51 protein-coding genes and 4 pseudogenes (1 of these 55 cut by a window edge) are annotated in these 57,142 nt (G+C 70.7%); 38 read left to right on the top strand and 17 right to left on the bottom strand.

The features are described 5' to 3' along the window. Positions 1-444 carry the 3' end of a sensor histidine kinase gene (locus ACGFSA_RS22960; protein WP_393306993.1) on the top strand. The gene continues 1,098 nt to the left of window position 1, outside the view, so the window shows 444 of its 1,542 coding nt (coding positions 1,099-1,542); its start codon lies beyond the left edge, outside the window; the stop codon is at positions 442-444. 263 nt (positions 445-707) lie between these two features. Next, a pseudogene (locus ACGFSA_RS22955) lies at positions 708-3,007 on the top strand (MMPL family transporter). A 297-nt stretch (positions 3,008-3,304) separates the two neighbouring features. Here the strand turns inward: ACGFSA_RS22955 and ACGFSA_RS22950 are convergent. Then, a pseudogene (locus tag ACGFSA_RS22950) lies at positions 3,305-3,454 on the bottom strand (N-acetyltransferase); the annotation flags it as partial. A gap of 9 nt (positions 3,455-3,463) precedes the next feature. Further along, the gene (locus tag ACGFSA_RS22945) at positions 3,464-4,390 is read right to left on the bottom strand and encodes a pirin family protein (protein WP_393307061.1); all 927 of its coding nucleotides are present in this window, start codon (positions 4,388-4,390) and stop codon (positions 3,464-3,466) included. A gap of 583 nt (positions 4,391-4,973) precedes the next feature. On the opposite strand from ACGFSA_RS22945, the gene ACGFSA_RS22940 reads away from it, so the two are divergent. Next, a complete protein-coding gene (locus ACGFSA_RS22940; protein ID WP_393306991.1) occupies positions 4,974-5,912 on the top strand; it encodes an adenosine kinase in 939 nt (312 codons plus the stop codon). A 25-nt stretch (positions 5,913-5,937) separates the two neighbouring features. Here the strand turns inward: ACGFSA_RS22940 and ACGFSA_RS22935 are convergent, their stop codons facing one another. Then, entirely contained in the window at positions 5,938-7,374 is a 1,437-nt protein-coding gene (locus ACGFSA_RS22935) for a helix-turn-helix domain-containing protein (RefSeq protein ID WP_393306989.1), read from the bottom strand. A gap of 691 nt (positions 7,375-8,065) precedes the next feature. Between ACGFSA_RS22935 and ACGFSA_RS22930 the strand changes: the two genes are divergently transcribed. Both ACGFSA_RS22930 and ACGFSA_RS22925 read left to right on the top strand, forming a co-directional pair. After that, the gene (locus ACGFSA_RS22930) at positions 8,066-8,614 is read left to right on the top strand and encodes a hypothetical protein (RefSeq protein WP_393306987.1); all 549 of its coding nucleotides are present in this window, start codon (positions 8,066-8,068) and stop codon (positions 8,612-8,614) included. 957 nt (positions 8,615-9,571) lie between these two features. Continuing rightward, positions 9,572-9,808: an alpha/beta fold hydrolase gene (locus tag ACGFSA_RS22925; RefSeq protein WP_393306985.1), complete on the top strand. Its 237-nt coding sequence runs from the start codon at positions 9,572-9,574 to the stop codon at positions 9,806-9,808. 152 nt (positions 9,809-9,960) lie between these two features. On the opposite strand, the gene ACGFSA_RS22920 is transcribed toward ACGFSA_RS22925, so the two are convergent. Together ACGFSA_RS22920 and ACGFSA_RS22915 are read right to left on the bottom strand one after the other, a co-directional pair. Beyond that, on the bottom strand, positions 9,961-10,815 hold the full coding sequence (locus ACGFSA_RS22920) for an acyl-CoA thioester hydrolase/BAAT C-terminal domain-containing protein (protein WP_393306983.1): 855 nt from the start codon (positions 10,813-10,815) through the stop codon (positions 9,961-9,963). A 49-nt stretch (positions 10,816-10,864) separates the two neighbouring features. Then, positions 10,865-11,749: an SIS domain-containing protein gene (locus ACGFSA_RS22915; RefSeq protein WP_393306981.1), complete on the bottom strand. Its 885-nt coding sequence runs from the start codon at positions 11,747-11,749 to the stop codon at positions 10,865-10,867. A gap of 185 nt (positions 11,750-11,934) precedes the next feature. On the opposite strand from ACGFSA_RS22915, the gene ACGFSA_RS22910 reads away from it, so the two are divergent. From ACGFSA_RS22910 to ACGFSA_RS22900, 3 genes and pseudogenes are all read left to right on the top strand, one after another. Further along, a complete protein-coding gene (locus ACGFSA_RS22910; RefSeq protein WP_393306979.1) occupies positions 11,935-12,729 on the top strand; it encodes a DeoR/GlpR family DNA-binding transcription regulator in 795 nt (264 codons plus the stop codon). A gap of 298 nt (positions 12,730-13,027) precedes the next feature. Beyond that, the gene (locus ACGFSA_RS22905; protein ID WP_393306976.1) at positions 13,028-13,207 is read left to right on the top strand and encodes a hypothetical protein; all 180 of its coding nucleotides are present in this window, start codon (positions 13,028-13,030) and stop codon (positions 13,205-13,207) included. A gap of 215 nt (positions 13,208-13,422) precedes the next feature. Further along, positions 13,423-13,554 (top strand): annotated as a pseudogene (locus ACGFSA_RS22900) (RNA-guided endonuclease TnpB family protein); the annotation flags it as partial. 251 nt (positions 13,555-13,805) lie between these two features. Here the strand turns inward: ACGFSA_RS22900 and ACGFSA_RS22895 are convergent. Then, positions 13,806-15,089, bottom strand: a complete 1,284-nt coding sequence (locus tag ACGFSA_RS22895) for a phosphatase PAP2 family protein (RefSeq protein ID WP_393307059.1) — start codon at positions 15,087-15,089, stop codon at positions 13,806-13,808. 509 nt (positions 15,090-15,598) lie between these two features. After that, entirely contained in the window at positions 15,599-15,769 is a 171-nt protein-coding gene (locus ACGFSA_RS22890; protein WP_393306974.1) for a hypothetical protein, read from the bottom strand. 356 nt (positions 15,770-16,125) lie between these two features. Here ACGFSA_RS22890 and ACGFSA_RS22885 point away from each other — a divergent pair, with 356 nt between their 5' ends. The 13 genes from ACGFSA_RS22885 to ACGFSA_RS22825 all read left to right on the top strand — a co-directional run bounded on the left by ACGFSA_RS22885 (position 16,126) and on the right by ACGFSA_RS22825 (position 31,027). Continuing rightward, a complete protein-coding gene (locus tag ACGFSA_RS22885) occupies positions 16,126-17,124 on the top strand; it encodes an MBL fold metallo-hydrolase (RefSeq protein WP_393306972.1) in 999 nt (332 codons plus the stop codon). Positions 17,125-17,226: 102 nt separating this feature from the next. After that, the gene (locus ACGFSA_RS22880) at positions 17,227-17,832 is read left to right on the top strand and encodes a hypothetical protein (protein WP_393306970.1); all 606 of its coding nucleotides are present in this window, start codon (positions 17,227-17,229) and stop codon (positions 17,830-17,832) included. Positions 17,833-18,055: 223 nt separating this feature from the next. Beyond that, positions 18,056-18,454: a cell division protein SepF gene (locus ACGFSA_RS22875; RefSeq protein ID WP_366136485.1), complete on the top strand. Its 399-nt coding sequence runs from the start codon at positions 18,056-18,058 to the stop codon at positions 18,452-18,454. Between the two features lie 55 nt (positions 18,455-18,509). Then, a complete protein-coding gene (locus ACGFSA_RS22870; RefSeq protein WP_393306967.1) occupies positions 18,510-19,739 on the top strand; it encodes an AAA family ATPase in 1,230 nt (409 codons plus the stop codon). Then, positions 19,736-20,095 (top strand): nucleotide pyrophosphohydrolase, encoded by a 360-nt coding sequence (locus ACGFSA_RS22865; protein ID WP_393306965.1) that lies wholly within the window; start codon positions 19,736-19,738, stop codon positions 20,093-20,095. Before ACGFSA_RS22870 ends, ACGFSA_RS22865 begins: the two co-directional genes overlap by 4 nt. A 124-nt stretch (positions 20,096-20,219) precedes the next feature. Next, positions 20,220-20,744 carry a DUF6099 family protein gene (locus tag ACGFSA_RS22860; RefSeq protein ID WP_393306963.1) on the top strand — a complete coding sequence of 175 codons (525 nt, stop codon included), beginning with the start codon at positions 20,220-20,222 and terminating at the stop codon, positions 20,742-20,744. 90 nt (positions 20,745-20,834) lie between these two features. Next, positions 20,835-21,758, top strand: a complete 924-nt coding sequence (locus ACGFSA_RS22855) for an LLM class F420-dependent oxidoreductase (RefSeq protein ID WP_393306961.1) — start codon at positions 20,835-20,837, stop codon at positions 21,756-21,758. A 42-nt stretch (positions 21,759-21,800) separates the two neighbouring features. Then, positions 21,801-22,778 (top strand): homocysteine S-methyltransferase, encoded by a 978-nt coding sequence (gene mmuM, locus ACGFSA_RS22850; protein ID WP_393306959.1) that lies wholly within the window; start codon positions 21,801-21,803, stop codon positions 22,776-22,778. 52 nt (positions 22,779-22,830) lie between these two features. After that, positions 22,831-24,306, top strand: coding sequence for a 3' terminal RNA ribose 2'-O-methyltransferase Hen1 (locus ACGFSA_RS22845; RefSeq protein WP_393306957.1), 1,476 nt, complete (start codon positions 22,831-22,833; stop codon positions 24,304-24,306). Continuing rightward, positions 24,303-26,870 carry a polynucleotide kinase-phosphatase gene (locus tag ACGFSA_RS22840; RefSeq protein WP_393306955.1) on the top strand — a complete coding sequence of 856 codons (2,568 nt, stop codon included), beginning with the start codon at positions 24,303-24,305 and terminating at the stop codon, positions 26,868-26,870. Before ACGFSA_RS22845 ends, ACGFSA_RS22840 begins: the two co-directional genes overlap by 4 nt. A gap of 110 nt (positions 26,871-26,980) precedes the next feature. Beyond that, positions 26,981-28,213, top strand: a complete 1,233-nt coding sequence (locus tag ACGFSA_RS22835) for an arginine deiminase (protein ID WP_393306953.1) — start codon at positions 26,981-26,983, stop codon at positions 28,211-28,213. Positions 28,214-28,369: 156 nt separating this feature from the next. Then, positions 28,370-29,374, top strand: a complete 1,005-nt coding sequence (gene argF, locus ACGFSA_RS22830; protein WP_393306951.1) for an ornithine carbamoyltransferase — start codon at positions 28,370-28,372, stop codon at positions 29,372-29,374. A gap of 213 nt (positions 29,375-29,587) precedes the next feature. After that, complete coding sequence (locus ACGFSA_RS22825; protein WP_393306949.1) at positions 29,588-31,027, top strand: amino acid permease; 1,440 nt, start codon at positions 29,588-29,590, stop codon at positions 31,025-31,027. Between the two features lie 22 nt (positions 31,028-31,049). Here ACGFSA_RS22825 and ACGFSA_RS22820 read toward each other — a convergent pair whose 3' ends face one another. After that, the gene (locus ACGFSA_RS22820; protein ID WP_393306947.1) at positions 31,050-31,484 is read right to left on the bottom strand and encodes an ATP-binding protein; all 435 of its coding nucleotides are present in this window, start codon (positions 31,482-31,484) and stop codon (positions 31,050-31,052) included. 225 nt (positions 31,485-31,709) lie between these two features. On the opposite strand from ACGFSA_RS22820, the gene ACGFSA_RS22815 reads away from it, so the two are divergent. Beyond that, entirely contained in the window at positions 31,710-32,537 is an 828-nt protein-coding gene (locus tag ACGFSA_RS22815; RefSeq protein WP_393306945.1) for an enoyl-CoA hydratase family protein, read from the top strand. A 4-nt stretch (positions 32,538-32,541) separates the two neighbouring features. Then, positions 32,542-34,878: a bifunctional salicylyl-CoA 5-hydroxylase/oxidoreductase gene (locus tag ACGFSA_RS22810; RefSeq protein ID WP_393306943.1), complete on the top strand. Its 2,337-nt coding sequence runs from the start codon at positions 32,542-32,544 to the stop codon at positions 34,876-34,878. Between the two features lie 130 nt (positions 34,879-35,008). On the opposite strand, the gene ACGFSA_RS22805 is transcribed toward ACGFSA_RS22810, so the two are convergent. From ACGFSA_RS22805 to ACGFSA_RS22795, 3 genes are read right to left on the bottom strand one after another with little or no spacing between them, the layout of a single operon-like run. Further along, positions 35,009-35,845, bottom strand: coding sequence for a GNAT family N-acetyltransferase (locus ACGFSA_RS22805; protein WP_393306941.1), 837 nt, complete (start codon positions 35,843-35,845; stop codon positions 35,009-35,011). 59 nt (positions 35,846-35,904) lie between these two features. After that, a complete protein-coding gene (locus ACGFSA_RS22800; RefSeq protein WP_393306939.1) occupies positions 35,905-36,717 on the bottom strand; it encodes a PaaX family transcriptional regulator C-terminal domain-containing protein in 813 nt (270 codons plus the stop codon). Positions 36,718-36,721: 4 nt separating this feature from the next. Continuing rightward, positions 36,722-38,353: an AMP-binding protein gene (locus ACGFSA_RS22795; RefSeq protein ID WP_393306937.1), complete on the bottom strand. Its 1,632-nt coding sequence runs from the start codon at positions 38,351-38,353 to the stop codon at positions 36,722-36,724. Positions 38,354-38,441: 88 nt separating this feature from the next. On the opposite strand from ACGFSA_RS22795, the gene ACGFSA_RS22790 reads away from it, so the two are divergent. Continuing rightward, complete coding sequence (locus ACGFSA_RS22790; RefSeq protein ID WP_393306935.1) at positions 38,442-39,635, top strand: acyl-CoA dehydrogenase family protein; 1,194 nt, start codon at positions 38,442-38,444, stop codon at positions 39,633-39,635. Next, positions 39,632-40,033 (top strand): RidA family protein, encoded by a 402-nt coding sequence (locus ACGFSA_RS22785; RefSeq protein WP_393306933.1) that lies wholly within the window; start codon positions 39,632-39,634, stop codon positions 40,031-40,033. Before ACGFSA_RS22790 ends, ACGFSA_RS22785 begins: the two co-directional genes overlap by 4 nt. 48 nt (positions 40,034-40,081) lie before the next feature. Here the strand turns inward: ACGFSA_RS22785 and ACGFSA_RS22780 are convergent, their stop codons facing one another. Next, positions 40,082-41,215 carry an FAD-dependent monooxygenase gene (locus ACGFSA_RS22780; RefSeq protein WP_393306931.1) on the bottom strand — a complete coding sequence of 378 codons (1,134 nt, stop codon included), beginning with the start codon at positions 41,213-41,215 and terminating at the stop codon, positions 40,082-40,084. A 311-nt stretch (positions 41,216-41,526) separates the two neighbouring features. Here ACGFSA_RS22780 and ACGFSA_RS22775 point away from each other — a divergent pair, with 311 nt between their 5' ends. The 5 genes and pseudogenes from ACGFSA_RS22775 (at position 41,527) to mnhG (ending at position 46,340) form a co-directional block, all read left to right on the top strand. Continuing rightward, a complete protein-coding gene (locus tag ACGFSA_RS22775; protein WP_393306929.1) occupies positions 41,527-44,430 on the top strand; it encodes a Na+/H+ antiporter subunit A in 2,904 nt (967 codons plus the stop codon). After that, positions 44,427-45,050: pseudogene (locus ACGFSA_RS22770) on the top strand (proton-conducting transporter membrane subunit); the annotation flags it as partial. The gene ACGFSA_RS22775 and the pseudogene ACGFSA_RS22770, both read left to right, overlap by 4 nt. After that, the gene (locus ACGFSA_RS22765) at positions 45,047-45,676 is read left to right on the top strand and encodes a Na+/H+ antiporter subunit E (protein ID WP_393306927.1); all 630 of its coding nucleotides are present in this window, start codon (positions 45,047-45,049) and stop codon (positions 45,674-45,676) included. The pseudogene ACGFSA_RS22770 and the gene ACGFSA_RS22765, both read left to right, overlap by 4 nt. Then, positions 45,673-45,990, top strand: coding sequence for a monovalent cation/H+ antiporter complex subunit F (locus ACGFSA_RS22760; RefSeq protein ID WP_393306925.1), 318 nt, complete (start codon positions 45,673-45,675; stop codon positions 45,988-45,990). The genes ACGFSA_RS22765 and ACGFSA_RS22760 overlap by 4 nt, the downstream gene beginning before the upstream one ends. Then, the gene (gene mnhG, locus ACGFSA_RS22755; protein WP_393306923.1) at positions 45,987-46,340 is read left to right on the top strand and encodes a monovalent cation/H(+) antiporter subunit G; all 354 of its coding nucleotides are present in this window, start codon (positions 45,987-45,989) and stop codon (positions 46,338-46,340) included. The genes ACGFSA_RS22760 and mnhG overlap by 4 nt, the downstream gene beginning before the upstream one ends. A gap of 58 nt (positions 46,341-46,398) precedes the next feature. Here the strand turns inward: mnhG and ACGFSA_RS22750 are convergent, their stop codons facing one another. Further along, a complete protein-coding gene (locus ACGFSA_RS22750; protein ID WP_393306921.1) occupies positions 46,399-46,899 on the bottom strand; it encodes a DUF6069 family protein in 501 nt (166 codons plus the stop codon). Positions 46,900-47,049: 150 nt separating this feature from the next. On the opposite strand from ACGFSA_RS22750, the gene ACGFSA_RS22745 reads away from it, so the two are divergent. Continuing rightward, complete coding sequence (locus ACGFSA_RS22745; protein ID WP_393306919.1) at positions 47,050-48,189, top strand: PP2C family protein-serine/threonine phosphatase; 1,140 nt, start codon at positions 47,050-47,052, stop codon at positions 48,187-48,189. Here ACGFSA_RS22745 and ACGFSA_RS22740 read toward each other — a convergent pair. After that, a complete protein-coding gene (locus ACGFSA_RS22740) occupies positions 48,164-48,418 on the bottom strand; it encodes a hypothetical protein (RefSeq protein ID WP_393306917.1) in 255 nt (84 codons plus the stop codon). The genes ACGFSA_RS22745 and ACGFSA_RS22740 overlap by 26 nt on opposite strands. A 371-nt stretch (positions 48,419-48,789) precedes the next feature. Continuing rightward, positions 48,790-50,058, bottom strand: coding sequence for an MFS transporter (locus tag ACGFSA_RS22735; protein WP_393306915.1), 1,269 nt, complete (start codon positions 50,056-50,058; stop codon positions 48,790-48,792). 348 nt (positions 50,059-50,406) lie between these two features. On the opposite strand from ACGFSA_RS22735, the gene ACGFSA_RS22730 reads away from it, so the two are divergent. From ACGFSA_RS22730 to ACGFSA_RS22705, 6 genes are all read left to right on the top strand, one after another. Further along, a complete protein-coding gene (locus tag ACGFSA_RS22730) occupies positions 50,407-50,730 on the top strand; it encodes a rhodanese-like domain-containing protein (protein ID WP_393306913.1) in 324 nt (107 codons plus the stop codon). A gap of 94 nt (positions 50,731-50,824) precedes the next feature. Further along, complete coding sequence (locus tag ACGFSA_RS22725; RefSeq protein ID WP_393306911.1) at positions 50,825-52,210, top strand: rhodanese-like domain-containing protein; 1,386 nt, start codon at positions 50,825-50,827, stop codon at positions 52,208-52,210. A gap of 128 nt (positions 52,211-52,338) precedes the next feature. Next, positions 52,339-52,923 (top strand): rhodanese-like domain-containing protein, encoded by a 585-nt coding sequence (locus ACGFSA_RS22720; RefSeq protein ID WP_393306909.1) that lies wholly within the window; start codon positions 52,339-52,341, stop codon positions 52,921-52,923. Next, complete coding sequence (locus ACGFSA_RS22715; protein ID WP_393306907.1) at positions 52,920-53,813, top strand: sulfite exporter TauE/SafE family protein; 894 nt, start codon at positions 52,920-52,922, stop codon at positions 53,811-53,813. The genes ACGFSA_RS22720 and ACGFSA_RS22715 overlap by 4 nt, the downstream gene beginning before the upstream one ends. 77 nt (positions 53,814-53,890) lie before the next feature. After that, positions 53,891-54,136 (top strand): metal-sensitive transcriptional regulator, encoded by a 246-nt coding sequence (locus ACGFSA_RS22710; protein WP_393307057.1) that lies wholly within the window; start codon positions 53,891-53,893, stop codon positions 54,134-54,136. 165 nt (positions 54,137-54,301) lie between these two features. Then, a complete protein-coding gene (locus ACGFSA_RS22705; protein ID WP_393306905.1) occupies positions 54,302-54,919 on the top strand; it encodes a TOPRIM nucleotidyl transferase/hydrolase domain-containing protein in 618 nt (205 codons plus the stop codon). A 244-nt stretch (positions 54,920-55,163) separates the two neighbouring features. On the opposite strand, the gene ACGFSA_RS22700 is transcribed toward ACGFSA_RS22705, so the two are convergent. Continuing rightward, positions 55,164-55,649 (bottom strand): SRPBCC family protein, encoded by a 486-nt coding sequence (locus ACGFSA_RS22700; RefSeq protein ID WP_393306903.1) that lies wholly within the window; start codon positions 55,647-55,649, stop codon positions 55,164-55,166. A gap of 61 nt (positions 55,650-55,710) precedes the next feature. Here ACGFSA_RS22700 and ACGFSA_RS22695 point away from each other — a divergent pair, with 61 nt between their 5' ends. Beyond that, positions 55,711-56,304, top strand: coding sequence for a TetR/AcrR family transcriptional regulator (locus tag ACGFSA_RS22695; RefSeq protein ID WP_393306901.1), 594 nt, complete (start codon positions 55,711-55,713; stop codon positions 56,302-56,304). A 167-nt stretch (positions 56,305-56,471) separates the two neighbouring features. Here the strand turns inward: ACGFSA_RS22695 and ACGFSA_RS22690 are convergent, their stop codons facing one another. Continuing rightward, positions 56,472-56,903 carry a tyrosine-type recombinase/integrase gene (locus tag ACGFSA_RS22690; RefSeq protein WP_393306899.1) on the bottom strand — a complete coding sequence of 144 codons (432 nt, stop codon included), beginning with the start codon at positions 56,901-56,903 and terminating at the stop codon, positions 56,472-56,474. Between the last annotated feature and the right edge of the window lie 239 nt (positions 56,904-57,142).

The following is a 57,142-nucleotide window of genomic DNA, read 5'->3' as shown; positions in this document are numbered from 1 at the left end:
CTGCGCATCAGCACGACCGACGACGGGGTCGGTGGCGCCGCGGCATCCGCAGGAACGGGGCTGCGCGGAATCGAGAGCCGCATTGCCGCATTCGACGGCATACTTGCCGTGAACAGCCCTCAGAGCCTGTCGGGTGACCTTCGATCGGAAAGCGGACGCGGTCTGGTGCGTGCGATTCCAAGGCGCTGGAAGGTCCTCGTAGCGGAGCTACTAGGGCATTTCGGCAACGCGGGAAGCGTGCGTGCCAGGGCGTGGCCGCCCGATCAGAGGTCACCCGACAGGCCCTCAGGGCGGACCGACGATGGCGACGATGGAGATCCCGTGCGCATTGTTCTCGCCGAAGATCTCTTCCTCCTGAGGGAAGGGCTCGTGCGCCTCCTGACCGCCCATGGATTCGAGATCGCCGCCGCCGTGGACACCGGCCCGCCCTTCTGGACGCCCTGATCGAACACCGGCCGGACATCGCGCTCGTCGACGTACGGCTCCCGCCCACCTTCACCGACGAGGGCCTGCGCGCCGCAATCGAGGCGCGCAGCCGGATTCCGGGGCTCCCGGTGCTCGTGCTCTCGCAGTACGTGGAACAGCTCTACGCCCGTGAGCTGCTGGCGGACGGTTCGGGCGGGGTCGGCTATCCGCTCAAGGACCGCGTCTTCGACAGCCGCCAGTTCATCGACTGCGTGCGTCGGGTGGCCGCGGGCGGCAGTGCGATGGACCCCGATGTGGTGGCGAAGCTCCTGGCGGGCAACGCCTCCGATGCCCCCCTGGGCCGGCTCACCGCACGGGAACGGGAAGTGCTTGGACTGGTGGCGGAGGGCCGCTCCAACGCCGCCATCGCCGGGCGGCTCGGTGTCAGTGAGAAGGTCGTCACCAAGCACACATCGAATGTCTTCACGAAGCTCGGCCTCGTACCGTCCGACGACGACAACCGCCTGACGCTGTTCACCTGGCTGATCATCGTCGTCGCGTCCGTACCCCTCGCCGGACAGCTCTCGGAGATCGCGAAGGACGAGCTGACCATCGAGCTGCCCCGAGGGGCCGAGTCGACCGATGTCGCCGGACTCGCCGACCGGTTCGCCGACGGCAAGATCTCCCTCGGCATCGTCGTCTACGTACGGGAGAGCGGGCTGACCGCCGAGGACAAGGCCAAGGTCGCGTCCGACATCAAGGAGTTCGCGACCTTCGCGGCCGGTGAGGTCGGGCCGGCCAGGCCGTCCGACGACGGCAAGGCACTGACCGCGTTCGTGCCCCTCGACAAGGAGGACAGCACCGCACTCGCGGACGACGCGGAGAAGGTACGGAACCGGGCCACCGCCGACCGGCCGGACGGCCTCGAAGCCAAACTCACCGGCCCGGCGGGCAACTCGCTGGACGCCGCCGACGCCCGGGAGTCGACCGGCCGCGCGCTGACCCTCATCACGGTCCTCGTCGTCGCCGCCCTGCTCCTGATCACGTACCGCAGCGCCATCCTGTGGCTGCTGCCCCTGCTCACCGTCGGCGTCGCGTTCCTCACCACGCAGGCCGTCTCGTACCTCCTCGCCAAGGGCTTCGGGCTCACGGTCGGCGGCGGCAACGAGATCGTCGTGACGGCACTGCTGTTCGGTGTCGGCACCGACTACGCGATGCTGCTGCTGGCCCGCTACCGTGAGGAACTGCGGGTCCACGAGGACCGGCACGAGGCCATGCAGACCGCGGTCCGCAGGGCCGTCCCCGCGATCGCCGCGTCGGCGGCGACCGTCAGCATCGGGCTGCTCTGCCTGACGCAGGCGGACGTCGGCTTCAACTACACGCTCGGCCCTGCCGGGGCCATCGCCATCATCTGCGGTCTCGCCGCGATGACCACGCTCTTCCCGGCCGTTCTGGTGATCCTCGGACGTTGGGTGTTCTGGCCCAATGTGCCGCGCGCCAAAGTGGCCGTGAAGAACGCCAACCACCGCCTGTGGGACCGCGTCGGCGGCAGGATCTCCGGCCGTCCGCGCCTGGTGTGGATCGGCTCCGCCCTCGTCCTCACCGTGCTGGCCCTGGGCTCGCTCGGCCTGAAGACCGGTCTCGACGACGAGCACCTCATCGTCGGCAAGCCCGGCTCGATCGCCGGCCAGGAACTCCTCGCCGACCACTACCCGGCCGGCCAGAGCAGGCCCGCCGAGGTGATCAGCAAGGCCGAGGCCGCACCCGCGGTCGCCACCGCGCTGAAGGGCGTCGACGGGGTTGCCGAGGTCGCCGCGCCGGAGAAGTCCACGGACGGCACTCTCGCCGGCACCCGGGCCGTACTGAAGGACAGCCCGGACAGCGCGGCGGCGGCCCGTACGGTCGACCGCATCCGCGCCGCCGTGCACGCCGTCCCCGGCGCCGACGCCCAGGTCGGCGGCCCCACCGCGATGGCACAGGAGAAGACCGAGGCGCAGGCCCACGACCGCAAGGTGGTGATCCCGCTGGTGCTCGCCGTGGTCTTCCTCATCCTGGTCTTCCTGCTCCGGGCCCTGGTTGCGCCCCTGCTGCTGATGGCGACCGTGGTGCTGTCCTACTTCGCCGCCCTCGGCATCAGCTGGCAGCTGTTCCAGCACGTCCTGGGATTCCCGGCGGTGGACATCCAGGTCATGCTGATCGGCTTCCTGTTCCTGGTGGCACTCGGCGTCGACTACAACATCTTCCTCATCCACCGGACCGCGAGGAGGTCGGTCACCGCGGCCACCGTGCCGGCGTGCTGAGCGGACTCACCTCCACCGGCGGCGTCATCACCAGCGCCGGCGCGGTGCTGGCGGCGACGTTCGCCGCGCTCACCACGGACCCACAGGTGGCGTTCATCGAGATCGGAATCGTCGTGGCCATCGGTGTCCTGATCGACACCTTCCTCGTGCGGTCCGTCCTCGTCCCGGCCCTGGCCCTGGACGTCGGCCGTACCTTCTGGTGGCCGGGCCGCCCCGTCGGCACGGACACCGCACCGCCCGCGGCGGGCGAACAGTCCACGCCGGCTGCGGTACCCGCGGGCAGTCGAGGCGGTGGCGTATAGCCCGGATATGGCCAAGGGCCGGAAGGCAGGGGCCTGTTCAGCCGGACAACTCCGGCGGGCAGCTCCGCTCAGCCTTCCGGCCCTTCGCGTTCTCCCGTCCGACCGGCGCGGCGGCCGCCCTACCCACGGGGAGCCGCAGCATGCCATCGACCGACCGGCCCCCCGCCGAGCTGCCCACCGACCGGCCGCGTCCCGCCACCCAGGTTTCCGCGGGGCCACCCATGAACTCCCGTTGCCCCTCGGTGAACGGCGGCCTCCCTCGTGGTCACCAGACGTGCGACGCGAGCCGCGGGGCGGTCACCGCTTCAGGGCGGTCTCCAGCCACTGCAGCACCTCGGGCGTCACCGGGTCGGTGATGTCCGCGAACTCGTCGTGCTTCTTGAGGAACTTCGCCACGTACGGGCAGACCGGCACGATGCGCTTTCCGGAGGCGCGTACGTCGGTCAGGACGTCATTTCAGTGCTGTGCGGGATTCTTGCGTGGTGCGATGCGGGCGTTCGGAAGGCCCGGCGCGGGAAGGCGTCCGCCTTCGAAACCGTCGACACTTCCGAAGCGATCGGAGGCGTTCTCCCACGCTGCCCGCGCTTCGACGATGTCCTCGTGGCTGCGGCCGATGAAGTTCCACCACATGACGATCGATTCCTGGAACGGTGTGCCGCCCAACAGCACCACGCGGGCGGGGCATTCCGCCTCGTTCGTCAGGGTCAGGGTGTCGCCTCCGGTGCCGATGTATCCCAACTCGGCCGGGCGCAGAAGTGTTCCGTCGACGCGGACGTTCCCTTGGTCGACGAGCAGGCCATGCTCGAAGCCGGGATCCACGCGGAGGCTGGTCGTCGAGCGCGGGTCGAGAACGAGTTCGGCGCCGAGCAAGGGCGTGAAGGTCCGTACCGGAGAGGTGCCACCCGCCAACGACCCGAGGAACACCCTGACGTCGGCTCCGTCCACCCGGACCCGTCGCGGGACGTAGTGCTGGAAGTCACGCCCGGTGTGCCGGTGTTCTTCGGGCAGAGCCACCCACAACTGGACGCCGTGCAGCGTGGTGGTGCGGGTGGTGGAGACCTCCGAGTGGCTGATGCCGTACCCGCTGGTCATGAGGTTGAGCTCGCCGGGCCGGACGAGCTCGTGGCTGCCGAGGCTGTCGCGGTGCTCGATCTCTCCGCTGAACAGCCAGCTCACGGTCTGCAGACCGGTGTGCGGATGAGGAGCCACGTCCATGCCACCCGTGTCGGCGACATCGTCGGGGCCGTAGTGGTCGATGAAGCACCAGGCCCCGATCAGTGTCCGCGCCCGCTGCGGCAGGGTGCGCCGTACCGTCATCGCGCGGCGTGATGAGGCCGCCGATCCGCTGGAGTTCGGTCCGGTGGAAGGGGGCGCCGGAGTTATACGCGGGGGTCGCTGCCGTTGACAGCGCGTCCAGAGCCAGGGCAGGTGCCTGTGTGGCCATGGACTCGGCCACGGGCAGCAGGAAGGCCAGGGAGTCGTCGTGCCGGAGCGTCACGGCCAGGGACCACCCGCCGCGCAGGGACGCCTCGGCGAGGAGCTGGGCGTCGTCCGTCAGGGTGTCGACTCGGGCCGCGATCTCACCGACCCACTGCGGATACCCGGCGTACATGGCCGACGCGGCAGCGGCGAGCAGGCGCCTGGCGCGCTGATCCGGCTCCGACGTGAGTTCCGCGGCGCGTTCCAGCGCCGTGGCCGCGGCCGCGTATCCGCCGCGACGCCGGAAGCGTTCCGCGAACGGAAGCGACGGAGAGGCGGCTGCACGCGGCCCCCTGCACCGAGCCCGGCGCGGTCTGGTGCAGGGGGCCGCCGCGGGGTCGAGGCGATGGGTCGCAGACGGCCGGGTCCGCGCATGGGGAGCAAAAACTTGCGGGAGGATTCTGCAACATCTTGCGGCCGCGGTGGCTGCCCTGCTTGACTCGCCTGCCGACAGCCACAGTTGCCGGTCGGCCGGAGAGGAACACCCATGAGCGCCGAGACCGATGTCCTCGTCCTGGGAGGCGCGGGAGTCGACACGATCGTGTACGTCCCGGAGCTGCCCCTCCCGTACGCCGACAGCTACATGATCCGCCCCGGGATCGAGACGCGGGCTGGGCAGACCGGGGACTTCGTCGCGCTGGGGGTGAGCGCCCTGGGCCTGCGCACGCATCACCTCGACATGATCGGCGACGACTACGCAGGCGACCTGATCCGGGCGCTGCACCGCGACCGTGGCATCGCACTCACCGAGGTCCCGCTGCCCGGCGGCACCAAACGCGCCGTCAACCTCGTCGGCCCGGACGGGCGACGGCTGTCCCTGTACGACGACAGCCGGTCGCGGGGCGGCGACCGGCTGCCCGAGGCGACGGTCCGGTCCCTGGCCGCGGCGAGCCGTCATGCCCATGTCTCGATCACCCACCCGTGCGCCTTCGCTCTTCCCGCGCTGCGGGAAGCCGGAGTGACGATCTCGACCGACCTGCACGACTGGGACGGCGCCAACCCCTACCACGAGCCGTTCGCCCACGAGGCGGACCTCGTCTTCGTCTCCGTCGTCGCCCTGGCCGACCCGGCGCGGACCATGAGACGGATCGCCGAGCGGGGACGTGCCCAGGTGGTCGTTGCCACGGCCGGAGCCGAGGGCGCCTATCTGCTGGCCGACGGCGAAGTGACCCGGATTCCGGCCGCCACGCCCCCGGGGCCGGTGGTGGACTCCAACGGCGCCGGCGACGCCTTCGTGTCCGGCTTCCTCCTCGGCTGGCTGGCCGGCGAACCGCCGCAACGGTGCGGCCTCTACGGTGCGGTGGCCGGAGCCCACGCCTGCACGGTGGAGTCGACGCGAACCGACCCGATCGGCCGCGACGAACTCCTCGCCCGCGTCGCGGAGTCGGAGAGTTGGACAGTCGGAGAGTTGGATAAGGAGAGTTAGATAAACGGGGCCACGGCCGGGACCGTCAGTTCGAGGGTGTCTCCGGGGGGCGGGCCGGAGCCGAGCCGAGGGTGGCGGTGCCCGGGCTGGAGCGGTGACCGAGACCGGTGCGGTAGGCGTCCATGGCGGCTTCGGTACGGCCCTCGCTGCGCAGCAGGTCGCCCAGGAGCCGGCAGATGTCGGCGAGGTCGCCCGCCGCTCCTGCGCGTTCGAGCAGGGAGAGAGCGGTGACGTAGTGCTCCTCGGCGGCCTCGGCGTCACCGGATTCCTCGGCGATCAGGCCGAGCAGCCGATGGGCTCCGCCCGCGTGGACCGCGCCGCGGTCGGGATGGAGACCGCCGAGCAGGTCGCGCAACAAGGCCGCGGCCTCGTCGGCCTTGCCGCGGCGGCGAAGTACATCGGCGAGCTCCACCTCGACCTGGGAGATATAGAGGGCGGCGCGCTTGGAGACCAGCATGGAGTGCGCGGTCCGCAGTTCGCTCTCCGCCCTTTCCAGGTCGTCGTGCTGGGCGTGGACGTAGCCGCGCATCCAGTGGCAGTGGGCGAGTTCGGTGCGCATCTGCAGTTGCTGGTAGAGCTCGACCGCCTTGGCGAGCGCGGCATCGGCGGCTGCTGCCCGGCCCTCCGCGATGAGGGTGCGGGCCACCGAGCGGTGCATGGAGGCGACCAGCGCGGGGTCGGAGACCTGCGGAGCCAGCGCCAGGGCCAGCTCGGCGGCCTGCGCGGCGCGGGCGTGCGCTCCCAGGTCCATGTAGGGAGCGATGGAGGCGGTGTAGAGCTGGAGCAGGGCGCCGGGGTCCTGCAGGCCCGAGGTATTCAGTTCGTCGAGGGCGCTTTCCAGCAGGTAGCAGGAGTAGCGGAGTTCGCCTGCGAGGAAGTGGGCGACCGCCCGGCCGCGTACCGCCCGGGCCCGCTCGGGCAGGGGCGCGTCGGCCAGCTGCTGCTCGGCGGCCTCGAAGTGGGCACGCGCCTGGTTGAGTTCACCCGTCTCCAGGGCACATTCGCCCAGCCCCGTGAGGGCACTGGCCTGTTCGGTCCGGAGGCCGTACTCCTCGGCCTGGGCGAGCAGCCGCTCGTACTCCACTGCCGCATCGGCCGCGTCACCGGTGGCCAGGATTCGCTGCGCGTCGGCCAGGCGGAGCCGGATCGCGGTGGCGAGATGGCTGGGGCGCCCGGTGGCGAGCTCCTCGTACGAGACGTCGAGCCGCTCGGCGAGGTGGCGCAGCGCCGCCTCGGAGGGCCGGACCTTTCCGGCCTCCAGGGTGGAGATGTACGCGGCCGTGTAGGAGGGCTCGGCCAGCTGACGCTGGGTCAGCTCACGCTCCTTGCGGAGCCGCTTCACCCGTTCGCCGATCACGAGAGGGGCGTCCTGGTCCACCGGGCGGTCCGCCCGCTCCGGTACGCCGCGCGCGGGGGTTCCCGCTGCCTCGCCGTCTGCGGCTGCCCGGCCGGTCCCTGACATCGTGCCTGCTCCTCCGCTGTCGGCTGCTCGGTACGGGTGAACGTCCCACGCGGCAGCAAGGACGGATGTGTGCACGGATTGCTTCCCATGGCCGGATTCTTCGGTGGGATGTGCAAGCGCAACCATAGACCGACCGGCACATGGGAGGCGGCGTCGCGGGGCTGGGCACGCACATCTGCGGCGTTGTCGTCAGTCAACGACTCCCCCCATAGCCCTGAAGGCATGGGGGGACCCCCTTCGCGTTGCCTCCCTCCTCCGCCTTGCAGCTGCACGCACCCAGCCCCGCTCCTTCTCCCACCCCCCATGTGCCGGTCGGTCTTATTCATCGGTGGCCGCCTCCTGCCAGGGAACGCCTCGGATCATGAGGCAGCCCCTGAGTCAAGCGAACTGTCACATGGGTTCAATAAGGGATTCAAGGGCCCGTCCGGCCTGCATCCGGCCTGACGGGCAGCGCGGACGGGTATGCGGCGAGATCCCGGAGCTCGATGCGGCGACCGCGACCGCGACCGCGGGCGCGCGTAGCTGTTCCTGCGGCGCCGACGAGCGGCCCGGTCCGGGGCGGGTGGTCATCCGCTCGCCGATCCGCATACCCGCGGCCACTGCTCCGCCAACTCGGTACGTTCCGGGGTGACGTCACGGCCCGGCCGGCCCTTACTGGTCTCGTAGAGGTTCGTCGGCCATACTGCCCGCCGTGGAGCAGCGCATAGATCCGAACACTCAGCCCGCGTACGCCGCAGGGACAGACCCGGCGTACATACCTGGTCTCACGGTCCCCCTCACCGTCGGGCCGCCCGAGGTGGAGCAGGAGAAGACCGAGGAGCCGGCGCCCGAGGACGCCGCCCCTGACGACGCCCTTGCGGAGGGTGCCCCCGGGGGCTCCGCCGCCGATTCCGGCTCGGAGGAAGCAAAGGACGGGGAGCAGGAGGAACACGAGAAGGACGAGAAGGGCGACAAGGGCGAGAGCGGGCCCGTATTCGAGGTCAGCGACCGGCGGGGTTCGATCACCGCGGATCGTGGCGGTATCCGGTTCCGGCTGGACGACCAGGAGGCCGAGTTCCTCTGGGACGAGGTCGGTGCGGTCGAGGTGAAAGTCCCCCGGTTCGGGCGCCGGTTCACCGTCACCGTCCACATGTCGTCGCGCCGCTGGTTCAACGCCGAGGTCGAGGCACCCGCCAGGAGCAACCTCAAGGCGTGGGCTGAAGAACTCGACGTGGTGCTTGACGCCTACTTCGAGGAGTAGCACGGGGCGGTGGCGAAGGGCCGGCCGGAGGCGCGACCGGATCATCCCCGGCGCGGCGCACCCGGCCGACGGGGCGGAATGACCCCGGATCCGGTGCGACGTCACCGAGACGCGGATCCGGGCCGCCCCGTCGTCACGGGGGACACGCCCCCAGCGCCGCATCGCGGGTGAGGGACCGACCGCCACGGTCGGCCCCTCACCCGCGATGCGTCCCCACCAACCGCCGCCGAACCGGGACATCGGCTCGATGAGTTCACGCTCCTCGTGCGCCGGATGCGAGACCAGCACATCGGTGAGCAGATCGATGGCCGAACGCAGCGCCATCGTCCCGGTCCGTCGCCGTCGTTGCCGCCGACCCTGGCCACCAGCGCCTGGCCGATCCGCTCGATGACGATGTGTATGGCGTGATGCTCTTCCTCCAGCCGGTCGAGCACCGGGCCCAACTGCGGCTCGGAGCGCCGCAGACAGGGGACGAGGTCCAGACCCTCCCGTTCGTGGTGCGCGGTCGTCAGAGCCTGTCGGGTGACCTTCGATCGGAGAGCGGACGCAGCGTGGTGCGTGCGATTCCAAGGCGCCGGGATGGCCTCGTAGCGGAGCTACTAGGGCATTTCGGCAACGCCGGAAGCGTGCGTGCCACGCCGTGACCGCCCGATCAGAGGTCGCCCGACAGGCTCTCAGCCGGCAGTACGAGGCGCAGTGGGCGCCCAGGCCCCAAGCGTTATCGGCTCGTGCCGAAGTTCGGCGGCCGCGGACGTCATGCCGAAGCCGGCCTCGGCTCTCCACCTGGGGTGCCGATGCCCTGCTCGATGACGCGCAGTCCGATGCCGCGCCGGCGCAGGTCGGCGCCGAGGGGCACCGAGCGGGAGGGCCGGCCTGGGCGCGGCCGCGCCGTACTTCTCCGACCGGATCCGGGAGAACCCCGACGGCAGCTGGCGACTGCCCTTCCACCCGCAGGACATGCACCGGTCCGAGGAGCAGGTGCACGGTGACCACTGGGACGACTGGACGGCCACCACCTGCCCCGCCCTGCTGATTCACGGCACCAAGGGCATCATTCCGCCCGAGCAGATCCGCGCCATGGTCGAGCGCCGTCCCGGCACCGTAACCTCCGAGCTGGAAGGTGACCATCTGATCCCCTCCACCGCCCCGGACACGTTCGCCGCCGCGGTCCGCGCCTTCCTCACCACGATCTAGCCGACCGCGCTTCCCCCGCCACGCCGTCGTCTCGACCCTCCTGTCCGGCCGTCATGGCGACGCCCCACGGTGAAACGGCACACCGTGGGGCGTGAGGGGCCGTCGGCGGTCGGGCGTCGAGCCTCGGGGCGCAGCCCGACAGGCACGCGCGGTCATGCGGAGTCCGGCCCCCGAACCCCGTGCAGCACATCGAGTACGTACGGCCAGGCGGCCGCGCCGAGTGCCGCGTCGGCGGCGGGCGAACCGCCGTACAGGAATCGGTCGGACACCGGTGCAGGGCCTTCGCCGGGAAAGCGCGGGCGGTGTCCGGCACCGGCGTGAGTGACCACCCGTACCGGCCGTCCGGCCGTGCGACGCCGGGCGGCCAGCTCTTGGGCGGAGCGCAGGGACGGCCACGTCGCATCGTCACCGCCCGCGACGATCAGCAGGTCGGCGGCGGACCGTTCTAGCGGGATCGCGGCCGCGTCGACACGGGCGGCGAAGGTCCGCCGACTGCGTTCGTACCAGCCGAGGACGGCGACCCGAGCGCCGTCCGGTTCGGTCTGCGTCCAGCTGTCGTCATAAGGGACGAAGGGCAGCGGCTCGCCCCGCCAGGTCCAGGACGACCGGTACGGGTGAGTCCGACCGTCTCGTCCGGGTCCGACATCGGCCCAGGTCAGCGACGTGGGGGAGAGCGCGACCACGGCATCGGTCCCGGGGTGCAGCACCGAGAGGTGCAGCGCAGCCTCCGCGCCCTCGGAGGTGCCCAGCACCCCGATGCGCCGCGCCCCGCGCGACCGGAGCAGCTCGGTCGCGGACACGAACGTCTCCAGCGGGACCTCGCAGATCCCCGGCGGCTGCCCGGCGCCGCCGAACCAGCGGACCGACAGGGCGGTCAGGCCCTCCCGCGCCAGGATCCGGCATCGCTCGTCCTCGATCCGTCCACTGGACCCGGCGAGGACGAGGACACCGGTATCGCCGCCCCGTGCAGGCGCGGCGAGGAACCCCTCGCACGCGCCCTCGCGCACACCGTCGTGCGCAACGGTGAACGCGCGTTCGATGATGCCCGTCCGCCGGTCAGGCGTCGGCGAGAACCACCGAGCGGGTCAGGTGACGGGGGCTGTCCGGGTCGACGCCGGCGGCCTCGGCGCGGGCGATCGCCAGACGCTGTACGCGGACCAGCTCGGCCAGCGGGTCCAGGCCGCTCGCCACCCAGCGGGCGCCGGTCGACGCGACCTGCTCCTCAAGACCCTCGGGTGCGGGACCGAACACCCAGGTGGCGGTGCCGGTGGTGGCGATGCTGATCGGACCGTGGCGGTACTCCATCGCCGGGTAGGACTCGGTCCAGGAGAGCGACGCCTCCTTCATCTTGAGCGCGGCCTCGTTGGCGAGACCGACCGTCCAGCCCCGGCCGAGGAAGGTGAACTGGGTGCACTCCAGCAGCCCTTCGGGCAGCGGCTCGGCCAGTGCGGTCTCCGCGTCACGGACCACGGCGTCGGTGTGCAGGCCGAGGTGGGCACGGAGCAGCGTGAGCAGCGTGGTGGCGAACCGGGTCTGCACCACGGACTGCTCGTCGGCGAAGTCGAGGACGACGACATCGTCGGCGGACGTCATCACCGGGGTGTTCGGGTCGGCCGTGATCGCGACGGTACGGGTGACGCCACGGAGCCGGCCGAGCAGCTCCAGCACCTCGGTCGTCGTGCCCGAGCGGGTGAGCGCCACGACCCGGTCGTAGCTGCGGCCGAAGGGGAACTCCGACGCGGCGAACGCGTCGGACTCGCCCTGCCCGGATTCCTCGCGGAGTGCGGCGTACGCCTGGGCCATGTAGAACGAGGTGCCGCAGCCGACGACGGCGATGCGCTCGCCCGTGGCGGGCAGGGCGGCCGACTGGCTCTGTGCCAGGTCCGCTGCGCGGCGCCAGCACTCCGGCTGGCTGGCTGTCTCAATCTCGACAAACGACACTTTTACACTCCGTACGGGTATGGGGATGCTCGTTCACGCACGTTATACGCGTTCTACAATCATTATCAAGCATTCTACTTGCATGAGGCTTGACTGATCGGCACCTTGTGCGACCCTTGCGCATGTCCGGTGATACTGCCCAAGGGGATGGGCGCTCGAATCCCGGGCCCGTAAGGAGAGTTCACTTGTCCAGGGATGCCCGGTGGGACGCGCTGCTTGAGCTGGTCGGCAAACACGGCCGGGTGGAGGTCGAGGACGCGGCGGCGACGCTTGAGGTCTCGGCCGCGACCATCCGCCGTGACCTGGACCAGCTTGCCGAGCAGCAGCTGCTCACCCGAACCCGCGGCGGTGCCGTCGCGCACGGAGTCTCGTACGAACTGGCGTTGCGCTACAAGACTGGACGCAACGCTCCGGAGAAGCAGGCCATCGGCCGCGCCGTGTCCGGACTCGTGGCGGCGGGCGAGGTGGTGGGGCTGACCGGTGGCACCACGATCACCGAGGTCGCCCGCTCGCTGGCCGTGCGCTCCGACCTCGTCGGTGACACCGGCCCCGGGGGGCAGCCGACCCTGACGGTGGTGACCAATGCCCTCAACATCGCCAACGAGCTGGTGATACGGCCGCAGATCAAGATCGTGGTGACCGGTGGAGTGGCCAGGCCGCAGTCGTACGAGCTCACGGGGCCGCTGGCCAGTGGCGTGCTCGGCGAGATAACGCTGGATGTCGCCGTGCTGGGCGTCAACGCGATCGACACCGAGCGCGGGGCATACGTCCACCACGAGGGCGAGGCCAGCATCAACCGGCTGCTCGCCCAGCAGGCGCAGCGGGTGGTCGTGGCAGCAGACTCCTCGAAGATCGGCAAGCGGGCCTTCGCCCGGGTCTGCGATCTCGGCCAGGTCGACTTCCTGGTCACCGACACCGGCATCACCCGCGACGCGAAGGCCCGTTTCACCGAGGCCGGCGTCACCGTCATCGCTGTGTGAGGGTGACGCCGGCCCGTCCGGCGGTGACGCCGTGCCGCGGGACCAGGCGCGCCCGTTTCGCACCCCTGCCGCGCCCCCTCCGCGCCCCAACGGGGTTGAATCGGACCTTCCCTAGGCATCGATGTCCATAAATGTTCGTTACCTCTGCGAAATGAACAACTCTTGCCATTGAGAGCGCACTGTCATGAACTATGTGGCTGTCGCCGCGAGGGAGCAGCGGCCGCACCGTCACCGATGTGTGCCGCAGCCGTGATCGCGGGCCCCCATTGCTTCATCAGCCCTGGAGGTGCCTGTGACGATGACAGATGCGTCGGCCTCCCCCGTGCGGTCGCCGGTGCCCCAGCCCCGTGACCCCGATGACGCGGACTCACCCGCCAGGAAGAAGCGAGCCGCCTTCCAGGACCCGGTCAAGAAGTGGCGCTCGGGTGGCGGCGACGAGATGCGAGCCGAGTTCGAGGCCTCGATCGCCTGTAAGTAGTCTCCGCCCGCACCACCCGCACAGACAGAAGGGACCCCCGTGTCAGACCTCCGACTCGGCGTCATCGGGCTCGGCCTCCGCCGTTCCATCCCTGATCTTGCGTGGGTATCCACGGCTTCAGCCAGGGAGGGAAACGCATCCTTGGTCCGGAGGCGCGAAGTGCCGGAGTTCGCTGCGCCTGGGGGGATGGTCAGGCAGGCCGCTTCTGCCCTTCGAAGTGGTTCGTCGTGCTGACCGCCGAGCAGGCCCGGCCCGATCCGCTCCCGCCGACCGGCAGTGTCGTCGGCATCGACCTGGGCATCACGAACTTCCTCGCCGATTCCAACGGCGGTTTCGTCCCCAGTCCGCTCCCGCTCACCCATGAGCGACCCAATCGACCTGAGCCTCGGTCACCTCGGTCACCTCTCGTAGTCCACGAGCCGCGAGACCCTGCATGAAGTGTGGGATCTCAGATCCCGTGGCCACTGCGTGGCGGAGGTTCCGCTGGTACAAGGGTCGGAAGCACTACTCGGGGACCTACTGGTTGGCGATGCCGACGCAAAGTCACGTGATCTATGAGTCGCACCTGGAGCTCGCACGCCCCCTGATGCAACATGACTCAAACCGGTTCGGGTTGCGGTTCCGGTTGCCGTGCTGGTGCGGCCTTCGGTTCCCACAGTTTGGTGGTCCGTACGTAGCCGTGGACCACTGAGGCCATCGCCAGAATGAGAAGTGGTCCAAACACCCACGGATGTTCGGCCATCTCCATCGGCAGATAGCGATATGACACCAAGAGTGCAGCGAAGACCGTTGCACCGTAGGTGACCAGCTGGATTCCTGCCCGGTCCCAGCCACGCTCGAGCGAGCGCAGCGCTGCCTCGATCGTCAACGTAAACACCACGCCGGCAACGATATCCGCGCCGTAGTGGTAGCCGAAGCCCAGAGTTGCGCCGAGCGTGGCAATCAGCCAGGACGCGCCTCCGAATTGCAGAATCCGTGGTCCCTTGCGGGAATGGATGAAGATCGCGGTAGCCCACGCTGTGTGCAGGCTGGGCATGCAGTTGCGTGGGGTGATCTCGTCGAATGGCATGTGGTGCGGGGTAGTGATCGGCGGCGGCGTGTCCGGCCACAGGTTGGCCACCGCCCAGTGCCCGCCGTCGGCGCCGTAGGCGAAGATCGGCCCGACCACCGGGAAGATCATGTAAATGCCCGGCCCGAGGAGGCCGATGACCAGAAAGGTGCGCACCAGATGATGGCCCGGAAAGCGACGCTCGACCGCCACACCCCGTAGCTGGTACAGGGTGACGACGACCGCGGCCACCGGAAGCAGAGTGTAGACGGCGTCGAGAAAATGGGCGCCGACCGTGCCGGTGGCCGTGACGATCCGGCCTACCAGCCACGACGGGTTGCCCAGCGCGTGATCGGCGGTCGCCACGTACTGATCGAGCACCGCCGGGCGGGTCTTCGACGTGATGAGTAGCCAGGTATCGCCAGTCTTGCGGCCGGCCACCAGCAGCAGGCCCAGCCCGACACCCTTCAGCAGCAGGACACGTTCCCGGCCGGTGCGGCGCGTGACAGCGATGACCGCATAGCCCAAAATCACCCACAACGCGCCGTTGCCGAAGGGGTGGCCGTCGGTCACTTTGACGTCGGCCGCCCACCGCACCAGGAAGAAGGTGACGTCGATGCCGATCGCGATACCAGCCGCGATGAACCGTTGCCGCCAGGTGAGTACCACCATCATCAACGCCATACTGGCGTACAACACGAAACCCGATTTGGGGGCGAATACCACCTCTTGTGCCTGGGTGGTGATCGGCCCCGGTAGGCCGTAGCGGCGCGCGGCGATCTCCAACGCGATGAGGAATCCGAGGGTCACCAACGCCGCGGTGGCCCACAGCATCGCCCGTGGCTGACGCCATGCGGCGAACATTCTGTAGTTTCTTCGTGAAAAAACCCGCGAGGCTATAGGTATCAATTGTTTGGCCGATTTGTTAGATGTTAGTCGAATGGGTCGCTCTTCGTGCCGGATGGCATGGTTTTCCGGTGAAGGGCGGGCGATGGCGCTCGTCGTGAGTCCGAACATGCTAGCGGAGCGGTGCGAGTGGGTTCGCTGGTCACGGGTGGTGCGAAGGTCGGTCGATCCAGGCTCGATGGTCCAGCGTCTCGGGAATGACCGTGGAACTCTCGAACGCCCGGCGGGTATCGAGGGCGACACGGGTTACCCAATGGCTCTAGAACATGCGCAAAGGGCCGTGAACCAGCAGCCTGGGCGGGGACGTTGGCATACCGCCAACGCGCCGAATACAGCTATCAGTTCTCCCTTGGCGACGAAGCCTGGGACAACGGTCACGTCGACTGGGGCCGTCGGTATGTTCGTCCTTGGCCACAACGCCCAGCTGTCCGGCCCTTTCAGGGCCTCATGGACGCGTTGATCGCCGAGGCGGCGGCCCGTGGTGACGTCGACCTCGCCTGGTCGGCGTGGACTCCACCGTTGCCCGCGCGCACCACCACGCGGCCGGGATGGTGGTCGACGCGGAGCTCCTCGGTGAAGGGCGGTTCGCACTGGACGACGCTCCTCATGGGGCAAGCATCGCTGGTCACGGCACTGCGCCACGGTGCTTCGGGACCTCCGGCGACAGCGCGCCCGGCGCCGTCGCCGGAGGTCTCTCTGCTTCTGTTTTCAGCCATGCTCGGTGGGTAATCGGCCCATTCCTGTTTGGCGGTCGCCCGATCGGCCACGGTCGCGAAGCGTGACACCGTCGGGAGAAATGAGGCCGAGCGTCCGGAAGGTGTCGTACGAGGGTGCGGGTGCCCGGTCTCGTACCGTCACCGCCACACCGCAATCGGTGCGAGCGGGCGGTGGGTTTGCGCCAAACAGATCCCTCAGCGGCCGAGTGCGAACGCGTTGCCGGATCGCGGTCGGCATAATCGCGTCCATGTCGATCACGGGCGGAGACTTCGTCGAGCTGGGCCGGGACCTCTACGCATGGCTCCCGCCGAAACGGGGCTGGGGCCTCGCGAACTGCGGTCTCCTGACGTCATCGCGTGGCGCGATCTGGATCGACACACCGTACGACCCCGTGCTCGCCGGCCAGTTCCTGGCGGAGTCGACGAAGCGGCTGCCCGACGGCGCCGCCATCGACCGGGTGATCGTCACCCACGCCAACGGGGACCACTTCTGGGGCGCGGGCGTACTCCCGGGCGCGGAGATCATCGCGACCCGCGAGGCCCGGGAACACATTCACTACGAACCCACCCCGAAGCAGCAGCACGCCCTCGTCCACGGCAGCGATCCGGCCACCGCGCTCGGTGAGTACCTCAAGCGCCACTTCGGCCCGTTCGACTGGTCGCGGACCGAACCCGTGCAGCCGACCACGTACTTCACCGGCGAGCTCGAACTGACCCTGGGGGAGTACCCGGTCCAGGTGACGGCCCTGCTCCCCGCCCACACCACGGGCGACCTCATCGTGCACCTGCCCGCTCAGCGCACCGTATTCAGCGGCGACGTCATTTTCGCCTCCACCCCGGAGCAGCCGGGCGACCACCCGGTGCACTGGGCGGGCCCCCTCTCCCAGGTGATCGCCGCCTGCGAACAGGTGCTGGCCACCGGCGCCGAGACCATCGTCCCGGGCCACGGTCCGGTCCTCGACCCGGCCGGCGTGCGCGCACACATCGGCTACCTCGAGTACGTACGGGAACGTGCCCACGCCCTCCACGCGGCCGGGGTGCCCGCACTGGAGGCGGCCCGCCGGGTGGTCGCCGAGGGACGCCACCCCGAACTCGGTCTGGCTGAACGCCTCGTGGTGACGATCGGCAGCGAGTACCGGCAGCTTGACGGCTCCGAACTGCCCAGTGTGCTTCAGGTGATGACCGATGTCGCCGTCGTCGCTCGAGAAGTGGAGCAGTCCCGTGGGGCGGCAGACCGCGAGGGATGATACCCGGATCTCCCCCCGTCCGGGCGGGTCCGACCCGACCACAGAACCTGGTTCGGCGTACCGCCCGAGGACGGCGAACGGATCGTCGACGGTATCGGCGGCATGTTCAACTCCGCCGAGGACTCGGCCGCCGCGTACGCCGACCTCGTCACGTCCGTCACCGAGCTGGTCGCCGAACGGCGTGCCCGCCCCCGTCGCGACCTCACCTCGTACTTCCTCGGCCATCCGGCCGGTCTGGACAACGACGAGACTGTGCGTCAGATCACTCTGGTCATGAGCGCGGGCCACGACCCGACGACCAACCTGATCGGCGACGCGCTGCTGCACATGCTCACCGACCCGAGCTACGCCGGCTCGCTGCACGGCGGGGCGATGACGGCCCATGAGGCGATCGACGAGGTCCTGTGGCAGGACCCGCCGCTGGCCAATTTCGCCGCCCATCACCCCCGCCGCGACACCGAGTTCCACGGCGTCCGGCGGCGCGCCGGGCAGCTGATCCTGGTCTCCTTCACAGGGGTCAACGCCCAGTCCCCGCCCGCCCCTTCGGACCCGGCGTGCGCTCCGGCGGCAGCGCCCATCTGTCCTGGTCGGCGGGGCCGCACCGGTGCCCCGCGAAGCAGCCGGCACTGCTCATCGCGACGACCGCGATCGAGCAGCTGGCCAGCCGGCTGTGCGATGCGGAGCTGGCCGTTCCGGCGAGCGAATTGATGTGGCGGCCCGGTCCGTTCCACCGCGCGCTGGTGCATCTCCCGGTCCGTTTCAGCCCGCTCGACGTGACCGGCGACGCGGCGCTTTCGGTCTCGTCGGAGGTGTCGATCAGCCGCTGACCCGTGTCGGTGGTACGCCGAACGGGTGAGGGGCGCGAGAATTGCCCGATGAACAGCGAGTGCAGCCGGCGCAACGCCGACCGAAGCACAGACGGGGTGGTCCGGTGAGCAGGTACGACAGGTACGACGTCACGGACGAGCAGTGGGAGGGTCTGGCCCAGGTCGTACCGCTGCGCAGCCGCAACGAATGGCCGTCGCGGGTCGACCACCGGGCGGTCCCCGACGACCATGAGACCGCCGAACAGCGCCGCATGGTCGTGCTGCGCGTGCAGGTCTTCGCGGACGCGCGCGAGGTGGCCGAGTATCTGGTCGCACAGATCCCCGTGCTGCTCGATCTGACCAGTGCCGAGACCGATGTGGCCAAGCGGATCCTGGACTTCACCAGCGGTGTGGTCTTCGGGCTCGGCAGCGGGATGCATCGCGTCGACCGGAACGTGTTTCTTCTGTCGCCGGTCGGCATTGAGGTCGAGGGGGTCACGGCGGCGGGCGTCCCCCGATCGTAGGAAGGTCGTGCGGGCGGAACGGTTCGCCGGTCGACGACGTGCGTACGGTCCGCTCATGACTGCACACTGCCCGGAAAACCCGTGGGCGACCCCAGTGGCATCAGCCGCCCGAGAAGTCCGAACCGAGGCTGTCCGAACCGAGCCTCCCCGAACCGGGGCGGTCCGGTCCGCCGGCCCCGTCGTCACCGAACTGCGGCTCTCCGCCTTCGCCTCGCACCGTGGCACCGTCCTCCCGGTGGGCCCGCTCACGCTGTTCACCGGGGCCGGTGGCAGTGGCAAGTCCAGCGCGCTGCGGGCGTACGAGGCGCTGGCCCGGCTGGGCGCGGGCGACCCGCTCGACGAGGTGTTCCCGGATCCGGCGGCTTCCGTGCCCGAACGGGCTGGTCCCGACGCCCAGGGCCGCCGCGGCTTCCGGATCGGCTGCACGGCGACCGGCCCGGCAGGACCGGTCCGGCTCGACGTCGCCGTGCAGGCCGAGCCCACCCTCCGGATCGTCGGCGAACGGCTGACCGGCGGCGGCGAGACGCTGCTGACCACCGCGCTGCGCGACCCCAGGGGCTCGACGGTCCAGGCGGCCTGGCACACGGCCGGCACCGTCCCGGTGACCCGGGCGCCGCTGCCGGACGACCTGCTCGGCACGGCGCTGCTGCCGCTGAGGGTCGCGGGCACGACCGAGGGACAGTTACGGGTCCTCGCCGCCGCCGAACAGATGGTCGTGGCCCTGCGCTCCGTCTTCGTGTGCGAACCGCGGCCGCAGCGGATGCGGGCGCCGGTGCCCGGCGGGGAGGGCCGGCTGCGCCGGGACTGCGACAACCTCGCGGCGGTACTGGAACGGACACACACCCAGTGTGGACAGCGGCATGCCCGGCTGGTTGCGGCGGCCGCTGCCGGATGCGCGGGGACAGTGAGGGGGCTGGGCGTCGAGCGGATCCCGGACGGGTTGTTGCGCGCCGTGGTGGAGCGCGACGGCGGGCACCTCACCCCGGTCGGGCGGCTCGGCGACGGCGAGTTGAGGTATCTGGCGCTTGCCCTGGTTCTGCTCACCGGCCCCGGGGTGCTGGCGGTGGACGCCGCGGCGGAGGTGCCGTCGGCCATGCAGACGCTCACCGTTCTGGTCGACGGGCTCGACCGGGACCTGGACGGACGGCAGGTGGCGGAACTGCTGGCCCTGGCCGCGTCGGTCGGCTCGACCGGGCACCTCAGGCTGGTGGGGACGGTCGCCGAGGCGGCCGCCGCACGGGCACGGGGAACGGCCGGTGCGACGGTGGTACACCTGGAACCGTGAACGGACTCGATGTACAGACACTGCAGCGACGGCTCGCCGTGTTCGCGGCCGCCCGTGACTGGGAGCAGTACCACACCCCGAAGAACCTGGCGGCGGCGCTCAGCGTCGAGGCGTCCGAACTGGTCGAGATCTTCCAGTGGCTGACGCCGGAGCAGTCCGCGCGGGTGATGGAGACGCCCGAGACGGCGCATCGGGTGGCGGACGAAGTCGCGGATGTGCTCGCGTATCTGCTGCAGTTCTGCGAGGTGCTGGGCATCGATGCGCTGGCGGCGCTGGCGGAGAAGATCGACAGGAACGAAGCGCGCTTCCCGGTTCCGAAGCCCCCAGAGCCTCATGGTCGTCACTCTTCGGAGTGATCGATTTCTTCACAGTCGACTTCGTGTCCACAGATTTCCGAAATCCCCTGGCCTTTCGGTACCACTCCCCTCACTGTGGGTAATGGATGAAGTGAGCGGGTTTTCGTTCGGACGGGGGCGACGCATGGAAGCGGAGCGGCTCATAGAGGTAAGCCGGCGGGCTCTGGCGCAGAGCCGGGGCGCGCCGTCCATCATGGCGGAGGCCTGGCAGGTCCAGGCGCTGGCCCAGGCGATCGGCGAGCGGCTGGCGGCCTACGGGCCGAAGGCGCTGCGGGGCGAGGCACGGGGGCTCGGCGAGATCGGGGGAAGCGGCGGCGGGGCGCCGGACCATCCGGTGGTGCGGACCGGCACGGCGCGGGCCGCGCAGCTCGACGAGGTTGCCGATCCCCGGGCGGCCCTGACCGGTCTCGGCGCGCTGCTGGGGGAGATGGGGATGGCTCTCGTCGCGGTGGCCTGTGACACCGGCGAGGAGAGCCTCTACTGGCAGTGCATCGAAGCGATCGACGCGGCCGACGAGGCGCTGGACCGGGTGCACGGGATGCTCCGGCTCCTCGCCGAGCAGGACCGCGAGCAGGACCGGCAGCGCGAGCGGGACGGTACGTACGGTGCGGTGCGCGGACCGGCGGGCTCCGCGGCGGGCCAGCCGTGACGGCGCGGGGTCGTCATGGCGGGGCGTTCGGTGGGGCGGCGCGGGGCGGGCGCGAGGAATGACCGGTGCTCGCAGGTGCAGGATGGAACCATGGATCTTCGAATCTTCACCGAGCCCCAGCAAGGGGCGAGCTACGACACCCTGCTCACCGTCGCCAAGGCTGCCGAGGACCTTGGGTTCGACGCGTTCTACCGCTCCGACCACTATCTCCGCATGGGGGCGGGCGACGGGTTGCCCGGCCCGACCGACGCGTGGATCACCCTGGCCGGGCTGGCGCGCGAGACCAAGCGGATCCGGCTCGGCACGCTGATGACCGCGGGGACCTTCCGGCTCCCGGGTGTCCTCGCGATCCAGGTCGCCCAGGTCGACCAGATGTCCGGCGGACGCGTCGAACTCGGTCTGGGAGCAGGTTGGTTCGAGGAGGAGCACAAGGCGTACGGTATTCCGTTCCCCAAGGAGAAGTTCGGCCGGCTGGAGGAGCAGCTGGCCATCGTCACCGGGCTGTGGGCGACCGGGGTCGGCGAGAAGTTCAACTACGACGGCGCCTACTACCAGCTCACCGACTCACCCGCGCTGCCCAAGCCGGCACAGGCCAAGGTGCCGATCCTGATCGGCGGTCACGGTGTGACGCGTACACCGCGGCTGGCCGCCCAGTATGCGGACGAGTTCAACATTCCGTTCGCCTCGCTCGAGGACAGCGAGAAGCAGTTCGGGCGGGTCAGGGAAGCGGCGAAGGCGGCCGGGCGCGGCGCGGACGACCTGGTGTACTCCAACGCCCTGGTGGTCTGCGTCGGCAAGGACGACGCGGAGGTGGCCCGCCGGGCGTCGGTCATCGGGCGCGACGTGGAGGAGTTGAAGGCGAACGGGCTCGCGGGCTCGCCCGCCGAGGTGGTCGACAAGATCGGCCGGTACGGCGAGATCGGGGCGTCGAGGATCTACCTCCAGATCCTCGACCTGAACGATCTGGACCACCTGGAGCTGATCTCCTCGCAGGTCCAGTCCCAGCTGAACTGACCAACGGAGCTGCAGGAGCAGCCACGACCGGAAGGAACACCTGTGCAACCCGCCCGCCCGCTGGCCGCCGCGCTCGCCGAGTCCACCGTCCTCCTGGACGGAGGTCTCTCCAACCAACTGGAGGCGCAGGGCTGCGACCTGTCCGACGAACTGTGGTCGGCCCGGTTGCTGGTCGACGAGCCACGGCAGATCGAGGCCGCGCACCGGGCGTATGTGCGGGCGGGTGCGCAGGTGCTCATCACCTCCGGCTACCAGGCGACGTTCGAGGGGTTCGCGCGGCGGGGGATCGGCCGGGCCCGGGTGACGGAGCTCTTCGCCCGCAGCGTGGAGCTGGCCCGGCGTGCCGGTGCGGCGGCGGACCGGGAGGTCTGGGTCGCCGGCTCGGTCGGCCCGTACGGGGCGATGCTCGCGGACGGCAGCGAGTACCGCGGGCGGTACGGCCTCTCGGTGCGGGAGCTGGAGCGCTTCCACCGGCCCCGGATCGAGGCGCTGGCCGCCGCCGGCCCCGATGTGCTGGCGCTGGAGACGGTGCCGGACACCGACGAGGCGGAGGCGCTGCTGCGGGTGGTCGACGATTACGGGCTGTCGGTCTGGCTCTCGTACAGCGTGGCGGGCGACCGGACCCGGGCGGGGCAGCCGCTGGAGACGGCGTTCGGGCTCGCCGCCGGACACGACCGGGTGGTGGCCGTGGGGGTGAACTGCTGCGATCCGGCGGACGCGGACCGGGCGGTGGTGACGGCGGCCGAGGTGACCGGGAAACCGGTCGTCGTCTACCCGAACAGCGGGGAGCGGTGGGACACCGGGGGCCGGGGGTGGACCGGTGGTGCCACGTTCGACCCCCGCCGGGTGCGGGGCTGGCAGGAGGCCGGTGCGCGGCTGGTCGGTGGCTGCTGCCGGGTCGGGCCCGGACCGATCGCGGAACTGGCCGGGCTGATTGCGGCGGGACGGACGGCGCGGAGGTCAGGGAGCGGGTCGGCGCGTGGCACGGACCGTGGGACGGGAGGGGCGACAGAACCGTAGACACTACGAAAATGCCTGGTGGGGGGCGAGTGATCCAGACCATACTCGACGTGTGTTCCTGACCATCAGTACGACCGGCACCCCTGAGCGCCCCGCGACCGACCTCGGCTTCCTGCTGCACAAGCATCCCGAGAAGGCACAGGAGTTCTCCACCTCCCACGGCACCGCGCATGTCTTCTATCCCGAGGCATCCGCCGAGCGCTGCACGGCCGCCCTGCTGCTGCAGGTGGATCCCGTGGCGCTCGTGCGCCGGGGCAAGGGCAAGGGCCGCGGCGGCGCCCCCGACGCGGCGCTCGCGCAGTACGTCAACGACCGGCCGTACGCGGCGTCCTCGCTGCTCTCCGTCGCGATGAGCACCGTCTTCAAGTCCGCTCTGAACGGCGTGTGCCGGACCCTGCCCGAGCGCGCGGCGGCGCCCCTGCCGCTCAGGATCGAGGTGCCCGCGCTCCCGGCGCGCGGTGGTGCGGAGCTCGTGACGAAGCTCTTCGGTCCGCTCGGCTGGACGAGCGTGGACGCGGTGGCGGTACCGCTGGACGAGCAGTTCCCGGAGTGGGGCGACTCGCGGTACGTACGACTGATGCTGGAAGGCGAGTTGCGGCTCGCGGACGCGCTGCGGCAGCTGTACATCCTGCTGCCGGTGCTCGATGACGCCAAGCACTACTGGGTCGCGCCCGACGAGGTGGACAAGCTGCTGCGGGCCGGTGACGGCTGGCTGGCCGACCACCCGGAGCAGAAGCTGATCACCAGCCGGTATCTGTCCCGGCGCTGGGGGCTGACCCGGCAGGCGATGGAACGGCTCGAACTGGTACGGCTCGCCGAGCTGGACGACCTGGCGGTGGAGTCCGTCGACAACGCCGTGGACGAGACGACGGACACCGAGGAGAAGCCGGTGCCGCTCGCCGAGCAGCGGCGCGAAGCGATCCTGGAGGCGCTGCGGGCCGCCGGGGCGAGCCGGGTGCTGGACCTGGGCTGCGGGCAGGGCCAGTTGGTGCAGGCACTGCTGAAGGACGTGCGCTTCACGGAGATCGTCGGCGTCGACGTCTCGATACGTGCCCTGACCATCGCCTCGCGCCGGCTGAAGCTGGACCGGATGGGCGAGCGCCAGGCCGGCCGCGTCACGCTGCGGCAGGGCTCGCTCACGTACACCGACAAGCGGCTGGGCGGGTATGACGCGGCCGTGCTCAGCGAGGTCATCGAGCACCTCGACCTGCCGAGGCTGCCCGCGCTGGAGTACGCGGTGTTCGGCTCGGCCCGGCCGCAGACGGTGCTCGTGACGACGCCGAACGTGGAGTACAACGTCCGCTGGGAGAGCCTCCCCGCCGGGCACGTGCGCCACGGCGACCACCGCTTCGAATGGACCAGGGCCGAGTTCCTGGGCTGGGCGCAGGAAGTGGCGCAGCGGCATGGATACGGAGTCGGCTTCGTGCCGGTGGGACCCGACGACCCCGAGGTGGGGCCGCCCACACAGATGGCCGTGTTCACGAAGACCGCCGAGGACGACACGAAGAAGAAGGCGAAGGCAGCATGACCGGCAACGACACCGAGAAGAGCACCGACGCGCACGGCACGCTGCCGGTGACCGACCTCTCCCTCGTCGTGCTCATCGGGGCCAGCGGTTCCGGCAAGTCCACGTTCGCGCGCAAGCACTTCAAGCCCACCGAGATCATCTCCTCGGACTTCTGCCGCGGCCTCGTCGCAGACGACGAGAACGACCAGAGCGCGAGCGGTGACGCCTTCGATGTCCTGCACTACATCGCGGGCAAGCGGCTCGCCGCCGGACGGCTGACCGTCGTCGACGCCACCAACGTCCAGGCCGAGAGCCGCAGGCAGCTGGTGCAGCTGGCCCGGACCCACGACGTGCTGCCCATCGCGATCGTCCTCGATCTGCCCGAAGAGGTCTGCCAGGCACGCAACGCCACCCGGCCCGACCGCGCCGACATGCCCCGCCACGTCGTCCAGCGCCACCGCCGCGAGCTGCGCCGTTCGCTGCGCGGCCTGGAGCGCGAGGGGTTCCGCAAGGTGCACATCCTGCGCACCGAGGAAGAGGCCGACCACGCCGACGTGGTGCTGGAGCGCCGCTCCAACGACCTGCGTCATCTCACCGGGCCGTTCGACATCATCGGTGACATCCACGGCTGCAGCTCCGAGCTGGAGACCCTGCTCGGCAAGCTCGGTTATGCCGACGGCGCGCACCCGGAGGGGCGCACGGCGGTCTTCGTCGGCGACCTCGTCGACCGCGGCCCCGACAGCCCCGGCGTGCTGCGCCGCGTCATGTCCATGGTGGCGACGGGGAACGCCCTGTGCGTGCCGGGGAACCACGAGAACAAGCTCGGCCGCTACCTCAAGGGCCGCCAGGTCCAGCACACCCATGGGCTCGCCGAGACCATCGAGCAGCTGGACCGCGAGGACGCCAGGGACCCGGCCTTCCGAGAGCAGGTACGGGAGTTCATCGACGGGCTCGTCAGCCACTACGTGCTGGACGAAGGGAAGCTGGTCGTCTGCCACGCCGGGCTGCCCGAGAAGTACCACGGGCGCACGTCCGGACGAGTCCGCTCGCACGCGCTGTACGGGGACACCACCGGCGAGACCGACGAGTTCGGCCTGCCGGTGCGCTACCCGTGGGCGGAGGAGTACCGCGGCCGTGCCGCCGTGGTCTACGGCCACACCCCCGTGCCCAGCACCTCCTGGGTCAACAACACCCTCTGCCTGGACACGGGTGCGGTCTTCGGCGGGAAGATGACCGCGCTGCGCTGGCCGGAGCGCGAACTCGTCGACGTACCGGCCGAGAAGGTCTGGTACGAGCCCGCGAAACCGCTCGTCACCGAGGCACCCGGGGGCCGCGAGGGGCGTCCGCTCGACCTGGCCGATGTGCAGGGCCGACGGATCGTGGAGACCCGGCACATGGGCCGCATCTCGGTGCGCGAGGAGAACGCCGCGGCGGCGCTCGAAGTGATGAGCCGGTTCGCCGTCGACCCGCGGCTGCTCGGCTACCTCCCGCCGACGATGGCGCCCACCGCGACCTCCCACGAGGAGGGCTTCCTGGAGCACCCCGCCGAGGCCTTCGCGCAGTACCGGGCCGACGGGGTCGCCCAGGTCGTGTGCGAGGAGAAGCACATGGGCTCGCGGGCGGTGGCCCTGGTCTGCCGTGACGCGGACGCGGCCCGCGAGCGGTTCGGGGTCGAGGGCCCGACCGGGGCGCTGCACACCCGCACCGGACGGCCGTTCCTCGACGACGCCGCTATGACCGAGGAGATCCTCGGCAGACTGCGCACGGCCGTCGCCGCCGCCGGACTCTGGGAGGAGTGGGACACCGACTGGGTGCTGCTCGACGCCGAGCTGATGCCCTGGTCCCTCAAGGCGGGCGGGCTGCTGCGCTCGCAGTACGCGGCGGTCGGCGCCGCGTCCGGTGCCGTACTCCCCGAGGTCGACGCGGCACTCGCGGCAGCGGCGGTCCGCGGTGTGGACGTCGCCGACCTGGCCGCCCGTCAGCAGGACCGGACGGCCGACGCCGCGGCGTTCACCGAGGCCTACCGGCGCTACTGCTGGTCCACCGAGGGCCTGGACGGGGTGCGGATCGCCCCGTTCCAGATCCTTGCCGTGCAGGGGCGCTCACTGGCCTCCGTACCGCATGACGAGCAGCTGGCCTGGGTGGACCGGCTGGTGGAGCACGACCCCACCGGCCTGCTCCAGGTCACCCGCCGGCTCGTCGTGGACACCGGCGACGAGGCGTCGGTCCGCGCCGCTACCGACTGGTGGCTGGAGATGACCGGCCGCGGCGGCGAAGGCATGGTCGTCAAACCCCTTGCCGCGCTCGTGCGGGCCGAGAAGGGCAGGCTGGTCCAGCCGGGCATCAAGGTGCGGGGCAGGGAGTACCTCCGGATCATCTACGGCCCCGAGTACACGCGTCCGGAAAATCTGGAGCGGCTGCGCTCCCGGTTCCTGGGCCACAAGCGGTCGCTGGCGCTCCGTGAGTACGCACTCGGTCTCGAGGCCCTGGACCGGCTGGCCGAGGGCGAGCCGCTGTGGCGGGTCCACGAGGCGGTGTTCGCGGTGCTCGCCCTGGAGTCGGAGCCCGTCGACCCGAGGCTCTGACCGCAGCCGGATCGCGCCGGAACGCGACGCCGGACCCGGCAGCGGATTCAGTGGCGAACTCGGTGGCGATTCGCCGGGTGAACGGCGCACCGCGCGGTGAGGATGGAGACATGGGATTTCATGTCGACTCCGAGGCCGGGCGGCTGCGCCGCGTCATCCTGCACCGCCCCGATCTGGAACTGAAGCGGCTCACCCCCAGCAACAAGGACGCGCTCCTCTTCGACGACGTGCTGTGGGTGCGCCGCGCCCGGCAGGAACACGACGGCTTCGCGGACGTCCTGCGCGACCGCGGGGTGGAGGTGCACCTCTTCGGCGATCTGCTGCGTGAGTCCCTGGACATCCCGGTGGCCAAGCGACTCGTCCTCGACCGGGTCTTCGACGAGAAGGAGTACGGCCCGCTCGCCACCGAACACCTGCGGGCCGCCTTCGAGGAGCTGTCCACCGCCGAGCTGGCCGAGGCGCTGGTCGGCGGGATGACGAAGCGGGAGTTCCTGGAGCGGCACAGTGAGCCGACATCGGTCCGCTTCCATGTCATGGACCTGGACGACTTCCTGCTCGGTCCGCTGCCCAACCACCTCTTCACCCGGGACACCTCCGCCTGGATATACGACGGGGTGTCCATCAACGCGATGCGCTGGCCGGCCCGGCAGCGCGAGACCGTTCACTTCGAGGCGATCTACCGCCATCACCCCCTTTTCACCGGCTCCGAGGCGGGAGCCTTCCACCACTGGTCGGAGGGGCAGGACGACTATCCGTCCACCATCGAGGGCGGCGACGTCCTGGTCATCGGGCAGGGCGCCGTCCTGATCGGGATGAGCGAGCGCACCACCCCGCAGGCGGTGGAGATGCTGGCCCGCGGACTGTTCGACGCCGGTTCCGCCCGGACGATCGTGGCGCTCGACATGCCCAAGAGGCGGGCGTTCATGCACCTCGACACGGTGATGACGATGGTCGACGGCGATACGTTCGTCCAGTACGCGGGGCTGGGCATGCTCCGCTCGTACACCATCGAGCCCGGCAGCGGACCGCGGGAGCTCAAGGTCACCGACCATCCGCCCGAGCACATGCACCGGGCCATCGCGGCGGCGCTGGGCCTGGACTCGATCCGGGTTCTCACGGCCACCCAGGACGTGCACGCGGCCGAGCGCGAGCAGTGGGACGACGGCTGCAACGTGCTGGCCGTCGAGCCGGGCGTCGTTGTCGCGTACGAGCGCAACGCCACCACCAACACGTATCTGCGCAAGCAAGGCATCGAGGTCATAGAGATCCGCGGCAGCGAACTCGGCCGGGGCAGGGGCGGTCCTCGCTGCATGAGCTGCCCGGTGGTCCGCGATGCGGTGTAGGCACGGGGGAGCGCGCGACCGAACGGGGGAACACGGGGCCGCGCGGGAGTGCTGAGGGCGCACGGCCGCGCGGGGGTCCGTATAGCAATGCATTCTCTCGTATAGACTTCCAGAGAATCGTACGCGCGACCCTCGCCCGACCCAGGAGCAGCCACCATGGCCATAGACCTCGCAGGCCGCCACTTCCTCAAGGAGTTGGACTTCACGGCCGAGGAGTTCCGCGGCCTGATCGGCCTGGCCGCCGAGCTCAAGGCGGCCAAGAAGTCGGGTACGGAGGTGCAGCGGCTGCGCGGCAAGAACATCGCGCTGATCTTCGAGAAGACCTCGACCCGCACGCGCTGCGCCTTCGAGGTCGCGGCCGCCGACCAGGGCGCCTCGACCACGTACCTCGACCCCTCGGGTTCGCAGATGGGCCACAAGGAGTCGGTGAAGGACACCGCCCGCGTACTCGGCCGGATGTTCGACGGCATCGAGTACCGCGGTGACAGCCAGGCGGCCGTCGAGGAGCTCGCGGCGTACGGCGGGGTCCCCGTCTTCAACGGACTCACCGACGACTGGCACCCGACCCAGATGCTCGCCGACGTCCTCACGATGACCGAGCACAGCGACAAGCCGCTGGAGCGGATCACCTTCGCCTACCTCGGCGACGCCCGCTTCAACATGGGCAACTCGTACCTGGTCACCGGTGCGCTGCTGGGCATGGACGTCCGGATCGTCGCCCCGAGGTCCTACTGGCCGGCTGAGGAGGTCGTCGCGCAGGCCCGCGGGCTCGCCGAGGCCGGCGGTGCGACCGTCACCCTCACCGAGGACGTCGCCGAGGGCGTCCGCGGCGCCGACTTCGTCGCCACCGACGTCTGGGTCTCCATGGGTGAGCCCAAGGAGGTCTGGGCGGAGCGCATCACGGCGCTCGCGCCGTACGCCGTCACGATGGACGTGCTGAACGCCACCGGGAACGCCGATGTGAAGTTCCTGCACTGCCTCCCGGCCTACCACGACCTCGGCACCGAGGTCGCCCGCGAGATCCATGCCGCCCACGGGCTGACCGAGCTGGAAGTCACCGACGAGGTCTTCGAGTCCGCGCACTCGATCGTCTTCGACGAGGCCGAGAACCGGATGCACACGATCAAGGCCGTCCTGGTGGCGACTTTGGCCGCCGCCTGACGGGTCGCCGGTCAGGTTCTGTATGAACATGCGCACGATTGGGTGAACATGCAGGCAATTGGCTACAATAGTTCTACTTGGTGGGGTTCGAGCTCGCGGGCTCGAACCCCATTGTCGTGTCTGACGCGTTCCCCCCACGGAGCCGGCCGGAGCCCCCCACCAGCTCCGCGTGCACGCCCCCCCACATGCTCCACCAGAGAAGAGATCATCCCCGTGAGTCCGCTCCGCCCGCAGAGCCTGTCGCCCCGGCCGGGACTGCGCATCAAGAGCCCCACCCAGCTGGTCGCCGAATCCGGTGCCGACCTGGAGGGGCACGGCCTCAAGCGCACCATGGGGCTGTTCCAGCTCGTGTGCTTCGGTATCGGCGCCATCGTGGGAACCGGCATCTTCGTCGGCCTCTCCGACAGCGTTGCCAAGGCCGGTCCCGCCGTCGTCGTCTCCTTCGTCCTCGCCGCGATCACCTGCATCTTCACCGCGTTCTCCTTCGCCGAGCTGGGCGGCGCGATCCCGGTCTCCGGCAGCTCCTACTCCTTCGCCTACGCCACCCTCGGCGAACGCACCGCGTTCCTCGTCGGCTGGTGCCTGCTGCTGGAGTACGGCGTCTCGGTCTCCGCGGTCGCGGTCGGCTGGAGCCAGTACGTCAACGAGCTGCTGAACAGCGTCGTCGGCTGGCACCTGCCCGCCGCCCTGTCCGCCGGGCCCGGCGACGGCGGCGTGATCAACCTCCCCGCCGTCGTGGTGATCATGATGGCCGCCACCCTGCTGGTGCGCGGCGTCCGGGAGAGCGCGGGCGCCACGGCCGCGATGGCCGTCCTCAAGATCGGCATCCTGATCGCCTTCTGCGCCATCGCGTTCACCGCGTTCGAGGCAGGCCACCTCTCGCCGTTCGCCACCCACGGCGTGGCCGGGATCACCTCCGGCGCCTCGCTGGCGTTCTTCTCGTACATCGGCTTCGACGCCATCACCACCGCCGGTGAAGAGGTCAAGAACCCGCGCCGGAACATCCCGATCGCGATCATGATCTGCATCGGCGTCGCCACCCTGCTCTACTGCGCGGTCGCCCTCACCGCCATCGGGGCACTCGGCGCGGACGCCGTCTCCAACAAGCCGGCCGCGCTCTCGCTGACCGTCGACCAGGTCACCGACTCGACCGTCGGCGGCGGCATCGTCGCCTTCGGTGCGGTCGTCGCCATCGCGTCCGTCGTGCTCGCGGTGATGTACGGGCAGACCCGCATCCTGATGTCGATGTCCCGCGACGGCCTGGTCCCGCGGGTCTTCGAACGCGTCTCGCCGCGGACCGCGACGCCCGTCGCCAACACCTGGATCGTCGCCGTCGTCTTTGCCGTTCCGGCAGCCTTCGCGTCCCTCGGCGCGGTGGTGAACCTGACCACCATCGGCACGCTCGCCACCATGGTGGCGGTCAATGTCGCGGTGATCGCGCTGCGCCGCAGCCACCCCGGGCTGAAGCGTTCCTTCCGGGTGCCGCTCTATCCGGCCAGCCCGATCCTGGGCGTCGGCTTCTGCCTCTATCTGATGTACGGGACGGGCTGGGCGACCTGGGTGCAGTTCGCGGTCTTCCTGCTGGTCGGCGCGGCGGTGTACGCCTGCTACGGGCGACGCCGGTCGCGGCTGGCCGGTGCGGACCGGGCCTGAGAGCGCCCGCCGGGAGGGGGCACTAGTTCTGGGGCTGATGCGACGGCAGGGTGAACCAGACCGCCTTGCCGTGTTCCGTCGTGCGATGGCCGCAGGACGAACTGAGGGTGCGGATCAGCAGCAGGCCCCGGCCGTGCTCCTGCCAGGGGTCCGGTTCGCTGCCCGGACCGGGCCGGGAGAGATCGCCCGGCGGAGCCGGGTCGCGGTCGTGGACCTCCACCTGCCAGCCGGTCTCCAGAATCTCCACCACCAGCTCGATCGGATCGTCGCCGGCCGTGTGTTCCACGGCGTTGGCGACCAGTTCGGCGGTGAGGAGCTCCGCGGTGTCGAGGGAGTCGGCCGAGGGACCGATGTCCGTCAGCGCCGTACGGATCAGGGCGCGGGCGATCGGCACTGCCGCCGTCGAGTGCGGCAGTGCGATACGCCAGGAGGCGGGGATCGGTCCATCGGGGAGCACAGCAGGTTTCCGTTCCGGAGGTCACGACTTTCTGGAGCTCAAGACTTCTCGGTTTCAACCATACGAAGTGCAACGACGCAGACAAGGGGCGAGCGACCGGTACGAATGGGACTTTCGCCACTTCGCCCTCACCGCCGCCTTATTGCGTACTCGTGACGGGAGTCACGGATGAGTGATAAATTCGAGAGCAGGTAGCAGCCCGACGGCTGAAGGGGACCACCCTCCATGAGCCCGTTTCCCAGTTCCGCGCCACGCACGGAGCACTGGCGCCATCTGCGGCTGACGACGGACGACGGCGTCGCCACCGTCACCCTGGCCCGCCCCGAGAAACTCAATGCGCTCACCTTCGGCGCCTATGCCGATCTGCGCGATCTCCTTGCCGAGCTGTCCCGCGAACGCTCCGTGCGCGCCCTCGTGCTGGCCGGCGAGGGGCGGGGCTTCTGCTCCGGCGGCGACGTCGACGAGATCATCGGCGCCACCCTGGCGATGGACACCGCGCAGCTGCTCGACTTCAACCGCATGACCGGACAGGTCGTACGGGCCCTGCGCGAGTGCCCCTTCCCCGTCGTCGCAGCCATCCACGGGGTCGCCGCGGGCGCCGGTGCCGTCCTCGCGCTGGCCGCCGACTTCCGCGTCGCCGACCCGTCCGCCCGGTTCGCCTTCCTCTTCACCCGGGTCGGACTCTCCGGCGGCGACATGGGGGCGGCGTATCTGCTGCCGCGCGTCGTCGGTCTCGGCCATGCCACCAGGCTGCTGATGCTCGGCGAGCAGGTCCGCGCCCCCGAGGCGGAACGGATCGGGCTGATCAGCGAGCTGACCGAGGAGGGGCAGGCCGACGCGCGCGCAGCGGCGCTCGCACACCGCCTCGCCGAAGGACCCGCCCTCGCCCTCGCCCAGACCAAGGCGCTGCTCACCGCCGAACTCGACATGCCGCTCGCCGCCGCCGTCGAGATGGACGCCGCCACCCAGGCGCTGCTGATGCACGGCGACGACTACACCGAGTTCCACGCCGCGTTCACGGAGAAGCGGCCGCCGAAATGGCAGGGCAGGTAACGCGATGGGGTACGGCACGAGGCGGATCGCGGTCATCGGCGGCGGCCCCGGCGGACTCTACGCCGCGGCGCTCCTCAAGCGCCTGGACCCGGAGCGCTCCATCACCGTCTGGGAGCGCAACGCCCCCGACGACACGTTCGGCTTCGGCGTCGTCCTCTCCGACGAGACGCTCGGCGGCATCGAACACGCCGACCCCGTGGTGTACCGGGCGCTCCAGGCCGAGTTCGTGCGGTGGGACGACATCGACATCGTCCACCGCGGCCGGACCCAGACATCCGGCGGCCACGGCTTCGCGGCGCTGGGCCGCCGCCGGCTCCTGGAGATCCTGCACGAGCGCTGCCGGTCGCTGGGGGTACGGCTCCGCTTCCGCGAAGAGGCCCCGCCCGCCGCCGAACTCGCCGCGACGCACGATCTGGTGATCGCCGCCGACGGGGTGCACAGCGCCACCCGCGAGGCGTACGCCGACACCTTCCGGCCCACCCTCACCGCCCACCGCAACCGCTACATCTGGCTCGCCGCCGACTTCGCCCTCGACGCCTTCCGCTTCGAGATCGCCGAGACCGAACACGGCGTGATGCAGCTGCATGCCTACCCGTACGCCCGCCCGTCGCCCGACCACCATCCCTCGACGAGGCCCTCCGGGCCGCCGGATCAATCCGGTGCCTCCACCGTCATCGTGGAGATGCGCGAGGAGGTCTGGCGCGCGGCCGGGCTCGACACCCTGGACGCCGCAGCCTCGACGGAACGCTGCGCCAAGATCTTCGCCGATGTCCTCGGCGGCCGCCCGCTGCGTTCCAACAACTCCTCCTGGCTCACCTTCCGTACCGTCGTCAACGCCCGCTGGTCGCATGCCAACACCGTCCTCATCGGCGACGCCGCCCACACCGCCCACTTCTCCATCGGCTCCGGCACGAAACTCGCCGTCGAGGACGCCCTCGCGCTCGCCGCCTGCATCGAGGAACAGCCCGACCTGCCCGCCGCCCTCTCCGCGTACGAGACCGAGCGCCGCCCCGTCGTCGAATCGACCCAGCGCGCCGCCGCGGCCAGCCTGCGCTGGTTCGAGGAGCTCGGTACGTACGTCGACCAGGCGCCCCGCCAGTTCGCCTTCAACCTCCTCACCCGCAGCCGCCGCGTCACCCACGACAACCTGCGGCTGCGCGACGCCCGCTTCACCGCGGCCGTCGAGGAGGAGTTCGGCTGCGCCCCGGACACCCCGCCGATGTTCACCCCGCTGCGGCTGCGCGGTCTCGAACTCCGCAACCGTGTCGTCGTCTCGCCGATGGACATGTACTCGGCGGTCGACGGCGTCCCCGGCGACTTCCACCTCGTCCACCTGGGCGCCCGCGCACTCGGCGGCGCCGGGCTCGTCATGACCGAGATGGTGTGCGTCAGCGCCGAGGGCCGCATCACCCCCGGCTGCGCCGGCCTCTACACCCCCGCACAGGCGGCCGCCTGGACCCGGATCACCGACTTCGTCCACACCTCGGCGCCCGGCACGGCTATCGGCATCCAGCTCGGCCACTCCGGCCGCAAGGGCTCCACCAAGCTGATGTGGGACGGCATCGACCAGCCGCTCGACGCGGGCAACTGGCCCCTGTCCGCCGCCTCCCCGATCCCGTACGCGGAAGGAGTCAACCAGGTCCCGCACGCCCTGGACCGGGCCGGACTCGAGGTCATCCGCGCCCAGTTCGCCGCGGCCGCCCGACACGCCGTCACCTGCGACTTCGACCTGCTCGAACTCCACTGCGCGCACGGCTACCTGCTCTCCGGCTTCCTCTCGCCCCTTACCAACCGACGCACCGACACCTACGGCGGACCGCTGTCGAACCGACTCCGCTTCCCCCTCGAAGTCTTCGACGTGGTCCGCGCCGAGTGGCCCGACGACCGGCCCATGACCGTCCGGATCTCCGCCACCGACTGGGCCGACGGCGGCACGACGGCCGAGGACGCCGTCGAGATCGCCCGCGCGTTCGTCGCGCACGGCGCCGACGCCATCGACGTCTCCACCGGCCAGGTCGTCCCGGACGAACGCCCCGAGTACGGCCGCTCGTACCAGACCCCGTACGCCGACCGGATCCGCAACACCCTGATCGTGCCCGTCATCGCGGTCGGCGCGATCTCCTCCTGGGACGACGTCAACTCCCTGCTGCTGGCGGGCCGCGCCGACCTCTGCGCCCTGGCCCGCCCGCACCTCTACGACCCGCACTGGACCCTGCACGCGGCGGCCGAACAGGGCTATGCCGGACCGGGCGCACCCTGGCCGCTCCCGTACCGCGCGGGCAGCCGCACACCCCCGACCGGCCGCACGGACGCACCGAAGCCGCGGCTCACCCTGGGGTGAGCGCGAGACACTCGTGGCACCGGCACGGATCCGGATGCGGGGAGCCGCGCCAGTGCTCGGTTCTCTCGGCGCGGGCCACGTCCGCCGGCACGATGGCCATCGCCTCGACACCTCCCGGGTCTCGTCCCCGTCATCCCTCCTTCGCGCCGGTGTCCTGCGCACTGATCAGCAGCCGGTCCGAGACGGGCCGGAAGCCGATCCGCTGATACACGCCGTTGCTGGTCGGATTGGCGAGGTCCGTGAACAGCAGGATCTCGGCCGCGCCCGCCTCCCGTGCCGCCCCGCCGGCGTCCGCCGTCACCGCTGCCGCATAGCCGTGACCCCGGTACTCCGGTGGTGTGTACACGGTCGTGACCCGTACCGTGCCCGCGATCCGGGGTGAGACGCCCGCCATCGATACCGGGACATCACCGGCCTCCCAGAGTGTCAGCCTGCCGGACACCGTCCGCTCGTCCACCAGCCGCTCGGCGTGGGTGCTGAGCTGGCCGGTTTCTTCGGCGAAGGCGAGATGCCAGGCCAGGAGCAGCTCGCGGTCGGCGGTCGTGGCGGTCCTCGGGGTGCCCTCGGGGGCGGGGGGCGGCGGGATCAACTCGCCGAGCCGGTAGAGCCGTTGTTCCTGCTCGACGCGGTGGCCGGGCCAGCAGGCGGCCAGTGCCTCGGCGGTGGGGCGGTCCGCGTTGACACTGGTCAGGGGGAGTGCCGCGGTCAGTGGGACGAGGGCCTCGGGGGCGACCGTGCCCAGCAGCGGGGGATAGGGCGGAGTCTGCACCACTGTTCCCGCGACCTCGCCGTCCGCCCCGCGCCACCACCCCAGCAAGGGCGCGGCGTCGCCGTACGCGTGGGGGCCGCTGGACCGCAGGGTTGCGGTGACGGTCAGTACCAGGGTGTTCTCGGCGGGGCGGGCCGCCAGCGAGGCACCTGCCACGTCCAGGAATGCTTCGACATCATCCGTAAAGGTCCAGGTCATGGCTCATCCTGCCAAGCGCGGGGCATCGGGAGCACCTGCATTTCGGCGCCTGCGGCAGGTCATGACCGTACGAACTCCGCCCCCGCGTCCCGCAGCCGGGCGTGCAGCAGCCCGAACACCTCCGCCGACCGGCCCCCGGGCCACTCCTTCGGCAACAACTCCTCCGGCAGGCCCGGGTCGGCGTACGGCAGCTGCCGCCACGAGTCCAGGGCCGCCAGATAGTCGCGGTAGGCGGTCTCGGGATCGGGGGCGCCGGTGCGTGACTCCCAGGCCCGCAGCACCGGTTCGTGCTGCTCCAGGAAGTCCGTGTGGAGCCGGGCGATCGCGTCGAGGTCCCACCAGCGCGCCACGGACTCCCGCGTCGCGGCGAAGCCGAGGTGTTCCCCGCGGAACAGGTCCACGTACGGGGCGAGTTCCAGCCGCTCCAGCGTGTGCCGGGTCTCGTCGTACAGCGCGGCGGGCGCGATCCACACCCCGGGCGCCGCCGTGCCGAAGCCGAGCCTGGCCAGCCGCGAGCGCAGCAGGTGCCGCTTGTGCCGTTCCGCTTCCGGTACGGAGAAGACGGCGAGCACCCAGCCGTCCTGGAGCGGCGGCGACGGGTGCGCATAGATCCGCCGGTCGCCGTCGTCCAGCAGCTGGCGGGCGTCGGACGACAGCGCGTACCCGGCCGCGCCGCTCACGGTACGCGCGGGGACGAGCAGCCCGCGCCGCTTCAGCCGGGAGACGGAGGAGCGTACGGACGGGGCGTCGACACCGAGGACGGACAGCAGCCGGATCAGTTCGGCCACCGGCAGCGGTGCATTGCCGGGGGCTCGACCGTACGCGCCGTAGAGGGTGACGATCAGGGATCTGGGGGTGTGCTGCTCGGCCACGTGATCACTCTAGGTCCCGTGCGCCGGTCCGGTCCCCGTCGCTCCGCAGCCGGAACCGCTGCAGCTTGCCGGTGGCGGTCCGGGGGAGCGCCGGCACGAATTCGATGACGCGCGGGCATTTGTGGGGGGCGAGTTCGTTCTTCATGTGTGTGCGCAGCTCGTCGGCCGACGCTCCGCCGCCCTCGCGCAGCACCACGTACGCCACCACGATCTGCCCGCGCAGCTCGTCCGGATGCCCGACCACCGCCACCTCGGCGACCTCGGGATGGCGCAGCAGGGCGTCCTCGACCTCGGGACCCGCGATGTTGTACCCGGAGGAGATGATCATGTCGTCGGCGCGCGCGACGTAGTGGAAGTAGCCGTCGCTGTCACGCGTGTACGTGTCGCCGGTGAGGTTCCAGCCGTGCTGTACGTACTCCGACTGGCGGATATCGGCGAGATAGCGGCAGCCGACCGGGCCGCGTACGGCGAGCAGCCCCGGCTCCCCGTCGGGCACCGCGCGGCCGTCCCGGTCCAGCACGCGCGCCTCCCAGCCGGGCACCGGAACGCCGGTGGCGCCGGGGCGGATCACGTCGTCGGCGGCGGAGATGAAGATGTGCAGCAGTTCGGTGGCGCCTATGCCGTTGATGATGCGCAGGCCGGTCCGCTCGTACCAGGACTGCCAGGTCGCCAAAGGCAGGTTCTCGCCCGCCGACACGCAGCGCCGCAGCGCGGCGAGATCGTGCTTGTCGAGGTGGTCGAGCATCACGCGGTAGGCGGTCGGTGCGGTGAACAGGACCGAGACGCGGTGGGCGGCCAGCGCGGGCAGCAGCTGCCGTGGCCCGGCCTGTTCCAGCAGCAGGGCCGACCCCCCGGCCCGCAGCGGGAAGACCACCAGACCGCCGAGCCCGAAAGTGAAGCCGAGCGGCGGACTGCCCGCGAACACGTCGTCGGCACGGGGCTGCAGGACGTGGCGGGAGAAGGTGTCGGCTATGGCCAGCACATCGCGGTGGAAGTGCATGCAGCCCTTGGGACGTCCGGTGGTGCCCGAGGTGAACGCGATCAGCGCGACATCGTCCGCGGCCGTGTCCACGGCGCGGTACGGTCCCGGCCGCTCCTCGGCCAGGTGCAGCAGATCGTCGGGGCCGTCACCTCCGTACGACGTGATCCGCAGCCCCGGTACCCCCGCCTTCACCAGGTCGTCGACCGACCGGACGTCGCACAGCGCATGACCGACCTGGGCCATCGAACAGATGGTGGCGAGCTCCTGGGCCCGCTGCTGGGCCAGTACGGTCACCGCGATCGCGCCCGCCTTCAGTACGGCCAGCCAGCAGGCGGCGAGGTGGGGCGTGGTGGGGCCGCGGAGCAGTACCCGGTTGCCGGGGACGATCCCCAGATCGGAGGTCAGGACATGGGCGATCCGGTCGACCCGGTCCTGGAGCTCCCCGTAGCTCCAGATCTCGCCCTGGGGCGTATGGAAGGCGGGGCGGTCGGGACCGAGGCGGGCGACCGTGCCGTCGAGGAGCTCGGCGGCACAGTTCAGCCGGTCCGGATAGTTCAGCTCGGGAAGGCCGAAGACCAGTTCCGGCCACTGGTCCGCGGGTGGCAGATGCTCCCGGGCAAAGGTGTCGAGGTGCGCTGAGGTCTTCGGGTCCATAGCGGATCGCCCCCTTGTCGCCCATGGAGCGTAGCGTTTGAATGACGGTAGTCAACAGTTCGCGATAGGGGACAGGAGAGGAGCCGGTATGACGGCATTCTCACTCGATCCGGCACAGACCGCCTGGTGCGAAGAGCTGCGCGCCCTGGCCGAACAGGAGCTGCGCCCCCTCGCCGAGAAGGGCGAACCGGGGCACGTCAACCGCCCGCTGATCGCCGCCCTCGGTGAACTCGGCCTGCTCGACCGCCTTTTCTCCTCCGGCGCCCTCGACCTCTGCCTGCTGCGGGAGTCCCTCGCCCGCGGCTGCACGGAGGCCGAGACCGCGCTGGCCCTCCAGGGACTCGGCACCTACCCGTTGGTCCAGGCGGGTACCCCGGCCCACCGGGCGCGCTGGCTTCCCGAGGTGCGGGCCGGCCGTGCCGTCGCCGCCTTCGCGCTGAGTGAGCCCGGCGCCGGCTCCGACGCCGCGGCGCTCGACCTGGCAGCCGAGCACGCCCCGGACGGCTGGCGGCTGACCGGTGAGAAGTGCTGGATCTCCAACGCCCCCGAGGCGGACTTCTACACCGTCTTCGCCCGTACGACACCAGGCGCCGGAGCCCGCGGCGTCACCGCGTTCCTGGTCCCTGCCGACCGCCCCGGACTGACCGGCACCGCCCTCGACATGCTCTCCCCGCACCCGATCGGCGCCCTCGCCTTCGACGGCGTCCCGGTCACGCCCGACGATGTGCTCGGCGAACCGGACCGCGGCTTCGGGGTCGCCATGAACACCCTCAATCTGTTCCGTCCCAGCGTCGGCGCGTTCGCCGTCGGCATGGCCCGCGCCGCCCTCGACGCGACCCTCGCCCACACCGCGCAACGCACCGCGTTCGGTGGCCCGCTGAAGGAACTGCAGGCCGTCTCCCACCGGGTCGCCGAGATGGCCACCCGCACAGAGGCCGCCCGGCTTCTCGTGTACGCGGCCGCGGCGGCGTACGACGCGGGGGAGCCCGGCGTACCGGGCCGGGCGGCGATGGCGAAGCTGTACGCCACCGAGGCGGCGCAGTACGTCGTCGACGCAGCCGTCCAGCTGCACGGCGCCCGCGCGCTGCGCCGGGGGCATCTGCTCGAACACCTCTACCGGGAGGTGCGTGCCCCGCGGATCTACGAGGGCGCCAGCGAGGTCCAGCGCACGATCATCGCCAAGGAGCTGTACGCGCCGGCGACGGAGACAGCGACGGGGGCCGCGCATCGGACGCCGGCCTCGCACCGGACGCCGACCGTGAATCAGGAGCCGCCCGTATGAGTCCGATCCACCGGATCAATCCCGCCGAACTGTCCCCGCCCACGGGCTTCTCGCACGCCGTCACGGCGACCGGCAGCCGCCTGGTCCTCCTGGCCGGGCAGACCGCCCTCGACCGGGACGGCAAGGTCATCGGCGCCACGCTGCCCGAGCAGTTCGCGACGGCCCTGACCAATCTGCTCAGCGCGCTGCGTGCGGCCGGGGGCTCCCCGGCCGACCTGGCGCGGGTGACCGTCTACGCCACGGATGTCGCCGACTACCGCGCACACGCCCCCGAACTCGGGCGGACCTGGCAACGGCTGGCCGGCCGCGACTACCCGGCGATGGCGGTCATCGGGGCGGCCAGGCTCTGGGACGAACAGGCACTCGTCGAGCTCGACGGCATCGCCGTACTGCCGTGAAAGCACCGTGCGGGCGTGACGTGGCGCCACGCCCGCACGGCAAGCGCATCAGTACGGCTGCACCAGCACGTGCGCCGCACCCGGGATGCCGACCTTCAGCAGCTCGTCCTCCTCGGGCGTCGTCGCGGCGCCCATCTCCTGCTTGAGCACGGCACGCGACATGGCCTGCACCCACATGGCCCGGGGCCGGCGGCGCGCCTCCCAGGCGGCGAGGGCGGCGGGCACATCGGCCTCGCCGTCCAGCGATTCGGCGAGCACGGCCGCATCCTCGACGGCCATCGCCGCACCCTGCGCGATGTGCGGGGTGCTGGCGTGCGCGGCGTCACCGGCCAGGACCACCCGGCCGACGTGCCACGGTTCCTCGACTGTCACCTGGGAGATCCGCGAATACACCACGGCGGACGGGTCGGTGACCGTGGCGAGCGCCTCGGCGACCGGTCCGGAGAACGCGGAGAGCCGCTCCGTGAGCTGCTCGTGCGCCCGCTCCGGGTCCGGCCGGAAGTCCGCCGACTCGGCGAACACCGCACCCAGGTACATCAGTTCGTCCGTGATCGGGGTGAGCAGCACCTTGGCTTCCTTGCCCGCGGCGCCCATCACCACACCCTGTACCTGCGGCTGACGGGGCACCGTCACCCGCCAGTTGGCGAATCCGGTGTATTCGGGGGCGTAGCGGTCGCCGTACAGCCGCGTCCGCAGAGGCGAGCCGATCCCGTCGAAGCCGACCACCAGGTCCCAGCGGCCGGCGGAGCCGTCGGAGAGCGTGACGTCCACACCGGAGCCGTCGTCGGCCAGCTCCGTGATCGTCGTGCCGAAGCGGATCGTCGCCCCGGCCGCTGTGGCGGCGGCGCCGAGCACCTGGGCCAGCGCGGGACGCGGGATGCCGTTGTTGGACGGGGCGTCGCCCATCCGGGGCTGCGGTATCCGGGCGACCGTCCCCCCAGCCGGGTCGGCGATGGTCAGGATCTCCCACTCGAACCCCGCCTTCAGGCACTCGTCGAGCACCCCGATCTCCCGCATGACGTGCAGGGCGTTGGACGGCTGGATGATGCCGACGCCGAGGGCGTCCAGCTCGTCGCGGAGCTCGGCCACCTCGACGGTGTGACCGCGCCGGGCGAGGGCGGTGGCGAGGGTGAGTCCGCCGATGCCGCCGCCGTGAATCAGGACGCGCAGGGGTGATGCCATCTCAGTTCTCTCCAGAGCGAGAAGGGTGCAAGGAACGGACCGCTGAGCCGACGCTCCTCCTGCAGCTTGCAGTACACGATGTTGGAGGGCTGCCCGGCCTTCTGGGCCAACTGTCCCCGCGCTGCCTGGCGTTGGAAGTCGAGTAGCGTCCGGCCACTGGTGACGGCCCGCAGGGCGGCCAGTGCGACACCGGGGATGATGGCGGTCGGCGCGGCGCGCCGTACGGGTGAAGTACGGCCGGGGATATATCTGTAATTGGTGCCCTTCGCCCGTTATATCGCGCAGCGGCCCCGGACGCCCTCCGGGACCCTGTGACCACGCTCATCGTCTGCCACTTCGTTCTCGCCGCGTGCGCGCGCCCGCTGGTGCGGCGACTGGGCAGCCGCGCCTTCGTCGTCCTCGCGCTGCCGCCCGCCGCCGCCACGGTGTGGGCGGCCACGCAGTGGAACACCGCCGCGTCCGGCGGGTCCGTCACCTCGTCGTGGCCGTGGATGCCGGCGTACGACGTCTCCGTCGACCTGCGCCTGGACGCGCTCGGCGAACTGATGGTGCTTCTCGCGGCCGGGGTCGGCGCGCTCGTCCTGCTGTACTGCGCCTCGTACTTCTTCGACGACACCCCGCAGCTTCCCGCGTTCGCCGGGAACCTGCTCGCCTTCGCCGGCGCCATGCTCGCCCTGGTCCTCGCGGACGACCTGATCTCCCTCTATGTGTTCTGGGAACTGACCACGGTCTTCTCCTTTCTGCTGATCGGGCACAGCAGCGAGCACAAGCACAGCCGCCGGTCCGCGCTGCAGGCACTCACCGTGACCACGCTCGGCGGTCTCGCCATGCTCGTGGGATTCCTGATCCTCGGTCAGGCGGCGGGCACCTACCGGATCTCCACGATCGTCGCCGACCCGCCGAGCACGAGCCTCGCCGTCCAGGTGGCCGTGGCGCTGATCCTGTGCGGGGCGCTGTCGAAGTCGGCGATCTGGCCGTTCAGCCTCTGGCTGCCGAACGCCATGGCCGCGCCCACCCCCGTCAGCGCCTATCTGCACGCCGCGGCCATGGTCAAGGCCGGTGTCTACCTGGTGGCCCGGCTCGCGCCCGGTTTCGCCGACGTCCCCGTCTGGCGGCCTGTCGTCATGGTGCTCGGCTGCGCGACCATGCTGCTCGGCGGCTGGCGGGCGCTGCGACTGAACGATCTCAAGCTCGTCCTCGCCTACGGCACCGTCAGTCAGCTCGGTTTCCTGACCCTGCTCGCCGGGGTCGGCAACCGGGACGCGGCGCTCGCCGCAGCCGTCATGATCCTCGGTCACGCCCTGTTCAAGGCCCCGCTGTTCCTCGTCACCGGCATCATCGACCATGCGGCGGGCACCCGTGACCTGCGCAGACTCTCCGACGTGGGCAGGGCGCTGCCGCACGTGTGCGCGGTCGCCGTGCTCGCCGCCGCGTCCATGGCCGCGCTGCCCCCGATGCTCGGCTTCGCCGCGAAGGAGGCCGCGTTCGACGCGCTGCTGCACGGCAACAGCGCGGACCGCTGGGCGCTCGGCGTCACCGTGGCGGGCTCCGCGCTGACGGTCGCGTACACCCTGCGGTTCGTCTGGGGCGCGTTCGCGCGCAAGCCCGCGGTCGACTCCACCCCGGTGCACCGGGTCGGCTGGGCGTTCCTCGCGCCGCCCGGCCTCCTTGCCGTCTGCGGTCTGGTGCTCGGACCGGGCGTCGGCTGGACGTACGGGCTGCTCAGCGCGTACGCGGATACGTTCCCCGTACCCGCGCATCCATACCACCTCGCGCTCTGGCACGGATTCGGTACGGCCCTGCTGCTCTCGGCCGTCGCCGCGGCGGGCGGTGCGGTGCTCTTCGCGGGGCAGGCCACGGTGACCCGGCTGTCCCGGCGGATCGCCTGGCCGACCGCCGACCGGGTTTTCGGACGTCTGCTGCTCGGCCTGGAACGGATCTCGCTCGATGTCACCGGCTTCGTCCAGCGCGGCTCGCTCTCCGTCTACCTCGCCACCACGCTGCTCGTGATGCTCGCCGGGCAGCTCGCCGTGCTCGGGGTGGACCGGCCCTGGCGCGGTGCTCCGGCGCCACGCATCTGGGACGTACCGCTGCAGGGGGCGATGGCGGCACTGACCTGTGCGACCGCGCTGCTCTGCCTCACCGTCAGCCGTCGCATGAAGGCCGTGGTGCTGGCGGGACTGACGGGGTACGGGACCGCGCTGCTCTTCGTCGTCCAGGGCGGCCCGGACCTGGCGCTCACCCAGTTCTGCGTCGAGACCGTGTCGATGGTCGTGTTCGTGCTGGTGCTGCGGCGGATGCCGGTGCACTTCCAGGAGTCGGTCAGTACGTGGCGGCGCGCCGTACGCATCCCGGTGGCGCTGGCCGCGGCGGCGACCCTCGGCGTGGTGGTGTGGGTCGCGGCAGCCGCACGCACCGCGGACCCCGCCGGGGCGGCCATGGTCGAGGAGACCGCGCACCACGGGCTCAAGGACGTCGTCGCCACCATCCTGGTCGACCTGCGGGCCTGGGACACGATGGGGGAGTCCGCCGTGCTCGCCGCCGCGGCTATCGGCGTGACGAGCCTGCTCTATCTGCACCGCCGCGCGGACGGATCCGGGCCGCGCGACGAGGTACCCGGGCGTACTGCCTGGTCGCTGACGGCACCCGGACTGACCGGGGTGCCGCAGGGCGACGAAGGGGCGCCGGAGCGGTCCTGGCTCGCGGCCGGGGCCACGCTCGCCCCCGAACACCGGTCCGTCGTCTTCGAGGTCGTGGCCCGACTGCTGTTCCACCCGATCCTGGTGCTCTCCGTCTATCTGCTGTTCAGCGCCGAGAACATGCCGGGCGGCGGGTTCGTCGCCGGACTCGTCGCCGGAGTCGCCCTGATCACCCGCTACTTGGCGGGCGGCCGCTTCGAACTCGCCGAAGCCGCACCGCTGCAGCCCGGACTCTTCACCGGCCTCGGGCTGTTCCTCTCCACCGGCGTGGCGCTGCTCGGCCTCGCCGAGGGCACGGTTCTGCACGCGTGGACTTACCACGGCAGGCTGCCCGTGATCGGCGCGTACCACCTGGGCACGCCCGTCCTCTTCGACTTCGGCGTCTACCTGCTGGTACTGGGCGTGGTGCTGGACATCGTGCGCGCGCTCGGCGCCAAGATCGACCGGCAGATCGAGCGGGCGGCCGCCGCGGCGGGACCGGGACCGGCACCCGAGGCGGGAGGTGCCGTCCGGTGACGGTCAGTGCCTCGCTCCTCGCCACGGCCGCCGTCCTCTGCGCGGTCGGCGGACTCGCCAAAGCCGCCCCGCTGCTCGCCGCCCTCTTCTTCGTGCCCGCCATGAACCTCGCCGGGATCCCGCCGCTCTCCGGCTTCATCGGCAAGCTCGGACTGATGCGGGCCGGTGTCGCCGACGGGAGCGTCTGGGCCTGGATCCTCGTCATCGGCTCCGCGGCGACCAGCCTCCTGACCCTGTACGTGATGGCCAAGGTCTGGAACCTGGCGTTCTGGCGGGCCGCGCCGCCCGGCCAGGCGGCGGACGGCACGCTCCTGGAGTCCGACGACGAGAACGACGACGGGGACGCCGACGAGGGCCCGGACCGCATTCCCGGCACCGGCGACGAACCGGTCTTCCGCCGGCACCAGCCCGCCGGCCGCGCGGTGGCCGCCACCCTCCACGGGCATGCTGTCACCACCACGACGAAACTGCCCCGGCTCATGACCGGTGCCACCGCGGCAGCCGTCGCCCTCGGCCTCTCCTTCACCGTGCTCGCCGGACCGCTGACCTCCTACACCGAGCGCGCGGCCGCCGAACTCCTCGCACGCACCCCCTACACCGAGGCGGTGCTCGGCCGGTGAAGCGCTGGATCTCCCTGTTCCACCGGAACGCGGAACTCCCACCGTTCAGCTGCGAATTCGGCAGCCGTCGCCGGGTGCTCGACCTCCCGCTGATCGCCTGGCTCACCGCCATCTGGGTACTGCTCTGGTCCAGCCTGAACTGGGCCAATGTGCTGACGGGCGTGCTCGTCGCGGTGGCCGTCTGCCTGGCCTTCCCGCTGCCCCGCGTCGACCTGGGGCTCCGGCTGCACCCCTGGGGCATCGTGCTGCTCGTCGGCTATCTGCTCTACGACATGTACACCTCGGGCGTGAAGGTCACCCGGCAGATCTTCGTCGACCATCCGCACCGGGCCGCCGTCATCGCCGTACCGCTGCGCTGCCGCTCCGACCTGATGCTCGCGGCGACCGCCGTCGCCGTGTCGAACGTGCCCGGCGGATCGGTCGTCGAGGTGCGCCGCGCCACGGCCACTGTCTTCCTGCACGTCCTCGACGCCGACCGGCCCGCCGCGCTCGACGCGGCCCGACGCTCGGTCTGGCGGCTGGAGGAGCTGACCGTACGGGCATTCGGCACCCGCGACGAGATCGCCCGCGTCGCCGAGCCACCCCCGCCGACGCCACAGTCCGCCGAAGGAGGAACGGCCTCATGAGCGTCCCCGAAACCGTCGACCAGGCGCTCCTCACCGCAGCGGTCGTGCTGATCGTCATCGCCGGGGCGGGGCTCCTCACCCGTATCTGGCGCGGCCCTTCGATGCTGGACCGCGCGATCTCGCTGGATGTCTGCGCCGCCCTCATCATCGCGGGGCTCGGCGCCAAGTCCGCGTTCGCCCGCGACCCCTTCTACTTCCCGATCATGCTGGTGCTCGCCTTCCTCGGATTCACCGGATCGGTGGGCATCGCCCGCTTCATCGCCGTACGCGACCGGCCGAAGGGCAAGCGGCAGCCGAAGGGAGGAGCGAAGTGAACGTCTGGCTCCAAATCGTCGACACGACCGGCGCGGTCCTGGTCCTCATCGGCGCCGCCGTCTGCCTGCTCGGAGTGATCGGCATGCTGCGGCTGCCCGACGTCCTGTCGCGCAGCCACGCCGCGACGAAGCCGCAGAGCCTCGGCATGCTGCTGGTCCTCGCCGGGGTCGCGCTGCGACTGCGCAGCGGCATGGACCTCGCCACGCTCGCACTGATCGGGTTCTTCCAGATGATGACCGGACCGGTCGCCGCGCACCTGGTGGCGCGCTCCGCGTACCGGACCGGCCAGATCGACCACGGCGAGCTGCTCTTCGACGAACTCGACGCCCAGCTGACCGAGGAGAAATGACGGCTCCGGCGGGTTCCGGTCAGCGGGACCGACACCTCGTACGCCCCGGATCCGGCCGTCAGTAGGGGGAGCGTCGCACCGCGCTGCGGCCGGCGGCGGACAGCAGGGAACCGATCACGATCCCGATGGCGAGACAGACAGCCGCCGAGCCGATCTTGGCGTCCAGCGGGGCCGATGTGGTGAAGGGCAGCAGCATCATGACGGCAGTGGCGAGGACGACGATGCAGACGAAGAACATGCCCGGCTGCCGCGTTGCGAGGATCAGCAGATGCACCAACGCCGTGGCCGCCAGCGCTGCCAGCCCGGCCCCGGTGGCCAGCAGTCCCGTCGAGGCGTCGCCCATCACTCCGTCGCCTTTCGGCGCGAAGAGGGGCACGTCCAGGACCCCACGGACGAGGAGTACCCCGACGACGGCGGTGAGCGCGGCGACGACGGCGGTCATGGCGCCGCCCGCCCACAGCCGCGCCGCGTCGACACGGAGCCGGGGCGGTTTCGGGCGGAGGTATCCGGTCCGCTGCTGCGGCTGCCCGTAGCTGTCCTGCGAGTCCCATGCGTCCACGATCGGTCTTCTCCCTTCGGTACCCGGACCCCGATCGTGGACCGGGCGACCGGAGCAGGCGAACGCACGCGGTCCGTGCGGGTGACGCACCTGAGGGCCCTCTGACGACCACGGGGCGCAGACCGGTCGACAGGGGTGTAAGCAGAAGGCATGCGCGTCCGGCACAGAGACAACCGCCTCACCCCGTCCCGGCGGCTGAGCCAGGGGCTGCTCGCCGTGCCGTTCGCCCTCATCGCGACCGTCGCGCTGATCGACATCAGCACCCCGGAGACCATCCACCTCGGCCCGTTCCTCGTCGCCGGGCCCGCGCTCACCGCCTCCTTCGCCGGCCCCGGCCTCACGGCCGCCGTCGGAGCGCTGGCCGTCGCGGCCCAGGTCGTCATCGCCGTCCTGCAGGGCGGCGTCGGGACACCGAACCACGAGGCCCAGATCGCCGCCGTCGCGGTGATCTCCGCGTTCCTGGTGGTGTTCCGCTATGCCCTCGACCGGCACGAGCGGCAGCTGGACCGGGTGCGCTCGGTGGCTGTCATGGCGCAACAGGTCCTGCTGCACCCACTGCCGCACCAGATCGGCCCATTGAGTATCGCGTCCGTGTACATCGCGGCCGAGGCGGAGGCCCAGATCGGCGGTGACCTGTACGCCGCGGTGCCCGCCCCGGGCGGGACCCGCCTCGTGGTCGGCGACGTCCGCGGCAGCGGCCTGCCCGCCGTCGACGACGCCGCGGTGGTGGTGGGGGCGTTCCGCGGGGCGGCGTACGAGAACCTCTCGCTGCCCGGCGCCGTGGCACACATCGCCAACGCCTCGTACTGGAACATGGCCCAGCTCGCCGAGACGGATCCGGAGTACGACGAATCGTTCGTGACCGCGCTGGTCCTGGACGTCTGCGAGGAGGACCACAGCGTCCGTCTGGTGAACTGCGGACATCCCCCTCCGCTGCTGCTGCGCAGCGACGGCCGTGTCGAGGCACTGGAGGTCAGGGAACCCGCGCTCCCGCTGGGGTTCGGCATGGTGTCGGAGAACGAGTACGAGGTCGAGACCTTCGGCTTCCACCCCGGCGATCTGCTGTTCCTCTACACCGACGGCGTCATCGAGGCACGCGACCGCAGAGGCACGTTCTACCCGCTCGCCGACCGGCTCGCCACCTGGAACGGCACCGGCCCCGACGCCCTCGTCGAGCATCTCCACACCGACCTGCTGCGGCACGCCGGTGGGCACCTGGGCGACGACGCCGTCATGATCGCGATCACGAAGACGTCCGGCGCGGTCAGGGGAGCCGCAGCGAGTAGGTGATCCGCTCCAGGTGGTAGTAGTCGGCGACGCATGTGGCCGGCCAGACCTTCCGCCCGTGCTGACCGAACGGTTCCACCATGCCGCCGACCGACAACGGCATGTACGGGAGAACCCGGTCGCCGTCCGCCGCACGCGCGCGCATCCACCGGTCCTGGCGGTCCCACTTCACCGCCCGTACGCGCATGTCGTGTTCGAGCCGCCCCAGCGGGACGGCGAGCGCGAGGCACACGACGGCACACACCCCCGCACCGGCCGCCTGCACCGCACCGGTGCGGTGCAGGCGCCGGGGGCCGCCTCCCGTGCCGGGCCGGGGGCCGTCATCGTGCTTCTCGAACCGTGGTCATCGCCGCTATCTGATACGGGGAGGCGGGCAGCCCGGTCTCCGCACACGCAGGGGTGACCGCAGCTTCATCCGAATGGCGGGCGCGGAAATTCGTTGCGGTGCCGGGGCTCTGCCGGCCGCCTGCCCGCTGCCGGCGCACGGACTGCACACCGCGGTGGGAACGCGGAGTCCTGGGCGACCGCGGCAATGGCATCGTCCCGCTGGGGCGTGAACGGGGTGAACCGCGCGGCGCCCCCGGACTGGGAGTCCGCGGCGGCTCAGTGGGCGGGGCGGTCGGTGATCCAGCGGGCGGCGAGCAGGCCGGAGGCCGCGGTGAGGACGGCGGCGGCGATGACAGTGGCGTTGAGGCCGAAGGCGTCGGCGAGGACGCCGGCGACGAGGGCGCCTGCGGCGTAGCCGATGTCGCGCCAGAAGCGGTAGGTGCCGAGCGCGTTGGCCCGCCAGGTGGGGTGCGCGTGGTCGGAGACGGAGGCGATGAGGGCGGGGTAGACCATGGCGGTGCCCAGGCCGAGCGCGACGGCGGAGAGGATGCCGGCGAGCAGGGGCCGGTCGAGCAGGGCCAGCGCGAGGACGAATCCGGCGGCCTGGACGAACATGCCGGTGACGATCAGGGGTTTGCGGCCGATGCGGTCGGCGAGGTGGCCGGTGGGGATCTGGCCGATGCCCCACAGCAGCGGGTATAGGCCCTTGACCAGACCGACAGCGGCAAGTCCCAGGCCATGGTCGGTGAACAGCAGAGGGAAGACGCCCCAGGTGAGGCCGTCGTTGAGGTTGTTGACGAGTCCGGCCTGGCTGGCGCCGCGCAGGGAGCGGTTGCGCCAGGAGGTACGGGCGAAGGTCTTTGCCAGCCCGGTGGACTGCTCCGCGCCGACCGGTCGGGGATGCCGGGCGAGTTCGAGGGCCACGTGGGCCGCGGTGTCCCGGACGGACAGGGACAGAGCGATGCCTGCGGCAACGAAGACGATGCCGATCAGTTCGGGTGCGGGGCGCAGGCCGTATGCGGTGGCCAGGTAACCGGTCAGCAGGGCGGAGGCGCCGACGGCGACGTATCCGGCGGCCTCGTTCAGGCCGGTGGCGAGACCGCGGCGGGCAGGGCCGACGAGGTCGATCTTCATGTTCACGGTCATCGACCAGGTCAGGCCCTGGTTCATGCCGAGCAGGACGTTCGCGGCGACGATCCAGCCCCAGGACGGCGCCCACGCGAGGGCGAACGGGACGGGTATCCCGATGAGCCAGCCGGCCATGAGGAGTTGCTTGCGGCGGAAGCGGGCGGTCAGCTCGCCGGCGGCCAGGTTGGTCAGCGCCTTGGTCACGCCGAAGGCGATGATGAAGGAGAAGACGGCCAGATCGCTGGTCAGCCCGAAGACGTCCGTGCCGATGAGGGGAACGGTAGTGCGTTCCAGTCCGACCAGGGCGCCGACGGAGACGTTGACGATGACCAGCAGGGTGAACTGCGCCCAGTTCTCACGCAGTCCCAGGCGCACTGTGGTGTCGGCGGGTGCGGCTGCGGTGGGGCTGGTGCTCACCGGCTGCTGCCTTCCGCGCTGTCAGCGGGCTGTGCGCCGTGGGCAGTTTTCTGTCCGTATTCCATGATCACCCTCAGTCGATCCACATACCCCCATGGGTATGAAAACAGTTGCGGGAGCCCTCCGTTCCCGGCTCTTCCTTGAGTGCAGAATACCCCCCTGGGTATGTTGCGCCGACGCGGCCCGCTCTGTGACATCCGCCTCCGGCGGCCGGCCGGCTCCCTCGTTCGCGGACTGCCGCACCCCTCGAATTTATACCCCCAGGGGTATTTGACACCAGTGATGGGGTATGCCTACTGTCGTCATCAAGAAATACCTAGGGGGGTATACGAAAGCGAGGGAATCGCGGTGCGTGAAGTGGATCTGGATGCGTTCGCGGCGGCGTGGGCCGAGGGGGCGCTCGTCCTGGATGTGCGGGAGCCGGAGGAGTACCGGGCCGGCCATGTGCCCGGAGCGCGACTTGCCCCGCTGTCCATCCTCGCCGCCGCGGCGGGCGAGGTGTCCAAGGATCGGCCGGTCTACGTGATCTGCGCCAGCGGCAACCGCAGCCAGTGGGCCGCCGAGCGCCTGGCTGCCGTCGGCGCGGATGCCGTCTCGGTCGCCGGCGGTACCAGCGGCTGGGCCCGCACGGGCCGCCCGCTCGTCACTGGATCGGCGCCCGGCGCCGCGTGAAGGAAGTGCCCGCCGCCCGGGCGGGCGTTCCGTCGGTTTTCTTTCGAGCGCATATACCCCTGGGGGTATATGTTCAATCTCATGGAGGGTCCCTGTGTTCTTCACCCAGTACTACCTCGACTGCCTCTCCCAGGCGTCGTACATGATCGCCGACGAGACCAGCGGGCAGGCCGTGGTCGTCGACCCGCGCCGGGACATCTCGGAGTACATGGCCGATGCCGAGACCCGCGGCTTCACTGTCGTCGGCGTCATCAACACCCACTTCCACGCCGACTTCGTCGCAGGACACCTGGAGATGGCGGCCCGCACCGGCGCCTGGATCGGCTACGGCCATCGCGCCGAGACCGAGTACTCCATCCGCAAGCTCACCGAGGGTGAGCGCGTCAGCCTCGGCGACGTCACTCTTGAGATCATGGAGACCCCCGGGCACACCCCGGAGTCGATCAGCGTCCTGGTCTACGAGCACGCCACCGACACCGTCCCGTACGGGGTGCTGACCGGCGACGCGCTGTTCATCGGTGACGTGGGCCGGCCCGACCTGCTCGCCTCGGTGGGCGTGACCGCCGAGGAGCTCGGCGCGATGCTCCACGACAGCGTCCAGAACAAGCTGATGGGCCTGCCGGACGAGGTCCGGGTCTTCCCCGCCCATGGCGCGGGCTCCGCCTGCGGCAAGAATCTCTCCACCGAGAAGCAGTCCACCATCGGCGAGCAGCGTGCCACCAACTACGCCTGCGCGCCCATGAGTCAAGAGGACTTCGTGGCCCTCGTCACCGCGGGCCAGCCCGCGGCGCCGAGCTACTTCTCCTACGACGCCGAACTCAACCGCAAGGATCGTGAGCTGTACAACCCGGCCGCGGCGCCCCGGCCGCTGACCGTTGAGGAGTTCTCGGCGCTGCGCGGGGCCGGGGCCGTGGTGGTCGACGCCCGCGGCCCGCAGGAGTTCGGCGCCGGGCACCTGCGCGGGTCGATCAATGTGCCGGCCGACGGCCGGTTCGCCGAGCAGGCCGGAACCGTGCTCACGCCTGACGCGGAACTGCTGGTCATCGCGCCGGAGAATCGCGAGGAGGAGGTGGTCACCCGTCTCGCCCGGATCGGTTTCGACCGGGTGGCCGGCTATCTGCGCAATCCCGACGACGTCCTCGCGGCCCTGGGGGACGAGGTCGGCCCCGCCAGCCGGCTGACCGCCGCCCAGCTTCGTACCGCTCTGGAGAGCGGAGAGCCTCCGCTCGTGGTCGACGTTCGCACCTGCGGAGAGCGCGCGGCGGGATTCATCGACGGCTCGCTGCACATCGCCCTCGGCGAGCTGCCCCGCCACCTGGGGGAGATCCCGCGCGACCGTGCGTTGGTCCTGCACTGCGCGGGCGGTCACCGCTCCTCCATCGCCGCGAGCCTGCTGCGCCATCACGGCTTCTCCGACGTCTCCGACATCCTCGGCGGCTACGCCGCCTGGGCGCTGCTGACCGAACCTGCCGGCGCCTGACCCCAGTCGTCACGAAGACCACCGGCATGCCCGCGAGGGGCAGCCCACGCCCTGGCGGGCTGCCGGTGTCCACCCCTACTCATTTGCATACCCCCCCGGGTATATTTCCGTTTACTTATGGAGCCCCCATGACCAGCAATGCCTCCCGCGCCGCCGCAATCGACTCCGCCGCCCTTCAGCGGCTGATCGGGGAAGGCCGCGGGCCCCGCCTTCTGGACGTCCGTACTCCCGGCGAGTTCCGCACCGTCCACATACCCGGCGCCTACAACGTGCCCATGGCCACCCTCCGCGAGCACCGCGCCGAACTCCTCAGCCACCTCGACGAAGACGTCGTCCTCGTCTGCCGCTCCGGCACCCGCGCCGCACAGGCCGAAGCCGCCCTCGCCGAGGCCGGACTGCCGAACCTGCGCGTCCTGGACGGAGGCATGATCGCCTGGGAGACAGCGGGCGCCCCCGTCAACCGCGGCTCCGACCGCTGGGACATGGAACGCCAGGTCCGGCTCGTCGCCGGATCCATCGTGCTGACCACCGGGCTCGCCGGCCTGCTGGTGCCCGGCATCCACCTGATCGGCACCGCCGTCGGCGCGGGCCTGACCTACGCGGCCCTCAGCAACAGCTGCGCCATGGGCATGCTGCTGGCCAAGCTGCCCTACAACCGCGGCCCGCGCACCGACATCCGCACCGTCATCGCAGCCTTGCGGGACAAGCCGTGATCGCGGTCGTCATCGCGGCATCCCTGCTCGTCGGGATCAGCCTCGGCATCCTCGGCGGCGGAGGCTCGATCCTCACCGTGCCCATCCTGGTCTACCTGGCCGGCCAGGGCACCAAGGAGGCCATCGCCACCTCCCTGTTCGTCGTCGGCGTCACGAGTGCGGCCGCCCTGATACCCCACGCCCGGGCCCGCCGGGTCAAGTGGCGCACCGGACTCGCCTTCGGCCTGGTGAGCATGGTCGGCGCCTACGGCGGCGGCCGCCTCGCCGAGTACATCCCCGGCACGGCGCTCCTGATCGCGTTCGCCCTGATGATGCTCGCCACGGCGGCGGCCATGCTCCGCAAACCGCGCAAGGCCGCCGCGCCCAGGGACGCCCACCGCGAGATGCCCCTGAAGCACATCGTCGCCGAGGGGCTGGTCGTGGGCGCGGTGACCGGCCTGGTCGGTTCCGGCGGCGGCTTCCTCGTCGTGCCCGCCCTCGCCCTTCTCGGCGGCCTTCCCATGAGCGTGGCCGTCGGCACCTCGCTCCTGGTCATCGCCATGAAGTCGTTCGCCGGCCTGGCCGGTCACCTCTCGGGTGTGCAGATCGACTGGGGCCTGGCCCTGGCCGTCACCGCCATGGCGGTCGTCGGCAGCCTCATCGGCGGACGCTTCGCCGGGCGCATCCCCCAGGACACGCTCCGCAGGGCGTTCGGCTGGTTCGTCGTCGTCATGGGTGTCTTCGTCCTCAGCCAGCAGGTCGGTACCGCCGTCTGGGTCCATCCCCTGACCTGGACCGTCGCGGGCATCGTCACGATCGTCCTGGCGTCGCGTGCCGTACGGGCACGAAACCGGGCCGCCGCTCCGCCGGTCCCGCCGGTACGCGACCACGAGACGGCCACTCGCCCGTGACCCGGATACCCTGCGGGGTATCGTGTGCCAGTGGGGCCGGAACAAGGAGGAGCCCGGTGAAAGTAGAAGAAGAAGCCATGGGCGCGGTCCTGAACCGGCTGCGCCGGGCGCAGGGCCAGCTCGCCGGCGTCATCGCCATGATCGAGGCCGGGCGCGACTGCAAGGACGTCGTCACCCAGCTTGCCGCCGTCTCCCGAGCCCTGGACAGGGCCGGCTTCAAGATCGTGGCCAGCGGGATGCGTCAGTGCCTCGCCCAGAGCGAAGCCGACGCCCCGCCCATGACCGAAGAGGAGCTCGAGAAGCTGTTCCTCGCGCTCGCCTGACCTCACCGGCGGCCCGCCGATCCCCATCGGCGCACCGGTCGCGGCACACCGCACACCGTGTGCCGGAGGGCGGGACCGGAACCGCCCCCAGGTGCGACCGACCTCAATCGACGCGCTGGAGGAAATTCCCTGCGGTGGTGGCCGGGAAGGGTGGAGACTCGTCGCATGGCTGACATGGGGTCGTTCCGGGAAGCGGTCATGGCGTGGGCGGCTGGCGGTTCCGGCGACCCCGCGCGCGAGTTGGCCGCGCGGCTGCCTGTCCGGGCGGCCGTCCTGCTCGAAGGGCCGAGCGACGTCGCAGCGGTCAGCGCGCTGGCCGCGATCCGCGGCCGGAACCTGGAGGCCGAAGGAGTCTGTGTCCTGCCGATGGGCGGTGCGATGAGCGTCGGGCGTTTCGCCCGCCTCCTCGGGCCACCCGGCCTGGGCCTCCGCCTCACGGGACTGTGCGATGAGGCGGAGCGTCCTTACTACGCTCGCGGCTTGGAGCGGGCCAGCGCGGCACAGCAAGGGTTCTTCGTCTGCGCGGCGGATCTGGAGGACGAGCTCATCCGCGCGCTGGGCGTGACACGGGTGGAGGAGCTCGTCCGGGGGGAGGGCGAGCTGCGCCCCCTGCAGACCTTCCTGCACCAGCCCGCACAGCGGGGCCGCACCCCACAGCAGCAGTTGCGGCGCTTCCTCGGCACGAAGAAAGGGCGCAAGATCCACTATGGCCGCGTCCTCGTAGAGGCCCTTGACCCCGACCGCATACCCGCCCCACTCGACGGCCTGCTCACCAGCCTCTGACCGCTGGGCGACGCCCGACATGGGTGGCGACAGCCGGCCAGTGCCCCTCCCGGCAAGCTCTGCCCCGTCACGCCGCCCTGCACGCCCGCTCGTCGCGTCGGCCAAAAGCCCTGGTAGCTCCTTCCCCAAGCTCTCAGCTTCGTTCGAGCAAGGGAGAGACCCCATCCCAGGACGTCCGGCCGCCTTGCGATCGCACACGCGCTGGACGACGCTCCTCATGGAGCAAACATTGCCGGTCACGGCACTATGCGCGCCCCAGGCTCCACAGTAGGCGGACGCCCGCGGTCCAGCGCGCCGGCCTGCGGAGAGTACCGGTGACGGCGTGCTCGGCGCGGTCCAGACTGTCCTCCAGGCAGGCGTCATGCAGCCACCGGAAGACCAGCGGCCAGCTCAGCCGCGCCGGGCCGCGCGCATGCATGGCGAGGGTGTGGCGCAGTGTCGTGTCTCCCCTCTCCGCCGGGTGGATGGAGTACTCGTGGAAGCCGTGGAAGCCGCGCGGGCCGGTGAAGGAGAAGCGGACCCACTGCCCGGGCACGTACGCGGCCACCGTGTAGCGCACCGGTCCGTGTCCTCCGGCCGAGTCGACCGCGAGCCCGGCGTCCAGTGCCATCGTCGGCCAGTCGTGGTGCGGCCAGAGCAGATCGTCCCCGCTCGACAGACTGTCGATGAGCCTGCCGACCTCCTCGGCCGTGGCCGGGAGTACGCGTTCATGGATGTTCAACACCGCCATGGTGCCTCCCAGTAGTTTTGGATGCACTTCTCCAATTCATTTGGAGAGTACTCTCTATTACATGGCCAGGCCACCCCGATTCGACGAATCCGTGCTTCTCGACGCCGCCGTACGGCTCGTGACTGCAGCCGGCCCCGCCGCAGTCACGATGGCAGCGGTGGCGAGGGAGAGCGGAGCGCCCAACGGCTCGGTCTATCACCGCTTCCCGCAGCGTGCCGCGCTGCTCGCCGCACTCTGGCTGCGCACGGTCGAACGCTTCCAGGATGGCTACCTGGCCACGCTGAACTCTGCCCCCGAGCCACTTCCGGCCGCGCGAGCGGCTGCCCGGCATGTGGTCGCCTGGAGCCGCGCGAACCCACAGGAGGCGGCCCTGCTCCTCCACGGCCCGGATGAGTTCGGCCGGGCCGAGTGGCCCGAGGAATACGTGCGGCGCGCCAAGCGCGGCAACCGCGGGGTGCTGGAGGCTGTCACCCGGGTCGCCGAGAGCCTCGGCGCAACCACACCGGCCGAGACGGAACGCATCTCACTGGCCGTCATCGATCTGCCGCTCGGCATCGTTCGCCGCCACCTGGGCAGCGATCACGGCCTCCCCGAGTATGCCGAGGACCTCGCGGAGTGCTGCGCGGCTGACCTGATCGGAGACCGCGCAAAGTAGTCGCGCCCCACCCCCTCCCGGACCCACATCAGCGCAGGTCAAAGGGGGCCGGCGGCAGCCGCCCCTCAGATGTCCCGGAACTCCTATACAACGTATCTGACCTGCGCAAACGAGCCCATCTGAAGATCATCTTGCACGGTCGTTGCACAAGCCGAACAGTGCAGGAGTCACGTGGCCCTCGGGTAGGCGCTCCGGACCGCGATGCGGATCTTGGAACCGGCTCCCACGATCCGGTGTACGTACTTACGCAGAGTAAACGCAGGATCGGCGTGTCCGAGCCGATCCGCGAGTGTGTACACGTCTACCCCGCCGTTGATCATCATCGACGCGTACAGGTGTCGGAGGGCATGCATCATCATGTCGCGGGACTTCTCCCAGCGCCGTCCCTTCGCGTTGGGGTCAAGGGGCTTGATGAGGCCGGCCGCCGCCAGAGCAGGCTTCCAGCGGTAGGAGTTGAACCAATTCGACTGAATGGCGGTCTTCTCTCGAGTGTAGAAGATCAGCTGCACCGTGACCGGGTCGCCGCCTTTGCTGCCCCACGGTCGGGTCACCTTGACGGGCGGGTACTTCTCCATGTGCTCGCGCAGGGGGATGGCCACGTCGTCGGTCAGTTCGACCCACCGGTCCTTCGGGTCCTCGTCGTCTCCGCCCTTGGCCTCGGTGTTTCACCGTGATTTCCCAGGGTGGTGACGTTGCGTCACGAACTGCAAAAGGTGCCCCGTGACCTGCGATGATCCGGCTTGTCTAAGGCTTGGATCATGAGCGGGTGGGGGCACCTTTCACGGGCAGGGTAGCGAGTGGAGTCGGGGTCTGGCGATGTCGGGGGACGGGAAGGGGC

Origin of the sequence: Streptomyces sp. NPDC048496, assembly GCF_043200055.1 — a bacterium.
Taxonomy (GTDB): domain Bacteria; phylum Actinomycetota; class Actinomycetes; order Streptomycetales; family Streptomycetaceae; genus Streptomyces.
Note: the sequence above shows the minus strand (reverse complement) of the source record. Positions and strands in the feature narration are given on the sequence as shown.

Coding starts and splice junctions, on each gene's coding strand:
- ACGFSA_RS22940 (WP_393306991.1), top strand. CDS start 4,974: ATGAGCGCCGAGACCGATGTCCTCGTCCTGGGAGGCGCGGGAGTCGAC.
- ACGFSA_RS22935 (WP_393306989.1), bottom strand. CDS start 7,374: ATGTCAGGGACCGGCCGGGCAGCCGCAGACGGCGAGGCAGCGGGAACC.
- ACGFSA_RS22925 (WP_393306985.1), top strand. CDS start 9,572: ATGCACCGGTCCGAGGAGCAGGTGCACGGTGACCACTGGGACGACTGG.
- ACGFSA_RS22905 (WP_393306976.1), top strand. CDS start 13,028: ATGACAGATGCGTCGGCCTCCCCCGTGCGGTCGCCGGTGCCCCAGCCC.
- ACGFSA_RS22895 (WP_393307059.1), bottom strand. CDS start 15,089: ATGCTGTGGGCCACCGCGGCGTTGGTGACCCTCGGATTCCTCATCGCG.
- ACGFSA_RS22890 (WP_393306974.1), bottom strand. CDS start 15,769: ATGAGGAGCGTCGTCCAGTGCGAACCGCCCTTCACCGAGGAGCTCCGC.
- ACGFSA_RS22885 (WP_393306972.1), top strand. CDS start 16,126: ATGTCGATCACGGGCGGAGACTTCGTCGAGCTGGGCCGGGACCTCTAC.
- ACGFSA_RS22880 (WP_393306970.1), top strand. CDS start 17,227: ATGTTCAACTCCGCCGAGGACTCGGCCGCCGCGTACGCCGACCTCGTC.
- ACGFSA_RS22870 (WP_393306967.1), top strand. CDS start 18,510: ATGACTGCACACTGCCCGGAAAACCCGTGGGCGACCCCAGTGGCATCA.
- ACGFSA_RS22860 (WP_393306963.1), top strand. CDS start 20,220: ATGGAAGCGGAGCGGCTCATAGAGGTAAGCCGGCGGGCTCTGGCGCAG.
- ACGFSA_RS22855 (WP_393306961.1), top strand. CDS start 20,835: ATGGATCTTCGAATCTTCACCGAGCCCCAGCAAGGGGCGAGCTACGAC.
- ACGFSA_RS22840 (WP_393306955.1), top strand. CDS start 24,303: ATGACCGGCAACGACACCGAGAAGAGCACCGACGCGCACGGCACGCTG.
- ACGFSA_RS22835 (WP_393306953.1), top strand. CDS start 26,981: ATGGGATTTCATGTCGACTCCGAGGCCGGGCGGCTGCGCCGCGTCATC.
- argF (WP_393306951.1), top strand. CDS start 28,370: ATGGCCATAGACCTCGCAGGCCGCCACTTCCTCAAGGAGTTGGACTTC.
- ACGFSA_RS22815 (WP_393306945.1), top strand. CDS start 31,710: ATGAGCCCGTTTCCCAGTTCCGCGCCACGCACGGAGCACTGGCGCCAT.
- ACGFSA_RS22810 (WP_393306943.1), top strand. CDS start 32,542: ATGGGGTACGGCACGAGGCGGATCGCGGTCATCGGCGGCGGCCCCGGC.
- ACGFSA_RS22805 (WP_393306941.1), bottom strand. CDS start 35,845: ATGACCTGGACCTTTACGGATGATGTCGAAGCATTCCTGGACGTGGCA.
- ACGFSA_RS22795 (WP_393306937.1), bottom strand. CDS start 38,353: ATGGACCCGAAGACCTCAGCGCACCTCGACACCTTTGCCCGGGAGCAT.
- ACGFSA_RS22790 (WP_393306935.1), top strand. CDS start 38,442: ATGACGGCATTCTCACTCGATCCGGCACAGACCGCCTGGTGCGAAGAG.
- ACGFSA_RS22785 (WP_393306933.1), top strand. CDS start 39,632: ATGAGTCCGATCCACCGGATCAATCCCGCCGAACTGTCCCCGCCCACG.
- ACGFSA_RS22780 (WP_393306931.1), bottom strand. CDS start 41,215: ATGGCATCACCCCTGCGCGTCCTGATTCACGGCGGCGGCATCGGCGGA.
- ACGFSA_RS22760 (WP_393306925.1), top strand. CDS start 45,673: ATGAGCGTCCCCGAAACCGTCGACCAGGCGCTCCTCACCGCAGCGGTC.
- ACGFSA_RS22745 (WP_393306919.1), top strand. CDS start 47,050: ATGCGCGTCCGGCACAGAGACAACCGCCTCACCCCGTCCCGGCGGCTG.
- ACGFSA_RS22720 (WP_393306909.1), top strand. CDS start 52,339: ATGACCAGCAATGCCTCCCGCGCCGCCGCAATCGACTCCGCCGCCCTT.
- ACGFSA_RS22710 (WP_393307057.1), top strand. CDS start 53,891: ATGGGCGCGGTCCTGAACCGGCTGCGCCGGGCGCAGGGCCAGCTCGCC.
- ACGFSA_RS22705 (WP_393306905.1), top strand. CDS start 54,302: ATGGCTGACATGGGGTCGTTCCGGGAAGCGGTCATGGCGTGGGCGGCT.
- ACGFSA_RS22700 (WP_393306903.1), bottom strand. CDS start 55,649: ATGGCGGTGTTGAACATCCATGAACGCGTACTCCCGGCCACGGCCGAG.
- ACGFSA_RS22695 (WP_393306901.1), top strand. CDS start 55,711: ATGGCCAGGCCACCCCGATTCGACGAATCCGTGCTTCTCGACGCCGCC.